The sequence below is a fragment of the Cupriavidus sp. KB_39 genome, assembly GCF_052114485.1.
Lineage (GTDB): Bacteria > Pseudomonadota > Gammaproteobacteria > Burkholderiales > Burkholderiaceae > Cupriavidus.
Genome location: NZ_JBFREV010000007.1, coordinates 115,344 through 172,827 on the forward strand (window position 1 = coordinate 115,344; position 57,484 = coordinate 172,827).

General features: G+C 68.8%; 54 protein-coding genes (2 of these 54 only partly in view). 29 read left to right on the forward strand and 25 right to left on the reverse strand.

Annotated features, from left to right (window positions below):
• The 3 genes in view from otnK to AB4Z27_RS07935 are tightly spaced (at most 23 nt apart) and all read right to left on the reverse strand, a layout consistent with a single transcriptional unit that may run on beyond the window.
• Positions 1-883: the 5' portion of a 3-oxo-tetronate kinase gene (gene otnK / locus AB4Z27_RS07925; protein ID WP_441644219.1), read on the reverse strand. It extends 422 nt beyond the left edge of the window; 883 of the gene's 1,305 nt are visible here — the first part of the coding sequence; it begins with the start codon at positions 881-883; its stop codon lies off the left edge, out of view.
• 12 nt (positions 884-895) lie between these two features.
• Positions 896-1,792: an L-threonate dehydrogenase gene (gene ltnD / locus AB4Z27_RS07930; protein ID WP_092293190.1), complete on the reverse strand. Its 897-nt coding sequence runs from the start codon at positions 1,790-1,792 to the stop codon at positions 896-898.
• A 23-nt stretch (positions 1,793-1,815) separates the two neighbouring features.
• Entirely contained in the window at positions 1,816-2,559 is a 744-nt protein-coding gene (locus tag AB4Z27_RS07935; RefSeq protein WP_092293192.1) for a FadR/GntR family transcriptional regulator, read from the reverse strand.
• A 161-nt stretch (positions 2,560-2,720) separates the two neighbouring features.
• Here AB4Z27_RS07935 and AB4Z27_RS07940 point away from each other — a divergent pair, with 161 nt between their 5' ends.
• Positions 2,721-3,143 carry a GNAT family N-acetyltransferase gene (locus AB4Z27_RS07940; protein WP_441644190.1) on the forward strand — a complete coding sequence of 141 codons (423 nt, stop codon included), beginning with the start codon at positions 2,721-2,723 and terminating at the stop codon, positions 3,141-3,143.
• 6 nt (positions 3,144-3,149) lie between these two features.
• Here the strand turns inward: AB4Z27_RS07940 and AB4Z27_RS07945 are convergent, their stop codons facing one another.
• The 3 genes from AB4Z27_RS07945 to ygfZ are packed head-to-tail and all read right to left on the reverse strand — an operon-like array spanning position 3,150 to position 5,385.
• Positions 3,150-4,010 carry an NRDE family protein gene (locus AB4Z27_RS07945; RefSeq protein WP_092293195.1) on the reverse strand — a complete coding sequence of 287 codons (861 nt, stop codon included), beginning with the start codon at positions 4,008-4,010 and terminating at the stop codon, positions 3,150-3,152.
• A gap of 57 nt (positions 4,011-4,067) precedes the next feature.
• Positions 4,068-4,358: a DUF4936 family protein gene (locus AB4Z27_RS07950; RefSeq protein ID WP_441591034.1), complete on the reverse strand. Its 291-nt coding sequence runs from the start codon at positions 4,356-4,358 to the stop codon at positions 4,068-4,070.
• 19 nt (positions 4,359-4,377) lie between these two features.
• Positions 4,378-5,385, reverse strand: a complete 1,008-nt coding sequence (gene ygfZ / locus AB4Z27_RS07955; protein ID WP_441644191.1) for a CAF17-like 4Fe-4S cluster assembly/insertion protein YgfZ — start codon at positions 5,383-5,385, stop codon at positions 4,378-4,380.
• 254 nt (positions 5,386-5,639) lie between these two features.
• On the opposite strand from ygfZ, the gene mltG reads away from it, so the two are divergent.
• From mltG to AB4Z27_RS07990, 7 genes are all read left to right on the forward strand, one after another.
• Positions 5,640-6,635, forward strand: coding sequence for an endolytic transglycosylase MltG (gene mltG / locus AB4Z27_RS07960; protein WP_441644192.1), 996 nt, complete (start codon positions 5,640-5,642; stop codon positions 6,633-6,635).
• A 7-nt stretch (positions 6,636-6,642) separates the two neighbouring features.
• Positions 6,643-7,254 carry a dTMP kinase gene (gene tmk, locus AB4Z27_RS07965; RefSeq protein ID WP_441644193.1) on the forward strand — a complete coding sequence of 204 codons (612 nt, stop codon included), beginning with the start codon at positions 6,643-6,645 and terminating at the stop codon, positions 7,252-7,254.
• 86 nt (positions 7,255-7,340) lie between these two features.
• Positions 7,341-8,369 carry a DNA polymerase III subunit delta' gene (locus AB4Z27_RS07970; protein ID WP_441644194.1) on the forward strand — a complete coding sequence of 343 codons (1,029 nt, stop codon included), beginning with the start codon at positions 7,341-7,343 and terminating at the stop codon, positions 8,367-8,369.
• Positions 8,370-8,483: 114 nt separating this feature from the next.
• A complete protein-coding gene (locus AB4Z27_RS07975) occupies positions 8,484-8,921 on the forward strand; it encodes a PilZ domain-containing protein (protein WP_441644195.1) in 438 nt (145 codons plus the stop codon).
• 47 nt (positions 8,922-8,968) lie between these two features.
• Positions 8,969-9,478: a GNAT family N-acetyltransferase gene (locus AB4Z27_RS07980; RefSeq protein WP_441591030.1), complete on the forward strand. Its 510-nt coding sequence runs from the start codon at positions 8,969-8,971 to the stop codon at positions 9,476-9,478.
• 20 nt (positions 9,479-9,498) lie between these two features.
• The gene (locus tag AB4Z27_RS07985; RefSeq protein ID WP_441644196.1) at positions 9,499-10,293 is read left to right on the forward strand and encodes a TatD family hydrolase; all 795 of its coding nucleotides are present in this window, start codon (positions 9,499-9,501) and stop codon (positions 10,291-10,293) included.
• Positions 10,286-11,032 (forward strand): ankyrin repeat domain-containing protein, encoded by a 747-nt coding sequence (locus AB4Z27_RS07990; protein ID WP_441644197.1) that lies wholly within the window; start codon positions 10,286-10,288, stop codon positions 11,030-11,032. The genes AB4Z27_RS07985 and AB4Z27_RS07990 overlap by 8 nt, the downstream gene beginning before the upstream one ends.
• 38 nt (positions 11,033-11,070) lie before the next feature.
• Here AB4Z27_RS07990 and AB4Z27_RS07995 read toward each other — a convergent pair whose 3' ends face one another.
• Together AB4Z27_RS07995 and pdxR are read right to left on the reverse strand one after the other, a co-directional pair.
• Complete coding sequence (locus AB4Z27_RS07995) at positions 11,071-12,165, reverse strand: J domain-containing protein (RefSeq protein WP_092293215.1); 1,095 nt, start codon at positions 12,163-12,165, stop codon at positions 11,071-11,073.
• A 60-nt stretch (positions 12,166-12,225) separates the two neighbouring features.
• Positions 12,226-13,734, reverse strand: a complete 1,509-nt coding sequence (pdxR, locus tag AB4Z27_RS08000) for a MocR-like pyridoxine biosynthesis transcription factor PdxR (RefSeq protein WP_441644198.1) — start codon at positions 13,732-13,734, stop codon at positions 12,226-12,228.
• A gap of 323 nt (positions 13,735-14,057) precedes the next feature.
• Between pdxR and AB4Z27_RS08005 the strand changes: the two genes are divergently transcribed.
• The 8 genes from AB4Z27_RS08005 to AB4Z27_RS08040 all read left to right on the forward strand — a co-directional run bounded on the left by AB4Z27_RS08005 (position 14,058) and on the right by AB4Z27_RS08040 (position 22,174).
• Positions 14,058-15,674, forward strand: coding sequence for a cbb3-type cytochrome c oxidase subunit I (locus AB4Z27_RS08005; protein ID WP_092293345.1), 1,617 nt, complete (start codon positions 14,058-14,060; stop codon positions 15,672-15,674).
• 3 nt (positions 15,675-15,677) lie between these two features.
• On the forward strand, positions 15,678-16,280 hold the full coding sequence (locus AB4Z27_RS08010; protein ID WP_092293219.1) for a cbb3-type cytochrome c oxidase subunit II: 603 nt from the start codon (positions 15,678-15,680) through the stop codon (positions 16,278-16,280).
• Positions 16,281-16,325: 45 nt separating this feature from the next.
• The gene (locus AB4Z27_RS08015; RefSeq protein ID WP_441644199.1) at positions 16,326-16,937 is read left to right on the forward strand and encodes a c-type cytochrome; all 612 of its coding nucleotides are present in this window, start codon (positions 16,326-16,328) and stop codon (positions 16,935-16,937) included.
• A 46-nt stretch (positions 16,938-16,983) separates the two neighbouring features.
• The gene (locus AB4Z27_RS08020) at positions 16,984-17,625 is read left to right on the forward strand and encodes an SCO family protein (RefSeq protein WP_441644200.1); all 642 of its coding nucleotides are present in this window, start codon (positions 16,984-16,986) and stop codon (positions 17,623-17,625) included.
• On the forward strand, positions 17,622-18,335 hold the full coding sequence (locus AB4Z27_RS08025; RefSeq protein WP_441591028.1) for a hypothetical protein: 714 nt from the start codon (positions 17,622-17,624) through the stop codon (positions 18,333-18,335). Before AB4Z27_RS08020 ends, AB4Z27_RS08025 begins: the two co-directional genes overlap by 4 nt.
• A 43-nt stretch (positions 18,336-18,378) precedes the next feature.
• Positions 18,379-19,566 (forward strand): HD-GYP domain-containing protein, encoded by a 1,188-nt coding sequence (locus AB4Z27_RS08030; RefSeq protein WP_092293225.1) that lies wholly within the window; start codon positions 18,379-18,381, stop codon positions 19,564-19,566.
• A gap of 92 nt (positions 19,567-19,658) precedes the next feature.
• On the forward strand, positions 19,659-20,957 hold the full coding sequence (locus tag AB4Z27_RS08035; protein WP_092293227.1) for a mechanosensitive ion channel family protein: 1,299 nt from the start codon (positions 19,659-19,661) through the stop codon (positions 20,955-20,957).
• Positions 20,958-21,100: 143 nt separating this feature from the next.
• Entirely contained in the window at positions 21,101-22,174 is a 1,074-nt protein-coding gene (locus tag AB4Z27_RS08040; RefSeq protein ID WP_092293229.1) for an NAD(P)-dependent alcohol dehydrogenase, read from the forward strand.
• Between the two features lie 24 nt (positions 22,175-22,198).
• Here the strand turns inward: AB4Z27_RS08040 and purT are convergent, their stop codons facing one another.
• The 4 genes from purT to AB4Z27_RS08060 form a co-directional block, all read right to left on the reverse strand.
• Positions 22,199-23,401 carry a formate-dependent phosphoribosylglycinamide formyltransferase gene (purT, locus tag AB4Z27_RS08045; protein ID WP_092293231.1) on the reverse strand — a complete coding sequence of 401 codons (1,203 nt, stop codon included), beginning with the start codon at positions 23,399-23,401 and terminating at the stop codon, positions 22,199-22,201.
• 150 nt (positions 23,402-23,551) lie between these two features.
• Positions 23,552-25,753, reverse strand: coding sequence for a TonB-dependent siderophore receptor (locus AB4Z27_RS08050; RefSeq protein ID WP_441644201.1), 2,202 nt, complete (start codon positions 25,751-25,753; stop codon positions 23,552-23,554).
• Between the two features lie 153 nt (positions 25,754-25,906).
• On the reverse strand, positions 25,907-26,707 hold the full coding sequence (locus AB4Z27_RS08055) for an IclR family transcriptional regulator (protein WP_441644202.1): 801 nt from the start codon (positions 26,705-26,707) through the stop codon (positions 25,907-25,909).
• Entirely contained in the window at positions 26,707-27,492 is a 786-nt protein-coding gene (locus AB4Z27_RS08060) for an IclR family transcriptional regulator (RefSeq protein ID WP_441591025.1), read from the reverse strand. The genes AB4Z27_RS08055 and AB4Z27_RS08060 overlap by 1 nt, the downstream gene beginning before the upstream one ends.
• A gap of 154 nt (positions 27,493-27,646) precedes the next feature.
• On the opposite strand from AB4Z27_RS08060, the gene AB4Z27_RS08065 reads away from it, so the two are divergent.
• From AB4Z27_RS08065 to AB4Z27_RS08075, 3 genes are all read left to right on the forward strand, one after another.
• Positions 27,647-28,807, forward strand: a complete 1,161-nt coding sequence (locus tag AB4Z27_RS08065; protein WP_092293239.1) for an acyl-CoA dehydrogenase family protein — start codon at positions 27,647-27,649, stop codon at positions 28,805-28,807.
• Positions 28,808-28,893: 86 nt separating this feature from the next.
• On the forward strand, positions 28,894-29,829 hold the full coding sequence (locus AB4Z27_RS08070) for a Bug family tripartite tricarboxylate transporter substrate binding protein (RefSeq protein ID WP_255370766.1): 936 nt from the start codon (positions 28,894-28,896) through the stop codon (positions 29,827-29,829).
• Between the two features lie 41 nt (positions 29,830-29,870).
• Positions 29,871-30,866, forward strand: coding sequence for an oxidoreductase (locus AB4Z27_RS08075; RefSeq protein ID WP_092293243.1), 996 nt, complete (start codon positions 29,871-29,873; stop codon positions 30,864-30,866).
• Between the two features lie 155 nt (positions 30,867-31,021).
• Here AB4Z27_RS08075 and AB4Z27_RS08080 read toward each other — a convergent pair whose 3' ends face one another.
• The 6 genes from AB4Z27_RS08080 to AB4Z27_RS08105 are packed head-to-tail and all read right to left on the reverse strand — an operon-like array spanning position 31,022 to position 36,615.
• Positions 31,022-32,992 carry a hybrid sensor histidine kinase/response regulator gene (locus tag AB4Z27_RS08080; RefSeq protein WP_092293245.1) on the reverse strand — a complete coding sequence of 657 codons (1,971 nt, stop codon included), beginning with the start codon at positions 32,990-32,992 and terminating at the stop codon, positions 31,022-31,024.
• Complete coding sequence (locus tag AB4Z27_RS08085) at positions 32,985-33,902, reverse strand: sensor histidine kinase (protein WP_092293247.1); 918 nt, start codon at positions 33,900-33,902, stop codon at positions 32,985-32,987. Before AB4Z27_RS08085 ends, AB4Z27_RS08080 begins: the two co-directional genes overlap by 8 nt.
• A gap of 40 nt (positions 33,903-33,942) precedes the next feature.
• Positions 33,943-34,989, reverse strand: coding sequence for an ATP-binding protein (locus AB4Z27_RS08090; protein WP_441644203.1), 1,047 nt, complete (start codon positions 34,987-34,989; stop codon positions 33,943-33,945).
• The gene (locus AB4Z27_RS08095; protein WP_441591024.1) at positions 34,964-35,389 is read right to left on the reverse strand and encodes an anti-sigma regulatory factor; all 426 of its coding nucleotides are present in this window, start codon (positions 35,387-35,389) and stop codon (positions 34,964-34,966) included. The genes AB4Z27_RS08090 and AB4Z27_RS08095 overlap by 26 nt, the downstream gene beginning before the upstream one ends.
• A gap of 1 nt (position 35,390) precedes the next feature.
• Positions 35,391-35,753, reverse strand: a complete 363-nt coding sequence (locus tag AB4Z27_RS08100; protein ID WP_092293251.1) for an STAS domain-containing protein — start codon at positions 35,751-35,753, stop codon at positions 35,391-35,393.
• Between the two features lie 13 nt (positions 35,754-35,766).
• Positions 35,767-36,615, reverse strand: a complete 849-nt coding sequence (locus AB4Z27_RS08105; protein ID WP_092293253.1) for an STAS domain-containing protein — start codon at positions 36,613-36,615, stop codon at positions 35,767-35,769.
• A gap of 276 nt (positions 36,616-36,891) precedes the next feature.
• On the opposite strand from AB4Z27_RS08105, the gene AB4Z27_RS08110 reads away from it, so the two are divergent.
• Genes AB4Z27_RS08110 through pdeM form a run of 5 tightly spaced genes read left to right on the forward strand, consistent with a single transcriptional unit; the run spans position 36,892 to position 43,342 of the window.
• Entirely contained in the window at positions 36,892-37,149 is a 258-nt protein-coding gene (locus AB4Z27_RS08110) for a hypothetical protein (RefSeq protein ID WP_092293255.1), read from the forward strand.
• A 34-nt stretch (positions 37,150-37,183) separates the two neighbouring features.
• Positions 37,184-38,260 (forward strand): ligase-associated DNA damage response exonuclease, encoded by a 1,077-nt coding sequence (locus AB4Z27_RS08115; RefSeq protein ID WP_092293257.1) that lies wholly within the window; start codon positions 37,184-37,186, stop codon positions 38,258-38,260.
• Positions 38,257-39,957: an ATP-dependent DNA ligase gene (locus AB4Z27_RS08120; protein WP_441591021.1), complete on the forward strand. Its 1,701-nt coding sequence runs from the start codon at positions 38,257-38,259 to the stop codon at positions 39,955-39,957. The genes AB4Z27_RS08115 and AB4Z27_RS08120 overlap by 4 nt, the downstream gene beginning before the upstream one ends.
• Positions 39,954-42,641, forward strand: a complete 2,688-nt coding sequence (locus AB4Z27_RS08125) for a ligase-associated DNA damage response DEXH box helicase (protein WP_441644204.1) — start codon at positions 39,954-39,956, stop codon at positions 42,639-42,641. Before AB4Z27_RS08120 ends, AB4Z27_RS08125 begins: the two co-directional genes overlap by 4 nt.
• A complete protein-coding gene (pdeM, locus tag AB4Z27_RS08130; RefSeq protein ID WP_441591019.1) occupies positions 42,638-43,342 on the forward strand; it encodes a ligase-associated DNA damage response endonuclease PdeM in 705 nt (234 codons plus the stop codon). Before AB4Z27_RS08125 ends, pdeM begins: the two co-directional genes overlap by 4 nt.
• On the opposite strand, the gene AB4Z27_RS08135 is transcribed toward pdeM, so the two are convergent.
• The gene (locus AB4Z27_RS08135; RefSeq protein WP_092293265.1) at positions 43,288-43,827 is read right to left on the reverse strand and encodes a CinA family protein; all 540 of its coding nucleotides are present in this window, start codon (positions 43,825-43,827) and stop codon (positions 43,288-43,290) included. The genes pdeM and AB4Z27_RS08135 overlap by 55 nt on opposite strands.
• Before the next feature lie 453 nt (positions 43,828-44,280).
• Here AB4Z27_RS08135 and AB4Z27_RS08140 point away from each other — a divergent pair, with 453 nt between their 5' ends.
• Positions 44,281-45,366 carry a flavodoxin family protein gene (locus tag AB4Z27_RS08140; RefSeq protein ID WP_441644205.1) on the forward strand — a complete coding sequence of 362 codons (1,086 nt, stop codon included), beginning with the start codon at positions 44,281-44,283 and terminating at the stop codon, positions 45,364-45,366.
• Between the two features lie 19 nt (positions 45,367-45,385).
• Here AB4Z27_RS08140 and AB4Z27_RS08145 read toward each other — a convergent pair whose 3' ends face one another.
• Positions 45,386-47,332, reverse strand: a complete 1,947-nt coding sequence (locus AB4Z27_RS08145; protein WP_441644206.1) for a hybrid sensor histidine kinase/response regulator — start codon at positions 47,330-47,332, stop codon at positions 45,386-45,388.
• Between the two features lie 315 nt (positions 47,333-47,647).
• On the opposite strand from AB4Z27_RS08145, the gene AB4Z27_RS08150 reads away from it, so the two are divergent.
• The gene (locus AB4Z27_RS08150) at positions 47,648-48,715 is read left to right on the forward strand and encodes a Rieske 2Fe-2S domain-containing protein (RefSeq protein ID WP_441644220.1); all 1,068 of its coding nucleotides are present in this window, start codon (positions 47,648-47,650) and stop codon (positions 48,713-48,715) included.
• A gap of 25 nt (positions 48,716-48,740) precedes the next feature.
• Here the strand turns inward: AB4Z27_RS08150 and AB4Z27_RS08155 are convergent, their stop codons facing one another.
• Positions 48,741-49,820, reverse strand: a complete 1,080-nt coding sequence (locus AB4Z27_RS08155) for an alkene reductase (RefSeq protein ID WP_441644207.1) — start codon at positions 49,818-49,820, stop codon at positions 48,741-48,743.
• Between the two features lie 130 nt (positions 49,821-49,950).
• Here AB4Z27_RS08155 and AB4Z27_RS08160 point away from each other — a divergent pair, with 130 nt between their 5' ends.
• The 3 genes from AB4Z27_RS08160 (at position 49,951) to AB4Z27_RS08170 (ending at position 53,184) form a co-directional block, all read left to right on the forward strand.
• Positions 49,951-51,549, forward strand: coding sequence for a phospholipase D family protein (locus tag AB4Z27_RS08160; protein ID WP_441644208.1), 1,599 nt, complete (start codon positions 49,951-49,953; stop codon positions 51,547-51,549).
• Between the two features lie 62 nt (positions 51,550-51,611).
• Positions 51,612-51,947, forward strand: a complete 336-nt coding sequence (locus AB4Z27_RS08165) for a helix-turn-helix transcriptional regulator (RefSeq protein ID WP_177220013.1) — start codon at positions 51,612-51,614, stop codon at positions 51,945-51,947.
• Complete coding sequence (locus tag AB4Z27_RS08170) at positions 51,937-53,184, forward strand: type II toxin-antitoxin system HipA family toxin (RefSeq protein WP_441591013.1); 1,248 nt, start codon at positions 51,937-51,939, stop codon at positions 53,182-53,184. The genes AB4Z27_RS08165 and AB4Z27_RS08170 overlap by 11 nt, the downstream gene beginning before the upstream one ends.
• A 36-nt stretch (positions 53,185-53,220) precedes the next feature.
• Here AB4Z27_RS08170 and AB4Z27_RS08175 read toward each other — a convergent pair whose 3' ends face one another.
• The 4 genes in view from AB4Z27_RS08175 to AB4Z27_RS08190 are tightly spaced (each overlapping or abutting the next) and all read right to left on the reverse strand, a layout consistent with a single transcriptional unit that may run on beyond the window.
• Positions 53,221-54,288 carry a 2-aminoethylphosphonate aminotransferase gene (locus AB4Z27_RS08175; RefSeq protein ID WP_441644209.1) on the reverse strand — a complete coding sequence of 356 codons (1,068 nt, stop codon included), beginning with the start codon at positions 54,286-54,288 and terminating at the stop codon, positions 53,221-53,223.
• Entirely contained in the window at positions 54,275-55,480 is a 1,206-nt protein-coding gene (gene aepY / locus AB4Z27_RS08180; RefSeq protein ID WP_092301081.1) for a phosphonopyruvate decarboxylase, read from the reverse strand. The genes AB4Z27_RS08175 and aepY overlap by 14 nt, the downstream gene beginning before the upstream one ends.
• Positions 55,477-57,174: a phosphoenolpyruvate mutase gene (aepX, locus tag AB4Z27_RS08185; protein ID WP_092301084.1), complete on the reverse strand. Its 1,698-nt coding sequence runs from the start codon at positions 57,172-57,174 to the stop codon at positions 55,477-55,479. Before aepX ends, aepY begins: the two co-directional genes overlap by 4 nt.
• Positions 57,171-57,484: the 3' end of an NTP transferase domain-containing protein gene (locus tag AB4Z27_RS08190; protein WP_441591011.1), read on the reverse strand. The gene runs 472 nt beyond the window's last position; only the last 314 of its 786 coding nucleotides appear in the window; its start codon lies beyond the right edge, outside the window; the stop codon is at positions 57,171-57,173. The genes aepX and AB4Z27_RS08190 overlap by 4 nt, the downstream gene beginning before the upstream one ends.

Here is a 57,484-nt window from a genome sequence, read left to right on the forward strand (position 1 = left end):
TGCGCAGGGCGGGGCGCTTCTGGGCGATCCAGTGCGCTACCTGCCCATTGGTGGCGCGCGACGCGCTGCCAGCCAGCACCACACCGTGGCCATCGACGGACGGCACCTCGGCGGCATCCACGCGTTGCGGCAGCAGGCCGGCACGGCGGAAGTTCTCGGGCAAGCCCAGGGCGATACCGGAGCCGCCGGTGATCAGCGGCAGGTCGGCGCAGGCCTGGCCGAGCGTGAACAGGTCGGCGTCGGAGATCGCATCGGCAATCGCCAGCCGCGCGCCTTCGGCACGCAGGGCGCCGATGCGCGTGCGGGTCTCGTCGGCACCGCGCGCCACGCTGTCGTAGCGCAGCAGGCCGACCTTGCTCTGGCTCTGGCGTTGCAGCACGCGCACCAGGTTGGCGTCGGTCATCGGCGTGAGCGGATGGTGTTCCATGCCGGACTCGCTCAGCAGCGTATCGGCCACGAACAGGTGACCGCGGAAGATGGTGCGGCCGTTCTCGGGGAAGGCCGGGCAGGCGATGGTGAAGTCGCTGCCCAGCGCCTCGAGCAGCGCCTCGGCCACGGGGCCGATGTTGCCGGCGTCCGTCGAATCGAAGGTCGAGCAGTACTTGAACACGAACTGGCGGCAGCCCTGGGCGCGCAGCCAGGCCAGCGCGGCCAGCGATTGCGCGACGGCGTCGGCGGCCGGGATGGTGCGGGACTTCAGCGCCACGACGATGGCGTCCGCTTGCACGGCGTCATCGGCCGTACCGGCTGCTGGCACGCCAATCGTCTGCACGGTGCGCATGCCATTGCGAACCAGCGTGTTGGCGAGGTCGGTGGCGCCGGTGAAGTCGTCAGCAATGCAGCCGAGCAGGGGCGTGTGGGTCGATGGGGTCGATGCAGTCATCATCGCGCTCCCTTACTTGGCCTTGGCCGCCGGCAGTTCGATGCCGGGGAAGATCTTGATCACGGCCGAGTCGTCCTCGCCGCCGTGGCCGGCGGTGGAGGCCATCATGAACATCTGGTGTGCGGCGGCGGACAGCGGCAGCGGGAATTTGCTGGTGCGCGCGGTGTCGAGCACCATCCCCAGATCCTTGACGAAGATGTCAACGGCGGACAGCGGGGTGTAGTCGCCGGAGAGGATGTGCGGCACGCGGTTCTCGAACATCCACGAGTTGCCGGCGCTGTGCGTGATGACGTCGTAGAGCGCGTCCGGGTCCACGCCCTCGCGCAGGCCCAGCGCCATGGCCTCGGCGGCGGCRGCGATATGCACGCCGGCCAGCAGCTGGTTGATGATCTTGACCTTGGAGCCGGCACCGTGCGCGTCGCCCAGGCGGTAGACCTTGCCCGCCATCGCGGCCAGCACGTCCTCGGCCAGCGCGTAGGCCTCGGCGGGGCCGGAGGTCATCATGGTCATTTCGCCGCTGGCGGCGCGGGCTGCGCCACCGGAGACCGGTGCGTCCAGCAGCAGCAGGCCGCGCTCGGCCAGCCGCTTGCCCAGCGTCTCGGCGAAGACGGGCGGCACGGTGGCGCTGGCGATGACCAGCTTGCCGGCGGACATGGCCGGCACGGCCCCGTTGTCACCGAACAGCACCGCTTCCGTTTGCGCGGCGTTCACCACCAGCGTGATGACCACGTCGCAACGTTCGCCGAGTTCGGCCGGATTGGCGCACGGCACACCGCCGGCATCGGCAAAGCGTTGCAGCACCTCGGGGCGCAGGTCGCAGGCGTGGACCTTGAAACCGGCACGCAGCAGCGACTGCGCGACACCATTGCCCATTGCGCCCAAACCGATGACGCCGACATTGCGGGACATATTGAATCTCCTACGGAAGTGTTTCAGTGCGAGCGGAGGCCGTCGCGTTCGGCCGGCGTGTCCTCGCCCAGTTGGGCGAGGCGGCGCGCGGCGTTGTACATGTGGGTCTGCGCGGCGTTGCGCGCGGCATCGGCATCGCCGGCGCGGATGGCCGCGACGATGGTCTGGTGTTCCTCGCGCACCTGGCGCGAGAAGTCCTCGCGGCGGGCTTCGTTGGTGCGGGTCACCCGCGTGGCGGTTTCGAGGTACTGGCTCAGGAAGGCCAGCGTCTTGAGGAAATAGGGGTTGCCGGTGGCTTCGGCAATGGCACGGTGGAAGGCCACGTCCGCCTGCACGCCATCGCCGCCTTCGGCCACGGTGGCATCGAGGTGCGCCAGCGCGGCGTCGATATTGGTCATGGCCGTATCGGTGCGGCGGCGCGCGGCCTGCGCGGCTACCTCGGCTTCGATCGAACGGCGCAGTTCCACGATCTGGAGCACCGATTCGAGCGTGCCGGTATCGGTGTAGTCGATGCGCAGCGGCCGGATGCCCGCCTGATCGGTGACGAATACGCCGCTTCCCTGGCGCGATTCCACCAGCCCCTCGTACTTCAGCCGGGCAATCGCCTCGCGGACCACGGTGCGGCTGACGCCGAATTCCTCGGACAGCACGGCCTCTGTCGGCAACTTGGCGCCGCGCGGGAAGGCGCCACCTTCGATCTTCTCGAGCAGTTGTTCGGCAACGCTGTCGGTCAGGGCGCGGGCGGGAATTTTCTGGAAGACGGGCACGGCGAGGGAGGGCAGTGATCAGGTAGTCAGGTCATCATACAAATTTTCGGCGCGCCTGCCGACCGGGGAAACCCTAGGATGTTTGGTGCATTGCGTTACGATTCGCCCGTTGCGCAGCGTATCATTGCGCCTTTCTACAGACTTCCAAGCTGGATCGAATCATGTCCGAGACCGTCATCGTTTGCGCCTGGGYCGAAGCCCTCGAGCGCGCCCGCGCCATCCGCTACAGCGTTTTTGTCGAGGAGCAGGGTGTGCCGGTGGAACTGGAATGGGACGACATGGACGAGCCGAGCTGGCACGCGCTGGCATTCGCCGCCGATGGCACGCCCGTGGCCACGGGCCGGCTGCTGCCGGACGGCCACATCGGCCGCATGGCCGTGCTGAAGGTGGCGCGCGGCACCGGCATGGGTGCGAAGGTGCTGGACGCGCTGATGGCCAAGGCCGCTGAACTCGGTTATCCCGAACTGATCCTCAACGCGCAGACCCACGCGGCGCCGTTCTACGCGCGCGTGGGGTTCGAGCAGGTGGGTGAGGAATTCGAGGAAGCCGGCATCCCGCACGTGGAGATGCGGAAACGGATTTAACAGTGATTACCGGGGCGCCGGCACGGTGCCCGGGTCGCGCGCCACGTTGAGCCGGCCGCGATACATCACCTCGCCGGTCGGACCATTCGCATCGAAGCTGCGCTCGCTGAAGTCGAAACGGCCATCGTGCCGCACGCGGAGCAGCGTGCTGGCGCGCGTGCCGTAGCTCGGCGAGCGGATGAACGACGACGACAGCAGCTTTTCCCATTCCGGCGCCACGCCCGTGCGCGGCARTTCCCAGTCGGGCGCCTGACGGTCGTCAGCCAGCAGTTGCAGGTACGGTTCCGCGCTGGCGGTAGGCTGGCCGCTATCCGCTGCCAACACTTCGCACATCGCGCCCACGCGGCTGCGCACCTTGGGCCACGGCGTATCGAGCAGCGCGTTGGACAAGCCGTAGAGCCCCGGCTTGAGCCGTTGCGGCTGGCGCGACGGCGAACGGTTGCTGTACCACCAGAGGTCGTGCAGATCGCTCGCGAGCAGGTTGAAGCCGTTGTAGGCGCCGTGGTCGCCGGCCAGCGCATGCAGGTATTCGTCGGCGCTCTGGTTGCCGCGCAAAAACTGCGACACCAGTTCGCCGCGCGAGCGCGCATCGGTGCGCTTCTCGGACGGCGCGCGGTAATTGGTCAGCGCGGCAAAGCGCGCGCCCGGGTGGGCGTGGCCGGCATGCTGGGCGTCAGCGCCCGCAATGCCCATCCACGTACCGGGTTCGCCAATCACTTCCGCGAGGTCGCGACCGCCCAGCACGTGGGGGGCATCCTGCCACCAGTGCGCGGCCGCCGCCGGGCGGGCATAGAACTCGTCGCGGTTGCCGGCAACCACCAGGGCATAGTCCGGGTGCGATTGCCAGGCCACCAGAATCAGGCACATAGCACTTCCTTTACAACTTGATCAGTCGATGTCTTCATGCAGCACACTGCAAGACAACTACAAGACATCGAGATCCACGAACCGTTCCGCCATCCGCTCGCCGCTGACCCATTGCGACAACCCGCTCTGGTGCCACAGGCCCGTGAGCGTGGCGTCGAAGGCGGGCGGCACATCGGCATAGCATTCCATCCAGGTTTGCAGGCCGGCGCGGGTCTCGGGCCTGCGCATGAGCGTACCACCAATCCCGGTGGCTTCGGCCACCGTTTCCATCCAGCGGTGCCAGTGGGGCAGGGCCTCGACGGCCCGCTCGTCCGGTACCTTGAAATAGACGTACAGATGATCGCTCATGTCGGCGCTCCGGGGAGATTCAGCCGGCCGCTTCGGCCGCATTCGGCAGCGGCACTTCGTACGGCAGCGCACGCGTGGCCACGGCCGGGCCGTCAGCAGCGCCGAGCCGCAGCGCGCCCGTGGCCGCCTCGATCTTCAGTTCCGCCAGCGCATCCCAGCCGCCCTCAGGCGACGGCGCCGCGTTGACGATCATCCCGCACGGCTGTTCCGGGTCTTCCGGGCGGAAGATCTCGGCGGCRGCGGCCGGTACCTCGCCATCGCCATGCAGGCGCCACATGCGCCGCTTGAGCGTGCCACGATACTGGCTGCGCGCCACGACTTCCTGGCCCGGATAGCAGCCCTTGCGGAAGTTCACGCCGCCAATCAGCTCGAAATTGATCATCTGCGGCACGAACTGCTCCTGCGTCGGCGTGCTGATGCGCGGCACGCCGGAGAGCACGTCGAGCCAGTCCCAGAAGGCCGGCGCGGCGGCGTCGAGGTTGCCGGACAGCGTCTGCTGCAGGGCGGCGATGCGCTCCGCCGGGGCCACGATCTGCCAGCGGGGGGCGCCATCGGCATCGGTCAGACGAATCACGGTGACGCCTTCGGCACTCGCTGCCTGGAGCGGACCCTGCGGCGCGGGCAGGCCCGCCACGGCGAGCGCGCCGGCGGCAGCCGGGCCGGCCACGCCGAGCACGCCATGCGTGGCGGAAAGATCGGACAGCTTGGCCTTGGCACGCAGCACGAACATGCTCAGGCGCTTCTGGATGGCCGGCTGGATGTCGGCCGAGATCTGCAGGACGATGCCGTCGGCATCGCGCCACATSAGGAAGCTGGCTTGCAGGCGACCCTTGGGCGAGCAGTAGCCGGCCAGCCGCGCCGTGTCCGGGGACAGATCCTCGACGGCGTTGGTCAGTTGGGTGTGCAGGAACGCGGCGGCATCGTCGCCGGCCACGCGGATCAGCCCGACGCCAGCAGGCGTGGCGATTACGCCGGTGCGGCGCAGCGATTCAAGGCTCGAAGCCAGGGTGGGAGTTGCGTTGGACATGCAATCAGGCCGGTTGGCGAACAGGTGACGGGAGGCGGCGGCACGCCGAATGGGGTGCCGCCGCCTCCTCTATATAGGGACGCTTGCCGCCAGGGCAAATCGGCAACGTGACGATGCGGGCTCGTGGCGGCGCGGGGCTCCCGGTATTATATGGGGCTGTCGCCATTCCGGCCCGCCGCCCTGCCGATCCCGACCCGCCGTTGGGGGCATGGCGTTGGCATCACCCTGGCGTCGCCAAAATTCACCAATCCTCCATGAAACGTATTGTTCTGCGTCTGATCGGGGTCCTGCTGGTCTTTGCCCTGGCAGCCGCCGGCGGCTTCGCCTGGTGGGCGCACCAGCCGGTCGGCCTGTCCGCCTCGCCCGTCGAGGTCATCATCAAGCCCAGTTCGGGCGTYRCCRSCGTCGGCCGCCAGATCCAGCGCGGCGGCGTGTCGATGGACCCGCGCCTGTTYCAGTTGCTGGCCCGCATCACCGGCCACGGCGCCGACCTCAAGGCCGGCGGCTACCAGTTCGAGACCGGTATCACGCCGCTCGACATCATCGAGAAGATGGTGAAGGGCGAGGTCACGCACTATGTAGTTACCGTGATCGAAGGCTGGGAATTTCGCAAGATGCGGGCGGCGGTCGATGCCAACCCGGCACTCAAGCACGACACGGCGGGCATGTCCGATGCAGACCTGATGAAGGCCATCGGTGCGACGGAACCGTYACCCGAGGGGCTGTTTTTCCCCGATACCTACCTGTTCGCGCGCGGCAGCAGCGATGTCGAGCTGTATCGCCACGCTTACCGCGCCATGCAGAAGCGCCTGAACGAAGCCTGGAACGCCCGCGCGCCGGACCTCCCGTACAAGACGCCGTACGAGGCGCTGGTCATGGCCTCCATCGTGGAGAAGGAGACCGGGCAGGCCGTGGAGCGGCCGATGATTGCCGCCGTGTTCATCAACCGGCTGCGGAAGAACATGATGCTGCAGACCGATCCGACCGTGATCTATGGCGTGGGCGAGTCGTTCGACGGCAACCTGCGCAAGAAGGACCTGCAGACGGACACCCCGTACAATACGTACACCCGCACCGGCCTGCCGCCCACGCCGATCGCGCTGCCGGGCATCGCCTCGCTGGCCGCGGCCACSACGCCGGCGCCGTCCGATGCGCTGTACTTCGTGGCGCGCGGCGACGGCAGCAGCCATTTCTCCAATTCGCTTCCCGAACACAATCGCGCGGTAGATAAATACCAGCGCGGCAAATAAGCCTTTCATGCGCGGAAAATTCATTACCTTCGAAGGCATCGACGGCGCCGGCAAGAGCACCCATATCGACTGGGTGGCCGAACGCCTGCGCGCACGTGCCGATACGGGCAGCGTGGTGACCACGCGCGAGCCGGGCGGCACGCCGCTGGGCGAGGACCTGCGCCAGCTGCTGCTGCACCGGCCGATGCACCTGGAAACCGAGGCGCTGCTGATGTTCGCGGCGCGCCGCGAGCACATCGCCGAAGTCATCGAGCCAGCCCTGTCTCGAGGCGACTGGGTGATCTCGGACCGATTCACCGACGCCACGTTCGCCTATCAGGGCGGCGGGCGGGGCCTGCCCACCGGGCGGCTGGAAGTGCTCGAAACCTGGGTGCAGGGCGGCCTGCAACCCGACCTGACCCTGTTGTTCGACGTCCCGCTGGAGACCGCCAGTGCGCGGCTGGCCGGCGCGCGTTCGCCGGACAAGTTCGAGGCCGAATCGCGCGCCTTCTTCCAGCGCACGCGTGACGAGTACCTGCGCCGTGCGGCGGCAGCCCCGGCGCGCTTCCGGGTCATTGACGCCACGCGCTCGRTCGACGAGATTCGCGTAACGCTCGAGGAAATCATCGCAAGCCTTTGATCYGGATGGCCTATATGGCGGCGATGATGTCCGCTGGCCACCCTCCGACAATACATGAGCGATCCCTGCTAACTGACTGAATCGGCATGCTTTATCCCTGGCAACGAGAAGACTGGCAACGACTGGCTGCGCTGSGCCCCCGGCTGCCGCACGCGATGCTGCTGCATGGCCAGCAAGGCATTGGCAAGCGGGACCTGGCGCTGCATTTCGCCCAGGGCCTGCTGTGCGAGTCGGCTCTTGCCGATGGCCAGCCGTGCAATACCTGCGGGGCCTGCCACTGGTTCAGCCAGGGCAACCATCCCGATTTCACGGTGGTCCGCCCCGAGGCGCTCGATGCGAGCGGCGAGGCGGATGGCGAGGCCGAGGGCGGCGCCAAGAAGAAGGCGCCAAGCAAGATCATCCGCATGGAGCAGGTGCGCGCGCTGATCGAGGCCGTGGGCGTGGGCACGCACCGCGCCGGGCTGCGCGTGGTGGTGGTCTATCCGCTCGATGCCCTGCAGACCGAAGGCGCGAACGCGCTGCTGAAGACGCTTGAAGAGCCGCCGCCGTCCACGGTTTTCCTGCTGGTGACCGACCGGCTGGACCGCGTGCTGCCGACCATCCTGTCCCGCTGCCGCCAGTTTTCCGTGGAGCGCCCCACGGCCGCCGCTGCGCTGGACTGGCTGCGCAGCCAGGGCGTGGCCGATGCCGAGGCGCAACTGGCGCTGGCTGGCGGATCGCCGCTGACGGCGCTCCATGCCGCCGAAGCCGAGGAGCAGCCGATGCAGCGCTGGCTGGTCTCGCAACTGGGCGCGGGCGCCGCGTTCGACGCGCTGGCCGCCGCCGAGCAGCTYCAGAAGCTGCCGGTGCCGGCCGTGCTCGGCACGCTCCAGCGCTGGACCTAYGACCTGCTGGCGCTCTGCGTCGGCACCGGCGCGGTCCGCTATTTCCCGAAGGAGCAGGCGGCGCTGGCGCGTTGTGCCGGCGCCACCGATGCCCACCGACTCCAGGCGTTCAGCGCCCGGCTGGTCGGCCATCGGCGCAACGAGAACCATCCRTTGGCGGCGCGCCTCGTCATGGAGTCCGTTTTCCTCGATTACCGGCATTTGTTCCAGGGAAGTGCCGCCGGGCGATAGGAATCGGGCGCCGCCCGTGGTAAAAGCTAACGCAGTCAAGCTGTCGATTTGTCAAACGCGCCAAATAGCGCCGCACCAASCGGACAGGGCGCAACGCCAAACAGGGGTCAAACAATGAATGCACCAGTCACCGGCGCGCCCGTGCGTCCGGCCGCACCCGCAGCACCCGGAGCACCCACCACCGTGCCGGGCCAACCTGCCACGGCAGGCGCCGCGCAGCGGCCGAACGTGCTGTCGCTGTCGATCAAGGACCAGGCGGGGCTGTACGCGGCCTACATGCCGTTCCTGACGCGCGGCGGTATCTTCGTGCCGTCCAACCGGCCGTTCCGGATTGGCGAACAGGTGTTCCTGGTGCTGTCCCTGCTGGACCGCCCGCAGAAATACCAGGTGCAGGGCACGGTGGCGTGGATCACGCCGGCCGGTACGCCGATGAAGACCCCCGGCGTGGGCGTGCATCTGCCCGAGGACGACAATGGCCGCAACCTGCGCCGTGCCGTCGAGGAAATCCTGGGCAAGGCCATCGATTCCGGACGGCCGACCCAGACCTTGTAGCAATCTGATCATCCACGCGAAGTTAGCTTCRCAAGTATTTGTTATTCATGCGTATTTCCGATTTCACCCTGCGCCTGGCCACGCCAGCCGACCTGCCCGGCATCGTCGAGATCTATAACAGTACGGTGCCATCGCGCATGGTCACGGCGGATACGGAGCCGGTGAGCGTGGCGTCCCGCCAGGCGTGGTTCGACGCCCATCAGCCGGAGCGCCGCCCGCTGTGGGTGTGCGAGGATGCCGAGGGCCGTATGGCCGGCTGGCTCAGCTACTCGGATTTCTATGGCCGTCCGGCCTATGGCGCGACCGCCGAGCTGTCGATCTACCTACACGCGGACCGCCGTGGGCAAGGGCTGGGGCGCTACCTGCTCGAGCAGGCCATCGCCCATGCCCCGCAGGTGGGCGTGACCACGCTGCTCGGTTTCATCTTCGGCCACAACACGCCGAGCCTGGCCCTGTTCGAGCGGCACGGTTTCGCCCGCTGGGGCGACCTGCCGCGCGTGGCGGTGCTCGATGGCATCGAGCGCGATCTCGTGATCGTCGGCCGCCGGCTCGACTGACCCGCATCCAGAGACTGACGATGTTCGTTGATTCCCACTGCCATATCGATTTCCCGGAACTGTCCGAGCGGCTGCCGCAGCTGCTCGAGAACATGAAGGCCAATCAGGTCACCCACGCGCTGTGCATCTCGGTGACGCTGGAGGACTTCCCGCGCGTGCTGGCGCTGGCCGAGCAGCATCCGCACCTGTATGCGTCGGTGGGTGTGCACCCGGACTACGAGGAGGGCGAGGACCCGACGCTCGAACGCCTGCTGGCGCTGTCCGCTCACCCGCGCGTGGTGGGCACCGGCGAGACCGGGCTCGATTACTACCGGCTCAATGGCCGCAGCGTCGACGACATGGAATGGCAGCGCGAGCGCTTCCGCACCCATATCCGCGCCGCCAAACAGACCGGCAAGCCGCTGATCATCCATACCCGGTCGTCGGCGGACGACACGCTGCGCGTGATGCGCGAGGAAAATGCGCGCGAGGCCGGCGGCGTGATGCACTGCTTTACCGAAACCTGGGATGTGGCGAAACAGGCGCTCGAYGAGGGCTTCCATATCTCGTTCTCGGGCATCGTCACCTTCAAGAGCGCGGCGGACCTCCAGGAAACCGCCAAGAAGGTGCCGCTGGACCGCATGCTGATCGAGACCGATTCGCCCTATCTGGCGCCGGTGCCGTATCGCGGCAAGACCAATGAGCCGGCCTGGGTGCGCCATGTGGGCGAGTTCATTGCCCAGCTGCGCGGGGTGCCGGTGGAAACCATCGCCGAACAGACGACGGATAATTTCTTCAGTCTCTTCAAGCACATAGACAGGAATGCTCATGTTTGACATGAAGACGATGCGTGGCGCGGCGGCCGCCCTGATGCTGGGCGCCGCCACGGCAGGCTGGGCCGCGCCGGCGGACGACATGCGCAAGGCCGTGGAATTCGACGATGCCAACACGGTGCAGAAACTGCTGGCGCGCGGCGTGGACCCGAACCTGACCGACGCCCGGGGCAACCCGATGCTGGTGTTGGCGCTGCGCGAGAAATCGATCAAGGCCGCCACGGTGCTGATCAAGGCGAAGAACATCGACTTCGACAAGACCAACCCGGCCGGCGAGAACGCGCTGATGATGGCCAGCCTGCAGGGCGAGCTGGACATGGTGAAGCTGATGGTCGACGGCGAAGAGGCCGAGATCAACAAGAAGGGCTGGGCGCCGCTGCACTACGCGGCCTCCAACGGCCACAACGAGGTGGTGAAGTACCTCGTCGATCACGCCGCCTATATCGATGCGGAAAGCCCCAACGGCACCACGCCGCTGATGATGGCCGCGCGCGGCGGGCATATCGACACCGTGAAGGTGCTGCTGGACGAGGGCGCGGACCTGCGCCTGAAGAACCAGCAGCGCATGACCGCGATCGACTTTGCCGAGCAGTACAACCAGAAGGAGATTGCCGACGGGCTGAAGTCCCGCTGGCAGAAACTCTATGGCGCGGTACCGGCCCCCGCGCCGAAGCCGGTGCCCTATAACCCCTCGGGCACCCAGRGCGCGCCGAACAAGCAGCCGCAGCCCAAGCCGTACTGAACGGCGACTGAGCTGTTACTGGGCCGGCGCCAGCCGGTTCAGGGAAATTCCGATTCCGTGATGGTCACGCTCTTCGACTTGCCCATCACGCTGTAGAGCGTGAGCGTGTTGTTGGCGAAGCTCGTGCCGTTGGCCTCCTGGATCTCCTTGAGGTCGAAGCGCTCGGAACGGAAGATCTCCCCGGAGTCGAGGCTCCGGTAGCGCACGTCGTAACGGCCGGGCGCAATATTCTCCATCGTGAACATCGACCCGCTGCGTACGAAGCTTGTGCGCACCGGAATCGCCGCGTCACCCTCGATCGATACCAGTTTCAGGAACACATCGGACACATTGCGGGTGTTGTCCACGGTCACCGTGGACAACCCGTTGCTGTTCAGCACCGGATAGCCGGTCAGGTAGCCCGAGCGGCTCGGCCACGGCATGCCGCGCGGCGTGTTGGCCGGCCGGCTGTAGCGGAGCGGTTGCGGCGGGAAGGCTTCCTCGGCCCGGGCCGGCTTGACCAGCGCGACCGGGGTGTCGGCGGCCGAACTGGCGCTGGGCGTCCAGTCGCCAAGCAGGACCACGATGCTGGCCCCCACCGCGATATAGAGCAGGAAGGCCAGATGGGCCGGCAGCGGCTGGCCGCGCGGCGGCGGGCCATCGGGCCGGGGTTCGGGTTTGGGGCGGAAACGGGTCTTCTCGCCGCGCGAGGGGCGGGCTTCTTCGGCTTTCTGCGAGGACTTGTTGTTGGCGCCGCGCGCGGAGGCACCCTGGGCGGACGCACCGCCGGCCTTGGCCCCTCCCGCCGCCCCGGCAGCGCCGCTGGCAGCGCGTGGCTGCCGGGGCTGGGCCTGCGGACGCGCCGTCTGGGGCCGCGCCGTGCCCGGTGCAGGGCGCGGCGGCACCTCGCGGCGGCGGGCGCGGATCGCCTCCATCCGCTCCTGCTCCACGATCCACTGGTCATGCTCCGCGCGCCGCCCGGGGTCGCTCAGGACGTCATAGGCCACGTTCAGCAGCCGCATGATGCGATTGGATTCCTCGCCGTCCGCATGGCGATCGGGATGATATTTCTGGCTAAGCGACTTGTACGCGGCCCGGATTACTTCCTGGGGCGCGTCGCGGGATACCTTGAGGTTGTCGTAATGGGTATGCATCAAGCAGGAAAGACGCAATAGCGGAGGCCGACAACAATTAACGGCAGATTGCCGAATTTTTCAAGGTATAGCGGCCCGGCCCGGCCGCGTATGCTGGCTGGGCAACAGATGCACAGCCCCCGGCAACACCGCCCGGCCGTGGAGTGTGTCCAGCAGCCGCTGCATGGCCGCGTCGATCTCCTCGATGCTGAGGCCGCCGTAGCCCATCAGCACGCCGGGGCGCGGTGGCCGCCCCGCGAACATGCCGCTGACGCCGTAGAGCCCGATCGACGCCGCCCCGGCCCGGGCGATAAAGGCGGCTTCGTCAGCCTGTTTCAGGCCGACCGGACGGATTTCGGCCACGAGGTGGATGCCGGCCGACGCCGGCAGCGGGGCCAGCCAGGGCGACAGGTCGAGATCGAGCCAGCGCAGCAGCGCCGCGCGCCGCGCCGCGTACTCCTTGTGCATGCGCCGCAGGTGCTTGGCGAAATAGCCGTCGAGCATGAACTTGGCCAGCGCGGTCTGGGTGAGGGTGCAGCTATGCCAGTCGCTGGTCTGCTTGGCCCGGCACAGCGCCTGCGCCAGCGGGGCGGGCGGAATCACGTAGCCGATGCGCAGTTCCGGAAAAATAGTCTTCGAGAATGTGCCGACATAGGCGACCACGTCGTCATGGTCGAGGCTCTTGAGCGAGTCCATCGGCCGGCCCTCGAAGCGGAATTCSCCGTCGTAGTCGTCCTCCACCACCAGCGCGCCGCGCCGCTGCGCCCAGTCGAGCAGCGCCAGCCGGCGCTCCAGGCTCATCGGCATGCCGAGCGGGAACTGGTGCGAGGGGGTGACATAGATGATGCGGGCGTCCGCGGGCAGGGCGCTGACCACGATGCCATCYGCATCCACCGGTACCGGCACCACCCGGGCGCCCGCCGCCGTAAAGCTCATGCGGGCGGGCGGATAGCCGGGGTCTTCCATGGCCACCACGTCGCCGGGCCGCAGCACCACCCGCGCCAGCAGGGTCAGCGCCTGCTGGGCGCCCTGGGTCATGATCACGTCGTGCCAGTTGCTGACCACGGCGCGGCTGAAGGCCAGGTAGCGCGACACCGCCAGCCGCAGCTCCGGCTCGCCGGCCGGATCCCGGTAGCCTGCCGGCACGCGCGCCTGCACGCGTATCGCATGGCTCACGCAGCGGCGCCACTGGTCGAACGGAAACWGSCGCTTTTCGGTCACGCCGCCCATGAAGTCGTACTGCGGGGAGACGCCCTCCTGGCGGATCGGCAGCGCGTCCGGCATCGATTCCCAGAGCGCGTCGGCCGGCTGCAAGGCCGTGGCGTGCGTGGGCAGGTTGCCGCGCCGCGTCATGGCCGCCGCCACGAAGGTGCCCTCGCCGGTRCGCGAGCGCAGATAGCCYTCGGCSGTSAGCCGTTCRAAGACATCGAGTGTTGTYTTKCGGGAAACACCRAGTTGCGTGGCAAGTTCGCGCGTCGACGGGAGCCGCTCTCCAGCGGCCAGCCGGCCGTCGAGAATACCGGCGCGCAACTGGCGATAAATCTGACTGGCCAGGCCGTGGCGGCCTTCAATGCTCAAGTGGACGTTCATGATGGGGGCGGGGGCGAGTCATCGGTCGGAAAACCGCGCGCAGGCAGGCGCTGCCGCCATTCTAGTTAAGTTGCATCYYTGATGCAATTTAAGGTAATTCGACAAAAAACCACGCTGCGGGGGCGGGGWCCGGCGCGGCGCTCTCCAGGGGGCGGGCTCCCATCGGTGCCTCGATTCAGTACCCGCTGCGCGCCCCCTGCGCGTATCGCGCCTGCAACCTGAGGCGGCGGTGGTCACCCAAAAAACGCAGGAAGTGGCTATGGGCGCCTATCCGCCCCGTGCGTAATCTGCGCAGGACTCATCTCATGCCTGCCGGCAATGCCATGAATACCATCGCCATTCTGCTCTCCGCGTTCCTGCTTTCCGTGATCGCGCTGGCGGCCTTTATCTGGAGCATGCAGAAGGGCCTGTTCGATACTTCGCCAGCCGCCGCGCGGGTGATCTTTGCCGACGGCGAGACCGGGCACCCCGAGGATCCTGCCTCGGCGCACCTGACGCCCGGGCTGGACGATCCCTCCCGCGATGCCGCCGATGCATCTTCCGCGCCAGTCGTGTTCCTGTTCATCTGCTGCGCCATGGTGTGGCTGGTGGTGGCGTCGATGGCCGGGCTCACCGCCTCGATCAAGCTGCACGAACCGGACCTGCTCGCCAGCGTGCCCTGGCTGTCCTTTGGCCGCATCCGCACCATCCACCTGAACGCCGTGGCCTACGGCTGGGCGCCGATGGCCGGGCTGGCCATCGCCCTGTTCCTGCTGCCCCGGCTGCTCAAGACGGCGCTGGTCGGCGCCCGTTGGGCGGTGCTGGGGGCGGCGGTGTGGAATGCCGGGCTGATTGCCGGCATCGGCAGCATCGGCGCGGGGATTTCCGATGGGCTGGAGTGGCTCGAGATTCCCTGGCAGGTGGACATCCTGTTCGTGATCGGCGGCGCCTTCGTGGGGTTGCCGCTGGTGCTGACGCTGGTCAACCGGAAGGTGGATCACCTCTACGTGTCGGTCTGGTACATGGGCTGCGCGCTGTTCTGGTTCCCGGTGCTGTTCCTGGTGGCGAACGTGCCGGGCGTGCACTTCGGCGTAGAGCAGGCCACCATGAACTGGTGGTTCGGCCACAACGTGCTGGGGCTGTTCTACACGCCGCTGGCGCTGGCTTCCATCTACTATTTCCTGCCCAAGATCATCGGCCAGCCGGTCCGGTCGTACGGGCTCTCGCTGCTGGGTTTCTGGGCGCTGGCGTTCTTCTACGGGCAGGTGGGCGGCCACCACCTCGTGGGCGGGCCGGTGCCGGGGTGGCTGATTACGCTATCCATCGTGCAGAGCATGATGATGCTGATTCCGGTGGTCGCGTTCTCCATCAACCAGCACCAGACGCTGCGCGGCAACTTCCGCCGGCTGATCGACTCGCCGACGCTGCGTTTCATCACCTTCGGCGGGATGATGTACACGCTGAGTTCCATCCAGGGCTCGTTCGAGGCGCTGCGCACGGTGAGCCGCGTGGCCCACTTCACGCACTACACCGTGGCCCACGCCCACCTGGGGCTGTACGCGTTCGTCAGCTTCGCCTTCTTCGGCGCGCTGTACTTCATCGTGCCGCGCGTGACCGGCCGCGAATGGCCGTACCGCTGGATGATCTACATGCACTTCTGGCTCGCGGCGGGCGGCATCGGCATCTATTTCGTCTTCCTGAGCATTGGCGGCTGGCTGCAGGGGCTGGCCATGCTGGACGCGGCGCGCCCGTTCATGGACTCGGTCGCCGTGACCCTGCCGTACCTGCGCGCCCGCTCGCTGGGCGGGGCAATGATGCTGACGGGCCATCTGTTCTTCGTGACGAACTTCGTCTGCGCGGTCTTTGGCTTCGGGCCGAATCGTGACCGCCCGGCGCTGTTCCACCAGGGCCGCCTGCGCAAAACGGGCCAGTCGGGCCAAAAACCTGCCGAGGGAGTCTGAACCGTGAACAATGAAAGCGCCCTGCTGGCGGGGGGCATGACCATGCTGGCGCTGGCCACCAGCGCGCTGGTCGTCCTGCCGTATCTGCAACTCCAGGACGTCAAGCCCACCGAAGGCACCAAGCCCTATACCGCCGCGCAGCTGCGCGGGCGGGAGGTCTATATCGCCAACGGCTGCATCTACTGCCATTCCCAGCAGCCGCGCGACAGTTCTTACGCGCCGGACGCCAAGCGCGGCTGGGGTCGCGTGGCCGTGGCCGGCGACTACTACTACGACAAGCCGCACCTGCTGGGCACCATGCGCACCGGGCCGGACCTGATGAACATTGGCGTGCGCCAGCCCGGCGCCGACTGGCACCTCGGGCACCTGTACCAGCCGCGCGCCTACGTGAGCGGCAGCATCATGCCCAGCTACCCGTACTTGTTCGATGTGAAGGACGCGCCGGAGCCGGGCGACAAGCCGGTGACGCTGCCCCCGGGCTACGCACCGCCGGGCAAGGTGGTGGTGCCGACCGCCGCCGCGTCTGACCTGGTGGCCTATCTCCAGTCGCTGAACCGCACCGGGGCGGTGTTGCCGCCCGAAGGTAGCGAGTCGAACCCGCGATAAGCACCCGCGATAAGCACCCGATAAGCGCATCCGCAGAGGAAACAGATGGCAGATCCATCGGAAGAACGTCAGGCCGCCGCGGCGCGTGCCCGCGAGAATGCCGATCCGCACGAGAACCGCGCGCCGATTCCCCGCTACGTGCTGGCCATGGTGGCCGCGCTGGTGGCGTGGGGGGCGTTCTATATCGTGACGTCCGAAAGCGACCAGCCCTCGTCGCTGGGCGACAGCCGCACCCTGGCGGACCTGAAAGGCAAGCCGAAGGGCGCCGGCGGCGGCACCGTGGATGGCGCGGCGGTGTTCCAGGCCCGTTGCGTGGCCTGCCATCAGGCCACCGGGCAGGGTTTGCCGGGCGTGTTCCCGCCGCTGGCGGGCTCGGAGTGGGTGGTGGGGCAGGAGGCGCGGCTGGCGTCTATCGTGCTGCGCGGCGTGACCGGCAAGCTGACCGTCAAGGGCACGGCCTACAACGGGGCGATGCCGGCCTTCGCGGACCAGTTGTCCGATGCCGAAATTGCCGCCGTGCTGACCCATGTGCGCAGCCAGTGGGGCAATACCGCTGGCCCGGTAACGGCGGAAGCCGTCGCCGCCGCACGCACCCAGACGGCCGCCATGGCGGCGCCGTTCGATGGTGACGCGGCGCTCGGCAGCCCGGGTGGCTAGCCTCGCACACGGTGTTCGGCCCGCGCGCCCGCGCGGGTCTCTGGCTGTGCGCGCGGTTTTCGGTCTGGTGCTGGTACTGGGCGGCATCGCTCTCTGGGCCATCACGCATGGCCTGACCGCCTGGACGCTCGACCAGCGCCGCGAGGCGCGCATCGCCGCGCACGAGATGCGCCTGCCGCCCATCGCGGTGCATGACCAGCTTGGCCAGCCGCAGAGGTTTTTCGGCGAACTACCAGCCGCAGGACCAGCCGCAGGCGCCCCCGCCGTCTATCTCGTCGATGTCATCTACACCCGCTGCCAGACCGTGTGCCGCGCGCTCGGGGCCGCCTTCGCCCAGCTATCGCGCCAGGTGGAGGCGGACGGCATGGCGGGCCGGATCGGCCTGATCTCGCTGTCTTTCGACCCGCGCGATGACGGCGCCGACCTCGCCAGCTACGCCCGCGAGCATGGTGCACGGCCGCCGCAATGGCGGGTGGCTGCGCCGGACGCGCCCGTCGCCATGCAAGCGCTGCTGCGCGAGGCCGACATCATCGCCATTCCGGACGGCTTCGGTGGCTTCGTCCACAACGGCGGCCTGCAGGTGGTGGATGCGCACGGGGTGGTGCTGGGCAGTTTCGAGTTGGAAGACTTCCAGGCGGCCTATGCGCTGGCCCTGCGCCATGCGGCGGCGGGCGGAGTGGGGCGATGAGAGTCGTCCGATTCCTGGCGTTGATCGCCGTCCTGATCGTCCTGGCCGTCCCGCCGCTGCGGGAGCCCCTGGAAGCCTCGATGGCCCTGCAGATGCTGGGCCTGCTGCCGGCCGTGTTCGCCGCTGGCTGGCTGTCCGCGCGGGTGGCCCCGGTGCGCTGGCAGGCCCGGACGATGGCGGCGCTGCGGCCGCACGCCCTGAGTCTGCTGGTGGTGGCGGCGCTCGGCTACGGGCTGTGGATGCTGCCGATTGCACTGGACCTCGCGCGGCTGTCGCCGATGGTCAATGCCGCCAAATTCGCTACGGTGTTCGTGGCCGGCTTGTCAACCGGCATCGCGCTCCGCGTGGCGGCGTGGCCGCTGGTGTTGTTCTTCGGCGGCAACATGGTCTGGATGGGCCTGACCTTCGGTATGCTCTTCGTCGACGCACCCGCGCGCCTGTGCGCGAGCTATCTGATCGACGACCAGCGCATGGCCGGCGTCGGGCTGGTGGCGGGGTCGGCCGGGGTTGGGGTCTGGCTGCTGGCCTGGGTGGTGCGTCGCGCGGGATGGTCGAATTCGGAAGAATCCGAAGAAACCACTAAAGATCGGCCGGCGTTTGCCGTTAACGCGGGCCAAAAGGGTCTTACACAACTGGGTCGCAAACAACAACTGCGTGCCGCGGCAACGACCGCGACACCGGACAAGGGGCCTGACAGAGCCCCGGATTGACGGGTTCGCGGAGACATCCGCACCCATTTCAAGGGGCAAGTGCATGCTGAGAAGAATTCGCGCGGAACAGCTCCAGGTGGGCATGTTCGTGGCCAGGCTGGGCGGACCCTGGATCAACCACCCGTTCTGGCGCTCGCGTTTCCTCGTCACCAGCGACGACCAGGTCACGCAGATCCAGTCGGCCAACGTGCAGGATGTGTGGATCGACATCCTCAAGGGCCGCAACCTCCCCACGCCGGCCGCGCCGGAGATGATGGAGGCCGATCTCGCCGACGACGAGCCCGAGGCCAGTTTCGAGGAAGAACTGGAACGCGCGCGCGAGCTGATCAAGAGTGGTCGCTCTCTGGTCGGCAACATGTTCAGCGATGTGCGCATGGGCCGCGCGCTGGAGACCGCCGGGGCACTGCTGCTGGTGGATTCGGCGTCGCTGTCGCTGTCGCGCCATTCGCAGGCGCTGCTGGCCATGGCGCGGCTCAAGGCCAAGGACGACTACACCTACCTGCACTCGTTCTCCGTGTGTGCGCTGATGATTGCCGTGGGCCGCACGCTCAAGCTGCCCGATGGCGAGGTGCGCGAACTCGGGCTGGCCGGGCTGGTGCACGACATCGGCAAGCTGACGCTGCCCGATTCGCTGCTGCACAAGGCCACCGACCTGACGCCGGCCGAGGAAGAGCAGATGCGCCGCCATCCGTCGGCGGGCTACCGCATCCTCAACGAGGCGCGCCTGTATACCAATATCCCGCTCGACGTCTGCGTGCACCACCACGAGCGCGTGGACGGGCGCGGCTACCCGTTCGGGCTGGTCGAGCACGAGATCAGCGTGCACGCCAAGATCGCGGCGATCTGCGATACCTATGACTCGCTGACCTCGCCCCGGCCCAATCACCAGGCCTGGGCGCCGGCGCGCGCGGTGGAGTACATCGCCGTGCGCGTGGACACGCTGTTCGACCGCCGGGTCTTCAAGGCGTTTACGCGGACGGTGGGCATCTACCCGCTCGGCACGGTGTTGCGGCTGCGCTCCAGCCGGCTGGGCGTGGTGTGCGGCCAGAACGAGGACGAGCCGCTGCGGCCCCGCGTGATGACGTTCTACAACGTGGCGGCGTCCCAGGCGGTGCCGCCGCAGGTCATCGACCTGTCCCAGAGCGAGGACACCGTGGTGGCGTTCGAGGACGCGCGCCAGTGGGGCTACACCGACGAGCAGCTGATGGCGATGTACGCGCCGCACGGGTGAGCAGGTTTTCCCCTCTCCCGCAAGCGGGAGAGGGGAGACACACGCGGGGCTAGTACACTTGGCGCTTGTTTGATGACCGACCTGCCTGCCGCATGAATTTCGATGCCCTGCTGGACCTGTTCCAGCAACGCCTTCCCGCCCATCCCTCGGCCCAGATCGCGCTCTATGTGCTGGCGCTCGGCGTGATCGCCGCGCTGGCCCAGTGGCTGATCGCGCGCGTGGCGGGCCGCCTGGTCTACCGCGTGCTSAGCCTGTCCGGCCACCGCAACTGGGCCGCGGCGCTGCTGCGCCACCGCATCTACCGCCGGCTCGGCTACGCCATCTTCCTGGCGGTGATCGCGCTTGGCATCGGCGAGGTGCCCAACCTCGGCCGTTTCTCGCGACTGATCGAGCGGCTGGCCCATGCCGGCACGTGGGTCAGCGTGTTCCTGATGCTGTCCGGGGTGTTCTCGGCCTGGCAGACCGTGTTCGCGGGCAGCCAGCGCGCGCAGACGCGCTCGATCAAGGGCTATGTGCAGATCGCCCAGCTGGCGCTGTGGCTGATCTGCGGCGTGCTGGTGCTGTCGATCCTGATCGACCGCTCGCCGCTCTGGATGCTCTCCGGCCTGGGCGCGCTCTCGGCGGTGCTGCTGCTGGTCTTCAAGGACACGCTGCTGTCGCTGGTGGCCAGCACGCAGCTGACCACCAACGACATGCTGCGCATCGGCGACTGGATCGAGATGCCACAGTCCAATGCCGACGGCTTCGTCATGGACATCGCGCTGCACACGGTCAAGGTCAAGAACTGGGACAACACCGTGACCACGGTGCCCACCTACAAGCTGTTCTCGGAGAGCTACCGCAACTACCGGCACATGTTCGAGTCCGGCGCGCGGCGGATCAAGCGGACGCTGCGCATCGACGCCACCAGCGTGCGCTTTCTGGAGGACGAGGAACTGCACGCGCTGATGCGCTTCCGGCTGCTGCACGACTACCTGGAGATCAAGCAGGCGCAGGTGGCGCAGACCAACCTCACCCTGAGCGGCCCGGACGACGACCCGGTGAACCGGCGCCGCCTGACCAACGTGGGCACATTCCGCGCCTACGGCATGGCCTACCTGCGTGCCCATCCCGAAATCCACCACGACCTGCTGCTGAACCTGCGCATGATGGAGCCCGATTCGCAGGGCATTCCCATCGAGGTCTACTGCTTCACCACGCTGACCGGCTGGACGGACTACGAGCGCATTCAGGGCGATATCTTYGACCACCTGCTGGCGATCCTGCCGGAGTTGGGGCTGCGGCTGTACCAGGCGCCGTCCGGTGCGGACCTGAGCGGGCTGCGGGCCAATCCGGTGCTCGGCGCGCAGCATGCGGCACTTGCCGTGGCGGCGGCGGACGCGCGGGCGTAACGGCGTTTCCTTGATCTGAAGCTTCAGACTTTGCAGCAAGCTTGCACGCGATCAACCCGCGCGCAGATGACCCGGCTCCGGATTGGCATGTCCTTGTCCCATCGCCTAGCCTGTTTATCTGCGACAACCGTCGGGAGTGCGTCATGGCAAGCATGCAAGCGTTGGTCTTCAAGGGACCCGGACAGATCGAACTCCGGGAAAAGCCGATTCCGGAAGTGGGGCCGACCGATGCGTTGATCCGCATCACGACGACCACGATCTGCGGCACCGATGTCCACATCCTCAAGGGTGAATATCCGGTCAAGCCGGGCCTGACCATCGGCCATGAGCCGGTCGGCGTGATCGAGAAGCTTGGCAGCGTGGTGACGGGCTACCGGGTGGGCCAGCGCGTGATTGCCGGGGCGATCTGTCCGAGCTTCCATTCCTATGCGTGCCAGGACGGGCGGCCTTCGCAGGACGGCCAGGCGCACGGCCATGGCTACAAGCCGATGGGCGGCTGGCGCTTCGGCAACACCATCGACGGCACGCAGGCCGAATTCGTGCTGGTGCCCGATGCCCAGGCGAACCTCTCGCCGATTCCGGATGGCCTGACCGATGAGCAGGTGCTGATGTGCCCGGACATCATGTCCACGGGCTTTGCCGGGGCGGAGCAGGCCAACATCAAGATCGGCGATGCGGTGGCGGTCTTCGCCCAGGGGCCGATCGGGCTCTGCGCCACGGCTGGCGCGCGGCTGTGCGGCGCGGGGATGATTATCGTGGTGGATGGGCTCGACGAGCGTCTGGCCATCGCGCAGAAGATGGGCGCGGATGCCGTGGTGAACTTCCGCAAGGTGGACGTCGTGGCGGAGATCCTGCGCCTGACCGGGGGGCGGGGCGTGGACGCCTCCATCGAGGCGCTCGGCACGCAGGCCACCTTCGAGGCGGCGCTGCGCGTGCTGAAGCCGGGTGGCACCTTGTCGAGCCTGGGCGTCTATTCGAGCGACCTGCGTATTCCGCTCGATGCCTTCGCCGCCGGGCTGGGCGACCATCGCATCGTGACGTCGCTGTGCCCGGGCGGCAAGGAGCGGATGCGGCGGCTGATGCAGGTGATCGAGACCAATCGCCTCGATCTCGGACCGATGGTGACCCACCGGTTCCCGCTGTCTCGCATCGTCGAGGCGTACGACCTGTTCTCGAATCAGCGTGACGGCGTGCTGAAGGTCGCCATCACGCCTTGACCGGCGTCAAACCGGCTCGGCCGGTCAGCCCTTGCGTGGCTTGACGCGGCTGGCCGCGTCCTTGGCACGCTCGCGGGCCACRTCCACATTTTCGGCGTAGGCCAGCGCCACACCCATGCGGCGCTTTTCGAAGCTTTCCGGCTTGCCGAACAGGCGCAGCTCGGTCTGCGGCACGCGCAGGGCGTCGTCCACGCCGTCGAAGACGATGCCCTGGGCTTCCACGCCACCGTAGATCACGGCGCTGGCACCGGGGCTCTTGAGCGCCGTGCTGACCGGCAGGCCGAGGATGGCGCGGGCGTGGAGTTCGAACTCGTTCTGCCACTGGGTGATCATCGTCACCATGCCGGTGTCGTGCGGACGCGGGCTGACCTCGCTGAACCAGACCTGCTCGCCCTTGACGAACAGTTCCACGCCGAACAGCCCCTGGCCGCCGAGGTCGGCCGTCACCGCGCGGGCGATGTGCTGCGCCGTGGCGAGGGCCTTCGGGTGCATCGGGTGGGGCTGCCAGCTTTCCACGTAGTCGCCGCTGACCTGCACATGGCCGATCGGCTCGCAGAATTGCGTTTCCACCTGGCCATCGGCGCCCACGGCGCGCACGGTCAACAGGGTGATTTCGTAGTCGAAGTCGATGAAACCTTCCACGATCACGCGGCCGTGGCTCACGCGGCCGCCGGCCATGGCGTAGTCCCAGGCAGCCTTGACGCCCTCGGGGCCGTCGATCTTGCTCTGGCCCTTGCCGGAGCTGCTCATCACCGGCTTGACCACGCACGGGTAGCCGATGCCGCCGTCGATGGCGGCCTGGAGTTCCTCGAGCGAGTCGCAGAACTTGTACGGGCTGGTCGGCAGGGCCAGCGTTTCGGCGGCCAGGCGGCGGATGCCCTCGCGGTCCATGGTCAGCCGTGCGGCGCGGGCGGTCGGAATCACGCGGACCACGCCGGCGGCTTCCAGCGCCTCCAGCATCGGGGTGGCGATGGCCTCGATCTCGGGCACCACCAGGTCCGGGCGCTCGGCCTCGATCAGCGCCTTCAGTTGCTCGCCATCGCTCATGGTGATGGTGCGGGCGTGGTGCGCCACCTGCTGGCCCGGCGCGTTCTCGTAGCGGTCCACGGCGATGGTTTCCACGCCCAGCCGTTGCAGCGCGATCAGCACTTCCTTGCCGAGCTCGCCGGAGCCGAGCAGCATCACTTTGGTGGCGGAGGGGGAGAGGGGCGTTCCGAGGGTGGTCATGGCGGGGCGGAGGTCTGGGGTGAACGGATAAAGACCGCGATTGTATACGGGCAGGATCGGCGCTCCAACCTGCCGCAAAGCAAAACGCCCTGCCAGGGCAGGGCGTTTCACATGTGGCGTAATCGCCGCAGTACGCGACGGGTGCGCGCCTTAGTACGCGATCTTCGCCGTCAGGCTGATGGCGCGCGGGTCCGCCGGCTGGACGTAGCCAGCGTACTGGAAGCCCCAGTAGCGCTTGTTGGCGAGGTTGGTCAACGCTGCGCGCAGCGTCAGTTCCTTGCCCGCCACGCGGGTGTTGTACGAGGCGCCCAGGTTGAACACCGTGTAGCCGCCCGCCGTCAGGTCGCCCTCGGGGCGGACCTTGGTCGTCCCCGTGTACTTGCTGTCGAGGCCCACCTTCAGGCCCGGCACGAACGGAATGCGGTAGCTGATCCGGCCCGTGAGGATCCAGTTCGGCGCACCGGCCACGCGGTTGCCGATGTTCAGCTGGCCCTGGTCGTAGGAGCTGTCCAGGTACATCGCGCTGCCGCCCACTTCCCACTGCGAGCCGATCCGCGTGCTGCCGGCCAGCTCCACACCCTGGTAGATCGACTTGCCGTCCTGGACGAAGACCGGCAGGGAGCCGCCRTCGTTGCGGCCGAATTCCGTGCGCTGCTCGATGCGGAACAGTGCCGCCGTACCGGTCCAGAGACCCTGGTCCGTCTTGGCGCCCACTTCGTACTGGCGGCTCTTGGCCGGCGTCAGCGCGGCACCGGCGTTCGAGTAGAACGACGAGACGATGCCGCCGCCGTCGAACGACTCCACGTAGCTGGCGTACAGCGTGGTGCTCGGCATCGGCTTGAACATGATCGCCGCGGTGGGCGTGATCAGGCCGTTCTTGGTGAAGTTGGTGTTGCCGCCCGTGGTGCCGGGGAAGCCGTAGCCGTTCTGCTCGTAGTTGGTGACGCGCAGGCCGCCCAGCACCGACCATTGCTCGGTCAGGAACATGGTGTCGCTGACGAACGCCGACTTCTGCTCGGTGTCGCCGGCGCGGTACTTGTTGAAGCCGGTCTGGCTGTAGTACACGCCGGTGTACGGGGCGTAGATATTGCCGTCGGCCAGTTGCGTGTAGACCGAGTTGGTGCTGTAGCGGTCGATCTGCTTCTGCCAGCTCAGGCCGGCCACCAGTTCATGGCGGAACGGGCCGGTGCGGAACTTGCCTTCGACCATCGACGTCCAGTTGGTGAACTGCTGGCTTTCGGCGCCGTCGTAGCGGAAGTCGGTGTAGTCGCCCAGGCCGTTCTGCAGGTTGAGCGTGGTTTCGTTACGGCTGCGCGACTGCTTGCTGAAGCTGTARGTCGTGCTGACGGTCCAGTCGTCATTGAGCCGGTAGCGCAGGCCGGTCTGGTACACCTGCAGGTTCGAGTAGAAGTGCGCGTCCGGGCCGGCGTACAGGCCGCCGCGACCGCTGACCACGCCCGGGAGCTGGCCGCCGGCGGGGATCTGGCCGGTGTAGAACGTCGGCGTGGCGCCCCAGGTGTTGCGGTCCTGGTAGATGCCGTCGAAGGTCCAGGTCAGGTCGCGCGTGATGCGTGCGTCCAGGCCCAGCGAGACCGAATTACGGTTGATGCCCACGGCATTGCTGGGCTTGCCTTCCTCGTGCGTCAGGTTCAGGCGGTAGCCGAACATGTTGTCCGGGCCGGCGCGGCCGCCCACGTCGACGTGCTCGGTCCACACGTGCGACGAGCGGTAGCCCAGTTCCACGCTGGCCGTGAACTGGTCGGTCGGGCGCTTCGTCACGTAGTTGATCGTGCCGCCCGGGTTGCCGAAGCCGTACATGAAGCCGGAGGCGCCCTTGAGCAGTTCCACCTGTTCGAGCTGTTCGTAGGGCAGCGTCAGGCCGTAGCTGATGAACGGCATGCCGTTGATCTTGTACGCGTTGCGCCAGTCGAGCTGCAGGCCGCGCACGGTGGTGTACGCCGCCCACGCGTTATTCGCGTTGCTGTTGTCGGAGACCGAGGCGTCGTTGAAGAACACGTCGCCGATCTTGGTCACCTGGCGGTCGGCCAGGTCTTCGCCGGTCACGATGGTCGTGGAGAACGGCGTGTCGAGCTGCGGGCGGCTGCCCAGGGCGCCGCCGGAGGCCTTCTTCTTCAACTGCGGCCCAATCTCGATTTCCTGCGCCGCGCTCACGGTCACGGCCGGCAGCGCCTGCTCGGACGGGGCGGCTGCCGCCGKCTCCGTGGTCTGGGCGAAGGCGACGCCACACAGCGGGAATCCGGTCAGGACAGCCATCCGGGCGAAAGCGGCCAGAGGGCGCACGCGCGACGGCGCGTGCTGCCGGCGCGCGGCATTGGGCAAGCAGGAAGTCATTGTTATGTTGGCTCGTAGGTGCGAATACTAACGGGAATGCGAACGATTCGCGTTAATGTGAAAASACGAATGATCCTAGCCGAGCGTTGCGCCGTCAAGGAAAAGCCCGTGCGATGACGGTCTTTTGTGGTGTTTTTGCGATGATTTGCCGCGTCAGCGCAGCCCCAGCCGCGTCTCGAGCTGATGGGCCAGCGCCACGAGGCGCGGGCCAACCACCTTCTCGGCGGCATGGAAGGCCCCCGTTCGGGCCAAAACCCCGCAATTCAGCACGAACCAGCGTGAATCCACGCGCGCGCAGAGTGGCACCGCGAAGCCGAAGRCATCCCGCCGCCATTCGTCCCGGCTGGTGCAGTAGCCGTGCCGTGCCAGATCCTTGCGCGCCTGGGCCAGCGCCGGCGCGGCGCGGTGGAACGCCTCCGGGTCTTCCAGCCGCAGGCGGTTTAGCACGGGCGCGCTGGCCCCGGACGGCGCCCGGCACAGCCACGCCTTGCCGATGGCGGTGGCCAGCATCGGCATGGCGGCGCCCACATCGGGGGTGACCGCGAGGTCATGGGTGGCGAGCGCCGTCTCCACGTAGATCATCTGGGTCCGGTCCCGCACGCCCAGTGAGACCGCGCCGCCCACTTCGTCGGCCATCGCCTGCATCAGCGGGCGGGCGAGCTGGCGGATCGGCATGCCGCACAGCAGCGGGTAGGCCGGCGCCAGCACCGCCGCGCCCAGGCGGTACTTGCCCAGCGCCACGTCATGGCGGAGGTAGCCGAGCACGGCCAGCGTGTGGGTCAGCCGGGCGACGGTGGACTTCGACAAGCCCGTGCGCAGCACGAAGTCCCGGTTGCCAAGCAAGGACTCGCCGGGGCGGTAGGCCAGCAGGATGTCGATGCCGCGCGCCAGCGTGGTGGCGAACTGGCGGTCGCGCTCGGGCGAGGCGGGGGCTTGGGGAAGAGGAAGCGCCATCAGCCGGCTCCCGCCAGCAGCAGCTCCACCTCGTGCACCATCTCCATCAGGCCCGGGCCCATCCGTTCCTCCAGCATGCCGGGCGGCAGGCGGCTGGCCAGCACGCCGCAGTTGAAGATCAGGATCTCGCCGTCGATCAGCGTGCGCATCGGCACGGCCACGGCGTGCACGTCGCGCTGCCAGGCGCCCGGCGTGCGCGTGAAGCCGAGCCGCGCCAGATGTTCGATGGCTTCCGGCAGGGCCTCGGCATGCTCGCGCCAGTCGTCCGGTACGTGCTCGCGCAGGCCGGCGATGACCGGCGCGCGCACCGGTTCCGGGGCCTGGGCGAGCCAGGCGCGCCCCATCGCCGTGGTCAGCATCGGCAGTGAGGCCCCGATCTCCGGGCGGAACGCGATGGCGTCGTGGCCCCGGATGGTCTCCACGTAGACCATATGCAGGCGGTCGCGCATGCCGAGCGAGACCGTGCCGCCCATGCGGTCGCTGAGGCGTTTCATCAGCGGGCGGGCCAGTTGGCGCACGCCCAGCGAGGCCAGCAGCGGATAGCCGAGCGAGAGCGCCGTGGAGCCCAGCCGGTAGCGGCGCAAGTGGCTGTCGTAGAGCAGCAGGCCCCGGGCGGCCAGCGTGTACGTCAGCCGGCTGATGGTGGCCTTCGACAAGCCGGTCCGGTCCGCCAGTTCCTTGTTGCTCAGCACCGTCTCGCCCGCGCGAAAGCACTGGAGCAACCCCAGGCCATGGGCCAGCGTGGTGGCGAACGCGGGATCGGGGTGATGGGGGCGAGAGGGCATGGGGTTAACCCTTGGTTTGCGGTCTTGGCCGCGCGGTTCCATAAGGGTAGACGATGTTCAAGATAGCGAAACATCGATAGTGCGAACGATGCGCCCCCCGTAGGCTCGATTCGATGCATCGCCTTTGCTGGTGCCGATTAGAGCGAGACACTGAATGATCAGAGACCCGGAAGTCTTCGATCCCTTCCTGCAAGCGTTGCAACGCTTCGTGCGTGAACGTCTGGTGCCGCGCGAGGCCGAGGTGGCGGAGCGCGACGAAGTGCCCGGCGACATCGTGGACGCGATGGCCGCGCAAGGCATGTTCGGCTATTCGATTCCAGAGGAATACGGCGGCGCGGGCATGACCACCGAGGAACTGGTGCTGGCGGCGATGGTGCTGTCGCAGTGCTCGGTGGCGTTCCGGGCCCGCGTGGGCACCAACACGGGCATCGGCTCGGAGGCGCTGGTGGCCGACGGCACGCCCGCCCAGAAGCGCCGCTACTTGCCGCTACTGGCCAGCGGCGAGGTGACKGGCGCCTTCGCGCTGACCGAGCCTGAAGCCGGCTCGGACGCCACCGCGCTGCAAACCTCGGCCCGGCGCGACGGCGACCACTACGTGCTGAACGGCACCAAGTGCTTCATCACCAATGCGCCCCTCGCCGGCCTGTTCACGGTGATGGCCCGCACGGACCCGGACACCGCCGGCGCGGCCGGCATCTCGGCCTTCATCATCCCGCGCGACACCCCGGGGCTCACCACCGGCGCGCCGTACCGCAAGATGGGGCAGGCCGGCTCGCCGGTCTCCGAGGTGTATTTCCACGATTGCCGCGTGCCGGCAGAGAGCGTGATCGGCGGCGAGCCGGGGCAGGGCTTCCGCACGGCGATGAAGGTGCTGAACAAGCAGCGCATCCACCTGGCGGCGCTGTGCACCGGGCCGGCCATCCGCATGTTGGACGACGCCGTGCGCTTCGTCACCCACCGCAAACAGTTCGGCCAGCCGCTGGCGGACTTCCAGCTCGTGCAGGGCCTGATTGCCGATTGCCAGACCGACATCCATGCGGCCCGCGCGCTGATCCTGGAGACCGCGCGCCAGCGTGACGCGGGCGCGGACGTGACCATGGAGGCGTCGATCTGCAAGTACTTCGCCTCCGAGATGTGCGGCCGCGTGGCGGACCGCTGCGTGCAGATGTTCGGCGGCTACGGCTATATCGCCGACTACGGCATCGAGCGTTTCTACCGGGACGTGCGCCTGTTCCGGCTGTACGAGGGTACCAGCCAGATCCATCAGTTGAATATCGCCCGGCGCACCATCGCGCAGGCGACGGCGCAGCGCTGAACGTGTAATGTCACATCCGGATAAAACCACCGGAGATGACAAAAATGTTCAAAGCATCTGTAGTCGTCGCAAGTCTTGCATGGGCGATGTTGGGCGTGGTGGGGGTGGCGCAGGCGCAGGGCGCGTACCCCAATAGGGTGATACGGCTCGTGGTGCCGTTCGCGCCSGGCGGCACGGCAGACATCGTCGCGCGCCTGCTGGCCGATCCGCTGCGCGAGGAGCTGGGCCAGACCGTGGTGGTCGAGAACAAGCCCGGGGCGGGCGGCAATATCGGCGGCGAGATCGTCGCCCGTGCCGCGCCGGACGGCTACACGCTGCTGCTGGCCAGCGCGGGGCCGACGGTGATCAACCCGAGCCTGTATCCGAAGATGACCTTCGACCCCGCGCGCGACCTCGCGCCGGTGACGATGATCTCGCGCGACTTCAAYCTGATGGTGGTGAATGCCGGGCTGCCGGTGACCACGGTCAGCGAGTTCATCGCCTACGCCCGCACGCACAACGGGCAGGTCACCTTCGGCTCGCCCGGCAACGGCACGCCGGCCCAGCTGGCGGGCGAGCTGCTGAACCAGATGGCCGGCCTGCGCATGCAGCACGTGCCATATAAGGGCACCGGCCCGGCCGTGGCGGACCTCGTGGCGGGGCACATCACGGTGTTGATCGACAACATGCCCCCGCTGTGGCCGCACGTGCAGTCCGGCAAGCTGCGCGCGCTGGCGGTGGCCAGCGACAAGCGTGTGCCGATTGCCCCGGACGTGCCGACGGCGGAGGAGGCCGGGCTGAAGGGATTCACGGTCACGGCCTGGAAGGGCCTGATGGCGCCGGCCGGCACGCCGCGCGCGGTCATCGACCGGCTCAACCAGGCCACGCTGAAGATCCTGGCGCGGCCGGAGATGCGCAAGCGGTTGATCGACCAGGGCGCCGAGCCGGTCGGCAACACGCCTGAGCAGTTCGCCCAGCAGATCCGCGCGGACACCGCGTGGTGGGCGGCGCTGGTGAAGTCCACCGGCACGTCGCTGGATTGATTGGCAATGGTTTGATTGGCAATGGATAGATAGGAAAGGCTATGTCCCGATTTCTGGCTTACCGGCTTCACGCGCCCACGGCAGGGTCCAGCACCCCCACCGCCGGCTTTGTCGAACTGAACGTCGACGACCTGTCGCCCGGCGAGGTGCTGGTGCGCGTGGCGTGGTCGAGCCTGAACTACAAGGACGCGCTGGCCGCCGCCGGCATCAACGCCATCGTGCGGCAGTACCCGCGCATCGGCGGCATCGACCTGACCGGCACCGTGGCGGCCTCGTCCGACGCGCGCTTCCGTGAAGGCGACCTGGTGGTCGTGCATGGCTTCGGCATCGGCGTGGACCATGACGGCGGCCACGCGCAGTACGCGCGCGTGAAGGCGGACTGGGCGATGCCGCTGCCGGCCGGGCTCTCGCTGCGCGAGGCCGCCACGCTCGGCGCGGCCGGCTACACGGCCGGGCTGTGCCTGCACTGGATGGAGCACAACGGGCTGGCGCCGGCGCGCGGCAAGGTGGTGGTGAGCGGGGCGACGGGCGGCGTGGGCAGCATCGCCATCGACATGCTGGCGGGGCGCGGCTACGCCGTGACGGCGCTGACCGGCAAGGCTGCCGAACTCGATTACCTGCGCACGCTGGGCGCGGCGGAGATCCTGCCGGCCGAGGTGGCCAAGGGGACGGGCAAGCCGCTGGACCCGGCGCAGTGGGCCGGCGCCGTCGACGCCGTGGGCGGGGAGGTGCTGGCGTGGATGCTGCGCACGCTCCAGCCAGACGGCGTGGCCACGGCCTTCGGCAACGCGGCGGGCGCCCAGTTCGACGCCACCGTTCTGCCATTCATCCTGCGCGGCGTAAAGCTGATCGGCATCAACGCCAACAGCCCGATGGCGCTGCGCCGCGAAGTCTGGGCGAAGATCGCCGATACCTACCGCCCGCGCCACCTCGATCTGGTCGCCAACGAGATCGCCTTCCAGGACATCCCCGACGCCATGGCCCGCATGCTGGCGCGGCAGTCACGCGGGCGCTATCTGGTGCGGATGGGCGACTGACTTCGTAGCGGCACTGCCCCTCTCCCCCGGCCCCTCTCCCGCAAGCGGGAGAGGGGAGCACCCAACTGGCATATCAACGCGACGGTGTTCTCCCCTCTCCCTCTGGGAGAGGGGCCGGGGGAGAGGGCACGCGCCTGCCGCAGCCGCAGCGGCCCCTACTGCATCAGCCCCAGCACAGTTTCAATCGCGCTCATCAGTTCCTGCAGCCGCAGCGGCTTGCCGCACACCGCGTCGAAGCCAGATTCGATGGCCGCGCGGCGGTCCTGCTGGCGGGTGAAGGCGGTCAGGGCGATGGCTGGCGTGCGCGCCCGCGAGGCCACCGCCTCGCGGATGCGCACTTCGCGGATCAGGTCGTTGCCATCGCGGCCGGGCAGGCCGATGTCGCTGATGATGAGGTCCGGCGTGGCGGCCTCGATTTCATCCAGCGCGGTCTCGCAGTCGCGCGCGGTGCGCACCCGCGCGCCGTCGTTCGACAGGATGGCCGACAGCGCCGCCGCCGCATCGTCATCGTCCTCCACCAGCAGCACGTCCAGCGCGTTCAGCGGCACGCCCGGCTGGATCGCCGCCACCTCGGCGCGCTCGGCGCCCGGTTCGGGCGAGCCCGGCTCCACCAGCGGAATCGAGACCTCGAACATCGCGCCTTTGCCCTCGCCATGGCTGGCGGCATGCACCGTGCCGCCGTGCATCTCGGCCAGATGCTTGACGATGGCCAGCCCGAGCCCCAGGCCGCCGTGCTGGCGCCGGTTGGCGTCGTCGCTCTGCGTGAAGCGGTCGAACAGCAGCGGCAGGAAGTCCGGGGAGATGCCACGTCCCTGATCGATCACGCGCACGCGCAGCGTCTCGGCGTCTGAGCTGGCCTCCACGCGCACCGCGCCGCCCTCGGGCGAGAACTTGATGGCGTTGGAGAGCAGGTTCCACAGGATCTGCTGGAAGCGCGCCGGGTCCAGCCAGGCGCGGGGGACCAGCGTGGCCGGCAGGATCACGTCCAGCGCCACGCGCCGCTCGGCGGCCTGCGCCTGCATGCTGTCCAGCGCGCCGCCGATCACATCGGCGGGGTTGGTCAACTCGCGCTCCAGCTTCATCTTGCCGACGTTGAGCATCGACACATCGACCAGATCCGCCACCAGCCGGCGCTGGATCGCGATATTGCGCTCCACCGCCGCCAGACCGCGCCGGCCTTCCTCGGACGCCACATGGCGGCTCAGTACATGGGTCCAGACCGAGATCACGTTCAGCGGGTTGCGCAGTTCGTGCGAGAGGATGGCGATGAAATCGTCCTTCATCCGGTTCAGCCGCTCCACGGCGGCGCGCGCGGCCTGCTCGCGCTCGATCAGCTGCTCGCGCTGGCGCTCCAGCAGCACGCGGTCGGTGATGTTGGACACCACGGCCACCTTCACGCCGTTCTCCAGCACGGCCGAGATGCTCCATTCCAGGTGCATGGTCTCGCCCTGCGCGTCGCGCAGCGGAAACGCGCCCTGCCAGCCGTCCTGCAGGTGCTGGCCGGTGGCCTCGGCCACGCGCGCCACCCAGTCAGGCGGGGCGAAGGCGGCCACGTGCTGGCCGATCAGCGCCTCCGCCGGGCGCTGCAACAGGCCCAGCATGGCCGGGTTCAGGTCGACGAAGCGCCCGTCCAGATCCAGCGTGCAGATACCGCCGATGGCCTGGTGGTAGATCGCCCGGAAGCGCGCCTCGCTCTCGCGCAGCGAGCGCTCGGCGGCGCTGGCGCGCAGCAGCGAGGAGATCGTGGCCACCAGCACGGCCGGCTCGGCCGGGTGGACCAGGTAGGCGCTGGCGCCAGCGTCCAGGCCGCGCACCTTGTCGTAGTCGGCCACGTAGGTGGCGGAGAGGTGTACCACCGGCACGGTGGCGGTCTCGGCGCGCTCGCGCAGGCGGCGGCAGACCTGAAAGCCGTCGATGTCCGGCAGGTTGACGTCGAGCACCACGGCGGAGACGCTGGTGTCGGCGCGTTGCAGCGCCTCCTGGCCGCTCTCGGCCTCGATGGTGCGGAAGCCGGCCGCGCTCAGCACGCGCACCGTGGCGTAGCGCGTGACCGGGTTGTCATCGACCACCAGCACCAGCGGCGGGGTGTCGCCCCTGCCGATGGCCGCTACGATGTGATCAGCCATGATGGTCTCCGGCAGGCGCGTCCGTTGGCACGGGCAGCGCCACCGGCACGGTCACGTAGAAGCGCGAGCCCACGCCGACTTCGCTCTCGAAGCCCACATGCCCGCCGAGCAGCTCCGCCAGTCGCTTGCTCAGCGCCAGCCCGAGGCCGGAGCCCCGGTAGCGCCGCTGCAGCGGGGAGTCGATCTGCACGAAGTCCTGGAACACCTCGCCGTGAGACTCCGCCGGGATGCCGATGCCGGTATCGCGCACGGAGAACGTGATGGTGTCGTCGCCGTCGCACACGGCCGAGACGCGGATCTCGCCGCTCGGCGTGAATTTCAGCGCGTTGGAGACGTAGTTGCGCAGGATCTGCGAGAGCTTGCGGTCGTCGCTGAACAGCTTGGGCACGTCGTGCGGGGCCTCGAAGATCAGCGACACCTCCGGGTTGGTCAGCACGGGCTTGAACATGCCGCGCAGGGCATCGAACAGCGCCACCATGTCGAACCAGGCCGGCGACACATCCACGCGGCCCGCCTCCAGCCGCGCCAGGTCGAGCAGGTCGTTGACCATCTCGGCGAACTCGGCGGCAGTGTCGCGCACGAACACCACCTGCTTTTCCTGCTCGGGGGTGAGCGGGCCGTCCACGCGGTCGATCAGCAGCCGGGTAATGCTCTGGATGGCGACGATCGGCGTGCGGAACTCGTGGCTCATATAGGCCAGGAAGCGGCTCTTCAGCTCGGTGGCCTGGCGCAACTGGTCGGCCTGGATGTCCAGTTCCGAGTACAGCGCCAGCACGCCGCGATTGGTTTCCTCAAGCTCGGCGCGCAGCGCCTCCACTTCCTGGGTGCGCGCCGCCAGCGCGGCCTGGAGTGCGGCGGGGTCGGTGTCGGGGGAGGCGGTCGGGTGGGTCGGGTGGGTGGGGTGGGTCATAGCGGCCAGTCTCACGGTGTCTTGCGGGGGCCCGGGGGCATCACCGCTGCGCGCGGCGAACCACCACGACGGTGGCATCGTCGCGGCCCCGGCAGAATTTCCAGAACACGAACGCGGCCACCAGCGACGGATCGCGCTGCAGCACGGCCGGGTCGTCCAGCCGCCAGCGCGACTGGATGCCATCCGAATGCACGATCAGCACGGCGTGCGGCGGCCACTCCACCTCCTGCTCCTGCACGGCCCGCATTTGCAGGCCGGCGGTGCCATTCTGGACCAGCAGCGTGCGGTCGTCGATGCCGGATAKCACGCGCGCCATGACGTTGCCGGCGCCGGCATAGCGGATGCATTGGGCGCCGGCGTCCACGCGTGCGGCCGTCACGGCGGCGCCGCGCGTGGTGCGCAGCGCGCCGTGCGCCAGTTCCAGGTAGCGGCCGGGATGGCTGCCCCGGGCCCGGGCGAACACGGACAGCGCCACGGCGGCGGCTTCGGCGGCGTCGGGGCCGTGCCCCAGGCCGTCCGCCACCACCACGTCGGCGCGGTGGTCGTGCACGGCCACGCTCCAGCCGTCGCCGCTGACCGTCTCGCCCGGCGCGGCCACGCAGACCGCGCCCACGTCGAAGCCGTTGCTGGTGCGGCGCGCCGTGCCGCCAGCATCGCGCTCGCGGTAGAAGCGCGCCAGGATCAGCGTGCCCTGGCCGGGGCGGGTGTAGATGTCGAAGTCGTCGGCCAGCCGGCTGACCGCGCCGAGGCCCTGGCCTGCGCTGCCGCCGGTGGAATAGCCGTCCCGCAGGCAGGCCTGGAGGTCGGTCATGCCGGGGCCGTCATCGATYGAAATCAGCTCGATGGCGATGCYGTCGCCCAGTTGGCACGCYGCCACCAGCAGCCGGCCGCCCCGGGCGTGGTTGACGAGGTTGTTGCCCAGCTCGTTGACGGCYACGGCCAGCCGRCCGGACTGGATGGCATCGAAGCCGTGCCGCCCGGCCAGTTCGGCGGCGGCGCGKCGGGCCTCGCCCACGCGGCTGCGGTCGCCCATCGGCACGGCGATGTGCGGGCCCAGGTTGTTACTTCCACCGAGTGATGCTGACACAGGTTCCCTCGCCAACTTTGGTTCTGATGGCGAACTCGTTCACCAGCCGTTTGCTGCCCGACAGGCCCATGCCCAGCCCGCTGCCCGTGGTCCAGCCGTCGACCAGCGCCTGTTCCACGTCCGGAATGCCGGGGCCCTTGTCCTCGAAATGCAGCCGCAGGCCCTTGCGGATGCCCTCGGCCAGCATCTCCCAGCGCATTTCGCCGCCGCCGCCGTACACCACGGTGTTGCGGGCGAGTTCGCTGGCCGCCGTAATCATCTTAGTCTGCTCCACCAGCGAGAACTTCAGTTGGATTGTCAGCGTGCGCACCATCGCGCGCGCATGGACGATATCGCGCTCGTCCTTGAGCGGGGAGCTGCCCGTATCGGCCAGCTCGGTGGCCACGGCAGGGGTGGCCATCTCAGGCCACCCGCGCGGCGGCGTCGAGCATCTGCATGCCGCGCTCCACGCTCAGGGCCGTCTTCACGCCGCCCAGCGAGAGCCCCAGCTCCACCAGCGTGATGGCCACGGCCGGGCGGATGCCCACCACCACCGTGGTCGCGCCGAGGATGCGGCTGATGTCCGAGATGCTCACCAGCATGCGGCCGATGAACGAGTCCACCATCTCCAGCGCCGAGACGTCGATCAGCACGCCATGCGCGCCGGTCTGGTCGATGGTGGAGGCAATGTCTTCCTGCAACATCAATGCGGTCTGGTCCTGCATGTCGATCTGGATCGTGACCAGCAGGTTCTTGCCCATCCGCAGGATTGGAATCCGTTCCATGGCGCCTCCGGGTTCAGGCGGCGCGGGTGACGGTGTGGCCGGTCATGCGCATGGCCGTGGCCAGCGCGTCCGCCAGCGTGGACTTGGTGATGATGCCCTGCAGGTCGATGCCAAGATGGACGATGGTCTGCGCAATCTGCGGCCGGATGCCGCTGATGATGCTTTCCGCGCCCATCAGGCGGATGGCCGTGACGGTCTTCATCAGGTGCTGCGCCACGAGGGTGTCCACGGTGGGCACGCCGGTGATGTCGATGATGGCCAGCTCGGAGCCGGTGTTCACCAGGCGCTCCAGCAGCGTTTCCATGACGATCTGCGCGCGGCTGCTGTCCAGCGTGCCGATCACGGGCACCGCCAGCACGCCGTCCCACAGCTTGATCACGGGCGTGGACAGCTCCAGCAGTTCGTGCTGCTGGCGCATGATGATGTCCTCGCGCGTCTTCTGGTAGGTGGAGACGGTCCACTGCGCCATGCGGTCCACGATGGACGAGGCGGCCCAGACCACCTCGATCTGGCCCTCCACCTCGCCGCGATGGCGCTGCAGGCCATCGAACAGCGGGCGCTTGAGCGCCAGCACGAAGCCGCTGGTCACGTCGGCCGTCTCGCCCTGCGCCGCGCGGGCGGCGGACAGGTGCGACAGCGTGTCCCGCAGGGTGGTCCAGGCACGGCTGTCGAAGTTGCTCGCGTCGGCATCCGCCGACAGGCCGGTGTCAAGCGCCTTGAGAATGGCGCGCTGCTCGGTCTCGAGGTTCTGGCTCAGGCCGCGGCCGCCCGTGTAGGTGTGATATTCGGCGGTCCAGCCGCGCAGGATGGTGTCCGGGTCCTCGCGCAGGAGGTCCGCTAGTCGCTGGTTTTCTGGGCGCATGAAGGTGTGAAAGATGGGAGGGATCGGGCAAGGAGGCGTCCGCGGCTGACCACGCCGCACGGCAGGACGTTGAGTCGATTCTAGGAGAGATTCATAGTCGACACTATCGGCGCCCGGCTGATTGACGCCGTATGGGAAATCGGCATTCCGCTCTCTAAGTGATGCATTGGTAACTTTGTGAGAATGCGCCGACAGCCGAACGGGACACCCCACGCTGGCCGGCGCCGCCCCGGGCCGACTACGCTGGATAGGGATCGTCAGGTCGGGAGGATTTCCGTGGATTGGCTCGATGCGCTGCAATGGCCCGCGATGGCGGTGACGGTGGCCGCCACCTGGCTGGTCGGCAGCCGCGCGGCGGGCCGTCGCAAGGTGGGCTTCTGGGTCTTCCTGGCCAGCAACGCGATGTGGGTGGGCTGGGGTTTCCATACCGGGGCCTGGGCGCTGGTGGTGCTCCAGTTCGCGCTGGCCGCGCTCAACGTGCGGGGCATGGCGGAGGCCCGCAAGGCGCGGCGCGCGGGGCCGTCCGCTACCTGACGCCCCGCCTATATATAGAGGGGGATGGATCCCGATGGCCGACCTGATCGTCGCGCGGCCGGAAGGGCTGTATTGCCCGCCCGGCGACTTCTATATCGACCCGTGGCGCCCCGTGGCGCGCGCCGTCATCACCCACGCCCATTCGGACCACGCGCGCTTCGGCCACGGCAGCTACCTCTGTGCCGCCCCCGGGCGCGGCGTGCTGCTGGCGCGGCTGCCGGGCATCGCGCTGGAGACGCTGCCCTACGGCGAAGCCATCACGCATCACGGGGTGCGGCTGAGCCTCCATCCGGCCGGACACGTGCTGGGCTCCGCCCAGGTGCGGCTGGAACATGGCGGGCAGGTCTGGGTGGCCTCCGGCGACTACAAGGTCGAGGCCGACGGCACCTGCGACCCGTTCGAGCCGGTGCGCTGCGACACCTTCATCACCGAAAGCACCTTCGGCCTGCCGATCTACCGCTGGCCGACGCAGGCCGCGCTGATGGCCGAGATCTTCGGCTGGTGGCAGGCCAACGCGGCGGCGGGGCGGGCGAGCGTGCTGTACTGCTACGCCTTCGGCAAGGCGCAGCGCATCCTGCACGGGCTGATGCGTCATGCGGGCGCGGACGTGGCGCTGCCGGGGCCCATCGTCGTGCATGGGGCGATGACCACGCTGAACCAGGCCTATGCGGATGCCGGCGTGGCCCTGCCACCCACCCTGACCACGGCGGACCTGCCGGCGCGCAGCCCGGCCCTGCGCCGCGCGCTGGTGGTGGCGCCGCCGTCCGCGCAGCGCTCCACATGGCTGCGCCGCTTTGGCGAGGCCGCCGATGCCTTCGCCAGCGGCTGGATGCAGTTGCGCGGCACGCGGCGCCGGCGCGGCGTCGATCGCGGCTTCGCGCTGTCCGACCATGCGGACTGGCCCGGGCTCCTTTCGGCGATCACCGCCACGGGCGCGCCGCGCGTCATCGTCACGCATGGCAACGTGCCGGTGATGGTGCGCTACCTGTGCGAGCAGGGCTGGCAGGCGCAGGCGTTCCAGACCGAGTATGGGGACGACGCCGGGGACGATGACGAGCCGTCGCAGGAGACCGTGGAAACCCCGGTCGAAACCCCGGAGGCAGCCCCATGAAAGCCTTCGCCGACCTCTACGCGGCGCTGGACGGCACCACGTCCAGCAACGCCAAGCTGGCGGCGCTGGTCGATTACCTGCGCGCCGCGCCGCCCGAGGACGCCGCCTGGGCGGTCTACTTCCTGTCCGGCGGCAAGCCGCGCCAGCTCGTGCCGGTGGCGATGCTGCGCGAACTGGCCCGGCAGGCCGCCGCGCTGCCCGAGTGGCTGTTCGAGGAAAGCTATCAGGCCGTGGGCGACCTGGCCGAGACCATCGCGCTGTTGCTGCCGGCCACGCCCCACATCGACACGGCCGGGCTGGCCGAATGGGTCGAGCAGCGCCTGCTGCCGCTGCGCGGCCAGCCGCCGGAGGTGCTGCGCGAGCGGCTCGATGCGCTCTGGCGCCCGCTCGACGCGCGCGGGCGGCTGGTCCTGTTCAAGCTGATCACGGGCGCGTTCCGCGTGGGCGTGTCGCGGCTGCTGGTCACCCGCGCGCTGGGCGAGGTGGCCGGGCTGGACGCCAAGCGCGTGGCCGAGCGCATGGTCGGCTACACCGACATCTCGCGCCGCCCCGATGCCGCGCACTACCTCGCGCTGATCGCSCCGGACGATGCCGGGACGGCGGCGGGCGAGGGCGCCCTCGCCACCTTGCAGCGCGGCGGCCAGCCCTATCCGTTCTTCCTCGCCCATCCCTTGCAGGCCCCGGTGGAGGACTTCGACACCGTGCTCGGCGCCCCGGCCCGSTGGCAGGTGGAATGGAAGTGGGATGGCATCCGCGCCCAGCTTGTGCGCCGGGCCGGCGCCACATGGCTGTGGTCGCGCGGCGAGGAACTGATCACCGAGCGCTTTCCCGAGCTGGCCGAAGCCGCCGCCACGCTGCCGGATGGCACCGTGCTCGACGGCGAGATCGTGATCTGGCAGGACCGCCGCGTGCAGCCGTTCGCCTTGCTCCAGCAGCGCATCGGTCGCAAGACGCTCGGCGCCAAGCTGCTGCGCGAGGCGCCGGCCATCCTGATGGCCTATGACCTGCTCGAATGGCAGGGCGAGGACTGGCGCGCCCGCCCGCAGGCCGAACGCCGCGCGCGGCTGGAGCAGGTGATTGCCGATCACGTCCACCCGGCGCTGGAGCTGAGYCCGCTGGTCGATGCCGACAACTGGGCGCGCTACGCCACGCTGCGGGAGACCTCGCGCGAACTGGGCGTGGARGGCTTCATGCTCAAGGCCGCCGACGCCGCCTACGGCGCGGGGCGGACCAAGGACGTGGGCGTCTGGTGGAAGTGGAAGATCGATCCCTACACCGTGGATGCCGTGCTGATCTATGCCCAGCGCGGCCACGGCCGGCGCGCCAGCCTCTATACCGACTTCACCTTCGCGGTCTGGAACGCCCCGCCGGGCACGCCGGAGCGCGCGCTGGTGCCGTTCGCCAAGGCGTACTCRGGGCTGACCGATGCCGAGATGCGCGCGGTGGACGCCATCGTGCGCAAGACCACCGTGGAGTCCTTCGGCCCGGTGCGCAGCGTCACGCCGACACTGGTCTTCGAACTCGGCTTCGAGGGGATTTCCCGCAGCGGGCGGCACAAGAGCGGCATCGCCGTACGGTTTCCGCGCATGCTGCGCTGGCGCACGGACAAGCCGATCGAGGAGGCCGACACGCTGGCCACGCTGGAGGCGATGCTGCCGGGCGCCGCGCGCGCGGTGCCGGCCGAGGATGCCGCATGAGCGAGGCCGCACCGTTCGTCCGCGCCCCGCCAGTGGCTGAGACGCTGCCGGCGCTGTTCGCGGCCCGCCACTGGCAGCCGTTCGATTTCCAGCGCGACGTGTGGGACGCCATCGCCCACGGCCAAAGCGGGCTGCTCCACGCCACCACCGGCACCGGCAAGACCTACGCCGCGTGGCTCGGCGCGCTGCTGGCCTTCGCCGAACCGCCGGCCCGGGCCGGCGCCACGCCGCCGCCGCTCACCGTGCTGTGGCTGACGCCGATGCGCGCGCTGGCCGCCGACACCACGCGCGCCTTGCAAGCCCCGCTGGCCGAACTCGGCCTCGACTGGACCGCGGGGCTGCGCACCGGCGACACCGGCAGCAGCGAACGCGCCGCGCAGGCGCGCCGCCTGCCCACGGCGCTGGTAACCACGCCAGAGAGCCTCTCCCTGCTGCTGACCCGCGCCGACGCACGCGAGGCGCTGGGCCGCGTGCGTCTGGTCGTGGTCGATGAATGGCATGAGTTGATCGGCTCCAAGCGCGGCGTGCAGGTGCAACTGGCGCTGGCGCGGCTGCGGCAATGGCAGCCCGGGCTGATGGTCTGGGGACTGTCGGCCACGCTCGGCAACCTCGACCATGCCAGCGACGTGCTGCTGGCCGGCCTGCCGGACGATCGCCGGGTGCTGGTGCACGGCCACACGCCGAAGACGCTGGTCATCGACACGCTGCTGCCGGACGCCGCCGGGCGCTTTCCGTGGGCGGGGCATCTCGGCCTGTCGATGCTGCCGCACGTGGTGCGCGAACTGGAATCCACCAGCACCGCGCTGGTSTTCCTCAACACGCGCTCGCAGGCCGAASTCTGGTATCAGGCCCTGCTCGATGCRCGSCCCGAGTGGGCCGGCCAGATCGCGCTGCACCACGGCTCGCTGGACCGCGCCGTGCGGGACTGGGTGGAGGTGCATCTCAAGAACGGCGCGCTGCGCGCCGTGGTGTGCACGTCGAGCCTGGATCTGGGCGTGGACTTCCTGCCCGTGGAGCGCGTGCTCCAGATCGGCTCGCCCAAAGGCGTGGCGCGGCTGTTGCAGCGCGCCGGACGGTCTGGCCATGCGCCGGGGCGGGCGTCGCGCGTGACCGTGGTGCCCACGCACAGCCTGGAACTGGTGGAAGCCGTGGCAGCGCGCAACGCGGTGCGCGCTGGCCGTATCGAGGCGCGCGAGTCCCCGGACAAGCCGCTCGACGTGCTGGTCCAGCATCTGGTGACGGTGGCGCTCGGTGGCGGCTTCCGCGCCGATGACCTGCTGGCCGAGGTGCGCACCACCTGGGCCTATCGCGCGCTGAGCGACGAAGAATGGCAGTGGTGCCTCGACTTCGTGCGGCAGGGCGGGAGCACGCTGTCCGCCTATCCSGACTATCGCCGGGCGATGCCCGACGAGGCCGGCGTCTGGCGCGTGCCCGATGCCCGGCTGGCGCGCCGGCACCGCATGAGCGTGGGCACCATCGTCAGCGATGCCACGATGCAGGTGCGATTCTGGACGCGTGCGGGCAGCGGCGGGGCCTCGCTGGGCACGGTGGAGGAGGGCTTTATCGCGCGGCTGGCGCCCGGTGACTGCTTCCTGTTCGGCGGCCGGCTGCTGGAACTGGTGCGCGTGCAGGAGATGACCGCCTACGTGCGCCGCGCGGCCGGCAAGCGGCCCTCGGTGCCGCGCTGGAACGGCGGCAAGATGCCGCTTTCCACCGAACTGGCCGAGGCCGTGGTCGATACGCTCGAAGCCGCCCAGCTTGGCCACCTCGACCCGGCCAGCACGCCCGAACTGCCGCTGATCCAGCCGCTGGTAGACCTGCAGGCGCGCTGGTCGGCGCTGCCCACGCGCGGCACGCTGCTGGCCGAGACCCTCCATTCGCGCGAAGGCTGGCATCTGTTCCTCTATCCGTTYGCGGGCCGCTCGGTGCATYTGGGGCTGGGCAGCCTGCTGGCGTGGCGGCTYGGGCAGCAGGTGCCGGCGACCTTCTCGGTGGCCGTGAACGACTACGGGCTGGAACTGCTGGCCTCGGCGCCGCTCGACTGGGCGCACTGGCTGCCGCTGGTGCTGGCCGAGGAACGCCAGCGCGACCTGGCCGCCGACGTGCTCGGCAGCCTGAACGCGGGGGAGCTGTCGCTGCGGCGCTTCCGCGAGATCGCCCGCGTGGCCGGGCTGATCTTCCAGGGCTACCCCGGCGCCCACAAGAGCGCGCGCCAGTTGCAGGCGTCATCGAGCCTGTTCTACGAGGTCTTCCGCAAGCACGACCCGGCCAACCTGCTGCTCGGGCAGGCCGAGCGGGAGGTGCTGATGCAGGAGTTGGACGCCCACCGGCTGGCTGACACGCTGGCCCGGCTGGCCGCGCTGCGGCTGGACCTGCACGCGCTGAAGCGCCCCTCGCCGCTGGCCTTTCCGCTGGTGGTGGAATTCCTGCGCGAGAAGCTCAGTACCGAGAAGCTGGCCGACCGCATCGCCCGCATGCTGGCCGAACTGGAGGCGGCGGCGGGGCCGGTGGGGGATACCGTCGATGCTGATGCCGATGCCGCGCAGGTGGCCGAGGTGGCGCGCTTCGGCATGGCCGATCACGTCAAGTCAGGTGGCCGCAGTGGTGGAAGAAGCGGGGCCAGCGGTCGCGCACGTCGCTCGGGGCGCCCGCGCAAGCCATCGAAACCGCTCCCGCTGCTATGAGCCAGCCAGACGCCGCCACGTTGCATGCCTTCGGCGCCCAGGCCGTGGAAGTGGCCGGGGAGACGCTGTGGCTGCTGCCCGAGCACGCCATCTGGTGGCCCGGCGCGGCGATGCTGCTGGTGGCGGACGTCCACATCGGCAAGGCCGCCGCGTTCCGGGCGCTGGGGCAGCCGGTGCCGCCCGGCACCACGGCCGAGAACCTCGCCCGGCTGCACGCGCTGGCCGTGCGCTATCCGGCGCGGGAGCTGGTGTTTCTGGGCGATTTCCTGCACGCCCGCGCCGCGCGCACGGCGGCGGTCATCGTCGCGCTGCACGACTGGCGCCGGGCGCTGCCGGCCCGCGTGCGCTGCACGCTGGTGCGCGGCAACCACGACACCCACGCCGGCGACCCGCCGCCGGAACTCGGCATGACCGTGGTCACGGAACCGCTGCGGGCCGGCCCGTTCGCGCTGTGCCATATGCCGGGCGCTTCCCCGGACGGCTATGTGCTCGCGGGCCACCTCCATCCGGCCGTGGTGCTGCGCGGCAGCGGTGCCGACGCGCTGCGGCTGCCGTGCTTCGTACTGGGGGAGCATGGCGCGATCCTGCCGGCYTTCGGCGCCTTCACGGGCCATGCCACGATCCGGCGCGCGCCGGGGGACCGCATCTATGGGGTGGGCGACGGGCGGGTCTGGCCGGTGCCGCCGCGCGCCAGTTCGTAGTAGTGCGGGATGCGCAGCAGCGCGTAGTCGGCGGCAGCGAAGCGCACGGTGTTGCGGTCGCCGTCGAAGCGCCGCGTCTCCGTGAACACGGCCAGCGGGGCAGTGCGGCCCGGCATCCGCAGCACCCACGCGAAGCACTGCGTGCCAGCCGGGGTGTCGTCGGGCGCGTTGCCGTCGGCCACGCCCGTGTTGGCAATCGCCAGATTGGCATCGGCCAGACGCAGCACGCCGTGCGCCATGGCCAGCGAGACGGCCTCGCTGGTCAGCCCGTGGCGACGGATGACTTCCTCGGGCACGCCCAGCACCGAGGTCTTGATGTCGGGCGCATAGGCCACCACGGCGCAGCGCAGCACGTCGCCGCAGCCGGGCACCTCGGCAATGCGCGACGCGATCAGCCCGGCCGTGCACGACTCCGCCGTGGCCAGCCTGAGACCATGCCGCGCAAGGAAATGCGCCGTGTCCCGGATTTCAGGACTTTCTTTCATGTCGATGCCTTGTCGAGTGATGGCGTGGAGGGGCAGGTTTTGTGCCAGCGCGGCTGGAACCGCCGGCCCTCTCCCCCGGCCCCTCTCCCGCAAGCGGGCGAGGGGAGCACACCGRCAGGCTTTGATGGGCCCCTGGTTTTYTCCCCTCTCCCGCAAGCGGGCGAGGGGAGCACACCGRCAGGCTTTGATGGGCCCCTGGTTTTTTCCCCTCTCCCGCAAGCGGGCGAGGGGAGCACACCGACAGGCTTTGATGGGCCCCTGGTTTTCTCCCCTCTCCCTCCGGGAGAGGGGCGGGGGAGAGGGACGGCGTATCCACGGGCGACGCCGCGCGCAAAACCTGCATCGTTCTCCACGCATCCCCTTGTAAGACTTGCCAAGCCGCCCCACTGGCGGGCGCTGCGGGGTGGCGCCTATCTTGCAGAGACCTATGCGTCACCACAGAGGGGGAACGCCATGGACAAAGACGCCGCCCACGACGTGCGCAAGGGGCAGGTCACCGAAAAAATGCCGCGCGAGGCGTTTCGCGAGCGCTTCCGGGCGCGCTTCTACGACCCGGCGTTCCGCGCCGAAGAGGCCGCGATCGACCGGCTCGAAGCCATCGCCTGGGCCGCCTACGCCGACAGCCGCAAGGCGCCGCTGACCGCCAAGGCCGGCCCGGGCGCGGCGGACCCCGGCTACGACGTCTCCGTGGAATGGCTCGCCGCCCGGGACGCCATCGCGGCAGCGCAGCAACGGCAGTCAGACCCCGCCACGCCGCCCCGCGTGCTGCTGGTGGTGGCTGCCGCGCGCAACGACTTCACCTGCCCGGGCGAGATGTCGAAGTCATGGCGGCTCGCCGAACTGGCCCGGGCGCGGCTCGAACACGATGGCATGACCGTCGATGTGCTCGACCTCAGCGTGCTGACCTCGGACCCGGACCGCCAGATCCACCCCTGCAAGGGCTGCGTCTCCACCGCCATGCCGCTATGCCACTGGCCGTGCAGCTGCTATCCGAACCACGCGCTCGGGCAGGTCAACGACTGGATGAACGACCTCTACCCGCGCTGGGCCGCCGCGCACGGCGTGATGATCATCACGCCGGTGTACTGGTATCAGGTGACCAGCCCGCTCAAGCTGATGATGGACCGGCTGGTCTGCGCCGATGGCGGTAACCCGGACCCGAGTAGCACACACGGCAAGACCGTGCCCGAGGCCAAGGCACTGGAACTGAAGGGCTGGGACTACCCGAAGCACCTCGCGGGCCGGGTCTACGGCCTCGCGGTGCATGGCGACGTGGCCGGCATCGAAGGCGTGCGGCGCGCGCTGTCTGACTGGSTCGACTGGATGGGGCTGGTCGATGCGGGGCAGAAGGCCCGGCTCGACCGTTTCATCGGCTATTACAAGCCCTACGCGACGTCGCACCGCGAACTCGATGTCGATGGGGACGTGCAGCGCGAGGTGGAAACCGTGGCCGGGGCCGTGGCCAGCGCGGTGCGGCTGCGCCGGTCCGGCGGCCTCCCGCAGGCGGACGAGGGTCTGCCGGCGCCGCGCGTGAAGTAGGGGGATGAGGCCGGCGATGCTAGCCGGCGTCGATGGCCTGGAGCAGCGCTTCCAGCTCCACCGGCTTGACCAGATGCCGGTGGAAGCCGGCCTCCTGGGTCTGCTGGCGGTCCGAGGCCTGCCCGAAGCCGGTCATCGCGATATAGCGCGTGTTGGCCAGCGCGGGCATCTGGCGCAGCGCGTGGACCACCGCGAAGCCGTCCATGCCCGGCATGGCCAGGTCGACCAGCGCCACGTCCGGCCGCATGCGCGCCGCCACGTGCACGGCTTCCATGCCATCGTAGGCAATCGTCACGGCGTGGCCGGACATCTCGAGCAGGATYGCCATGCTGTCGGCGGCGTCGCGGTTGTCRTCCACCAGCAGCACGCGCAGCGGCCGGGGCGTGCCGGCGGCGGCATCGGCGTTCTCGCCGGCCGGATTGAACGCCGCGGCCAGCGGAAGCTGCACCGTGAAGGTGGCGCCCAGCCCGGGCCCCTCGCTCGTGGCCGAGACCGAGCCGCCGTGCATCTCCACCAGCGAGCGGCACAGGGACAGGCCGATGCCCAGCCCGCCCTGCGCGGTGCTGCCGGGGCGGTCTTCCTGCACGAACAGGTTGAAGATCGTGTCGAGCGACTCGCGCGCGATGCCCCGGCCATGGTCGATGATCTGGATCACCAGCGTGCGGTGGCGCACCATCGACGTAATCGAGATCGACGCGCCCGGTGGCGAGAACTTGGAGGCATTGAGCAGCAGGTTCTGGATCACCTGCACCAGCCGCGTGCGGTCCGCGAACAGCGGGATGTCCTCGGTGGCGGCGGTTACGCCCACCGGCTGGGACTTGGCGGCCAGCGTCGGCTCGGCGGCCTCGATGCCGAGCGCGATGATCTCGCGCGCCTGCATCGGCTCCCGCCGCAGCTCGATCTTGCCGGCGGCGATGCGGCCCACGTCGAGCAGATCGTCCACCAGCCGGGTGAGGTGGGTCATCTGCCGGTCGATCAGGCTCAGGCTCTTTTCGGTGACGGCGGGCTCCTGCGGGCGCAGCCGCATCACGGTCAGTGCGTTGCGGATCGGCGCGAGCGGGTTGCGCAACTCGTGCGAGAGCGTGGCCAGGAACTCGTTCATGCGGCGCTCCGATTGTTCAAGTTCGACCAGCCGCTTGCGCTCGCTCATGTCGCGCGTGACCTTGGCGAAGCCGCGCAGGTTCTGGCGCTCGTCATAGACCGCCGTGATGGTCACGTTGGCCCAGAACAGCGAGCCATCCTTGCGCACGCGCCAGCCCTCGTCCTCCACGCGGCCCGTGGCGCGGGCGATGGCCAGCTCGCGGCCGGGCTTGTCCGCCGCCAGGTCCTCGGCGGGATAGAAGACCGAGAAGTGCTTGCCGACGATCTCGTCGCGGCGGTAGCCCTTGATATAGGAGGCGCCGGCGTTCCAGCTCATCACYCGGCCGTGCGGGTCGAGCATGAAGATGGCGTAGTCCTTGACGCTCTCCACCAGCATCCGGAAGGTTTCCTCGCTCTGGCGCAGGGCCTCGGCGGCGAGGCGCTGCTCGGTCATGTCGCGCGTGACCTTGCCGAAGCCGAGCAGGTGGCCCTTGGGGTCGCGCAGCGCCGTGATGACCACGTTGGCCCAGAAGCGGGTGCCGTCCTTGCGCACGCGCCAGCCTTCGTCCTCGAAGCGGCCGATGCGCGCGGCGGTCTCCAGCTCCATGCCCGGCCAGTTACGCGCGCGCGCCTCGTCGGTATAGAAGCGGGAGAAATGCTGGCCGACGATCTCGTCGCGCGCATAGCCCTTGATCCGTTGCGCGCCGGTGTTCCAGCTGGTGACGTGGCCCTCGGCGTCCAGCGTGAAGATGGCGTAGTCCGTGACGGCCTCCACCAGCGTGCGCAGGCGTTCGCTATCCACATCGTTGGGCGAGGCGGCTGGCGAGGGCCCCGAAGGCTGCGAAGGCGGCGGGGGCGGGGAGGGTGGGGATGCGGGGCGCGGCATCGTGTTGGCTGGCTTCAGATCCTCCAAGGATACATAGATTTCGACCATTTCTGGCCCGGTGGCTACCCGCAGGCAGGAGATTCCCACCCATCGGGCAGGCCGGGGCTGTCGCCGCTCCGCAACACGTGGCGCGGGGCGTGCCGGGGTGGGGTAACGTCGGAGAAATGCCGACATACCGGGGGGGCGCAATGGGGTAGACTCGATCGCTTCCCTGCCAGTCCTGGCTCCACGGAGACGCCACGCATGTATGCCGAGTCCGCGCTTGACCGCCGWACCATCGATYCAGCCGTGCAGGCGGAGCCGCCGCCAGCCGCCATGGCGGCGCCGCAGCCACTGGCCGGTGACGTCGGCGTGCGGGACCTGCGGCGCGTGCCGATCCACCCCGACTACTGGTATCCGCTAGCCTGGTCCAAGGAAGTGAAGCGCGGCAAGGCGCACGGCGTGCGCTTCGCGGGCGACCCGATCGTGCTGGTGCGCACCGAGAGCGGCAACGTGTTCGCGCTCGAAGACCGCTGCGCCCATCGACAGGTGCCGCTGCACGCGGGCGTGGTCGATGGCGAATCGATCCGCTGCTGCTACCACGGCTGGACCTACGAYTGCACTGGCCGCTGCATCGACGTGCCCTACCTCGGCAAGGAACGCCTGCCCAACGGCGTGCGCGCCTACCCCTGCAAGGAAGTGGCTGGCCTGATCTTCGTCTTCCCCGGGGACCCCGCGCTGGCGGACAGCAAGCCGCTGCCGGCCTTCGCCTCCGTGGCGGACAAGCAGTACAAGACCCGCCGCCTGGGCCGCGCGGTGAAGTGCCACTACTCGTTCATGCATGAAAACCTGATGGACATGAACCATCAGTTCCTGCATCGGCGCCAGATGGGCATGATGCGCGCGCGCTCGGYCGGGCGCAGGCGCGGYGAGGGCTTCGTCGAGGTCGATTACACCTTCACCCGCGAGGGCGGCAAGCAGCCCGTGGGCGAGGCGCTGGTGTTCAGCAAGGACGGCGGGGAGAACAGCAAGGATGTGATGACGGTACGTACCGTCTATCCCTATCAGACACTGCAGATTCGCTCGGGCAGCGGGACGCTGGTGATGGACCTGTGGATTGCCTACGTGCCGCTGGACGCGGCGCAGCGCACCAACCGGACCTTCGGCATGCTGTCGATTCGTCGCCCGGGGCTGCCGTTCGCGCTGGACCTGGCGTGGCCGCTGCTGGTCTGGTTCACCGAACGGATCTTCAAGGAAGACCGCGAGATCGTGGAGATGGAACAGGCCGCCCACGACAAGCAGGGCGCGGACTGGAACCACGAGGTGTTCCCGGTCATCCGCGACCTGCGCGACCTGCTGCGCGAGTGCGGCGGCCGGACGGTGATTCCGATCCAGAAGATCTGAACCCCGTCCCAGCCGACCTACGCCATTACGACGCCGACGCGGTTTCCAGCGTCGGGTAGTCCGTATACCCGCGCGTCTCGACGCCGCCCGTGCCGTACATCGTGGCCGGGTCGACCGCGTTCAGGTCGGCGCCCAGCCGCAGCCGTTCCACCAGATCCGGATTGGCGATGTACGCGCGGCCGAACGCCACGGCGTCGGCATCGCCCGTCGCCAGCACAGCCGTCGCGGCGGCCTGGTCGAAGCCATCGTTGGCGATGATCGCGCCACCGAATTCGCGCTTCAGCAGCGGCAGCAGGGCGCCTTCGCCCGGCGTCTCGCGCACGAACAGGAAGCCCAGGCCGCGCTGGCCCAGCGCCCGCGCCACATGGCCGAAGGTCTCGGCCGGCTGGCTTTCGGCCATCGAATGACTGGGCGAACGCGGCGCCAGATGCACCCCCACGCGCTTGGCGTCCCACACGGCCGTCACGGCATCCGCCACTTCCAGCAGGATGCGCGCGCGGTTCTCGATCGATCCGCCGTATTCATCCGTCCGCACATTGCTGCCGTCCTGCAGGAACTGGTCGAGCAGGTAGCCGTTGGCGGCGTGGATGGTCACGCCATCGAAACCGGCCGCCTTGGCGTTGGCGGCGGCGCGGCCGAAGTCGGCCACCACGGTGCGGATCTCGTCACGCGTGAGTTCACGCGGCACTACGAAGGGACGCTGCGGACGCAGCAGGCTCACATTGCCCCCGGCCGCGATCGGRCTCGGCGCCACAGGCTGGCGGCCATTGAGCAGGCTCGGGTCGGAAATCCGGCCCACGTGCCACAGCTGGGCCACGATGCGGCCRCCGGCGGCGTGTACGGCATCCGTCACTTGTTTCCAGCCTGCTACCTGCTCGCCGGACCACAGGCCCGGCACGTTCTGGTAGCCCACGCCGTCTTCGGAGATGGGCACGCCCTCGGAAATCAGCAGGCCGGCGGAGGCGCGCTGGGCGTAGTACTCGGCCATGACCGCGTTGGGGACATGCACGGGCTCGGCGGCGCGCAGCCGGGTCAGCGGCGCCATGACGATGCGGTTCGGCAGCGCCAGGTCACCAATTTGCAGGGGATCGAACAGGGTGGGCATAAGCATATCCGTCACGGTTATAAAGCTTGCAAACTGCAAGTAACGCAAGCTTAGCAGCGCGCGGTAAGATCGCAAACGTCGATTTCGACCCACTCAATTGTTGCGGGTGGAACAATCCAGGAGCGGTCCGATGCGCGTTGCAAACTGGCTGATGGCGGCAGGAGTGATCGTGATGTCGATGCTGGGGGCGGGCTGCGCCAACCTGCCGCCGCATCCGGCCCAGCCACCGACACAGGCCCTGGCCTTGGCCGATTCCGCCGATACCGCCGATACCGCACTCGGCCGGGCACTGGCGCCGCGCCTGGCGCAGCATCACGGGGAATCGGTGTTCTATCCGCTCACCGCCGGCGCCGATGCCTTCGCCGTGCGCCTCGCGCTGGCCCGCACCGCCCAGCGCAGCCTGGACCTCCAGTACTACATCTTCGATGCCGACGACACCGGCCTGACCCTGCTCGCCGAGGTTATGGCTGCCGCCGACCGTGGCGTGCGCGTGCGGCTGCTGCTGGATGACCTCCACACGGATGGCCAGGACCAGGCGCTGGCCGCGCTGGACGCCCATCCCAACGTCGAAGTGCGCCTGTTTAATCCGTTTGCCAACCGGGGCGTGCGGATGTTCGAGTTCGCTACTGATTTCCGCCGCGTGGACCGGCGCATGCACAACAAGTCGATGACGGCGGACAACCAGCTCACCGTGGTGGGCGGCCGCAATATCGGCGATGCCTACTTCGCGGCCAAGWSCGATGTCGATTTCAGCGATCTGGACCTGCTGGCGGCCGGCCCGGTGGTGCCGCAGGTCTCGGCCGTGTTCGACGATTACTGGAATGCCGAGGCCACCTATCCGCTCGCCACCCTGGCGAMGCCCCAGTCGGACGCCGAGACCGTGGCCTTCCAGCAGCGCGTGCGCCAGTACCTGGACGACCGCAAGGTCAAGCTGCGCGCCACGCCGTACGGCAAGACCGTGCTGGAGTCCGGCGTGATCCGCGCCATCCAGCAGGAGGCRCTGCCGGCCTACTGGGGCCGCGCCACGGTCATCGCCGACCGCGCCGCCAAGGTCACGCTGCCGCCCGAGGACGATTCGACCCACGCGATTCCKGCGCTCACCAAGGTGCTGGGCAGCGCGCAGCACGACCTCACGCTGGTCTCCCCGTACTTCGTGCCCGGCGATGCCGGCATGGCGTGGCTGACCGGGCTGCAACAGCGCGGCGTGCAGGTCCACATCCTCACGAATTCGTTCGGCGCCACCGATGTCTCGGCGGTGCACGCCGGCTACGCCCCGCGCCGCGAGGCGCTGCTCCGGGCTGGYGTGTTGCTCTATGAACTCAAGCCCAGCGCCTACGCGGAAATGGCGAAGGAGAAAAAGGGGCACGGCATGGGCGGCAGCAGCCGGGCCAGCCTGCACGCCAAGACCTATATGGTCGACCGGCGCCTGCTGTTCATCGGCTCCCTCAACCTGGACCCGCGCTCGGCGCGGCTCAACACCGAGATGGGCATCGTCGTGGACAGCGCGCCGCTGTGCGACATGCTTGGCAAGCGGCTCGACGATGCCTTGCTCGACGCCGCCTACCAGGTCGTGCTGCTGCCCGACCCCCAGACCGGCAACCTCCAACTGGCCTGGATCACCCGGGAGGACGGCGTGCTGCGCACCTACACCAGCGAGCCGGACATGAGCACCTGGAAYCGTATCGGCCAAGGCTTCATGCGCCTGCTGCCGGTGGAGTCGGAGTTGTGATGACAGAGGCACATGYGTGTCTGTGCTTGCTATAACAAGCAGTAACGCCAATAATGCTTGTTATGACACGCCCGATCGCCTCGCCACTGCCCCCTGAAGTCGGATTGCGCCTCGCCGCGCTCGGCTCCCGTATCCGGGACGCCCGGCAGCATCGCAAGCTGCGCCAGGTCGATCTGGCGCAGCGCGCCGGCCTGTCCCGCTCGACCATCGAGGCCATCGAGCGCGGCAGCCCCGACACCGCCATCGGCGCCTTCGCCCGCGCCCTCTGGGTCATGGGCCTCGACCGCGAACTGGACGTCGTGGCCGACGCCGCGTTCGACCAGGAAGGCGCCGCACTCGAATACCAGCCCGGCGAGCGCCGCGTGCGCATTCGAAGGGCACTCGACAATGACTTCTGAAATCTGGGTCTGGGCCTGGCTGCCGGGTGACACCGAGCCCACGCTGGCCGGCCGCTTCCGCCACACGAAACTGCCCGGCGGCGGCACGCCGCGGTATCGTGGCGAGTTCGTCTACGGCCGCTCCTATCTGACCAACCCGGACGCGCTCGCACTGGACCCGGTGCAACTGCGGCTGGTGGACCGCGTCTACGAAACCACGGCGCTGGAAGGTGTCTTCGGCCCGATGCGCGATGCGATGCCTGACGACTGGGGCCGCTATGTCATCGACCGGCTCTTCGGCCCGCCGGCCGACCTGACGGGCTATCTGCTGCGCGGCGAGGGCGACTCGATCGGCAATCTGGGTTTCAGCACCTCGCGGGAGATCCCGCCTAAGACCTATTCGCTGCCCGGCTACGACATCCTGCCGCTGACGCGCGGGGTGCTCCGGGGCTTGCAGGAGCGCCGGCATGTCGATCCGGCGCTGGTTGGGCTGGTGCGCCCGAACACCAATCTGGGCGGCGCACGCCCGAAGATGACAATCGGGCATGAGGGCAAGCAGTGGATCGCGAAGTACCCGACGCAGGAAGACCATGGCGCGCCGATTGCCCGCGTGGAGCGGGCCATGCTGGGGCTGGCGCAAGCCTGTGGCATCCGTTCCGTCAACACCCGCGTGGTGGAGGACGATCTCCTGCTGGTGGAGCGTTTTGATCGGGCGCGCAGTGCCGATGGCACCGGCTGGCGGCGCGACGCGTTCCTGAGCGCCCAGACCGTGTTCCACGCCAATGTCGATGGGCAGGCCTACGCGTTCACAGGCAGCTACGCACGGCTGTCGCGCGAAATGGCCCGCTTCAGTGAGACGCTCGCCGCGGACCGCGTGGAGCTATTCCGGCGGATGGCCTTCAACTGCTGTATCTCCAACACGGACGACCACGAGCGCAACCACGGCTTTCTTGCCGGCGATGCGCCGGGGCTGTACACGCTCTCGCCGGCCTACGACCTGGTGCCGCGCCAGCACGCTACCCGGCGCAGGGAGCACGCGCTGGCCATTGGCGAGGAGGGTTTCGTCGCCACCCGGCAGAACATCCTGAGCGAATCCGCGGTCTTTGGCCTGACGCGCGCGCAGGCGGAGGACATCCTCGACGAGATCGCCGGGACGGTGCAGGGCCGCTGGAAACAGGGTTTGATGGACGAGGGAATCGGCGAGCAGGAAGCCGACGACTGGGCCGTCTGCTTTACCCCGCTGCCGGATTCCCTMTGATCGATTAGCCGACCGACTWGCCGACCGACTAGCCGACTARCGCTGCGTCAGCGCCTTGAAGCCGTCCACCAGCCGGTCGATGTCGGCCGGGGTGATCGCGCCCATGGTGGAGATGCGGAACAGTTGCGCGGACAGGCCGCCCTGGCCGGCGTAGATCACGAAGCCGCGCGCCTTCAGGCCGTCGTGAAGTTGCTCGTACGTCACGCCTTGCGGCAGTTTGTACGCGCGCAGCACCACGGACGACTGGGTGGCGGGCCACAGCGGTTCGATGCCGAGTGCCGCCAGCCCTGCGCGGGCCTGTTCGGCCAGTGCGGCGTAGCGCTGATGCCGTGCCTGCCAACCGCCTTCTTCCTCGTGCTCGCGCAGCGCTTCCACCAGCGCGTAGTACGCGTGCACGGACGGCGTGAACGGCGTGTTGCGCTGGTCCTGGAGCTTGGCCAGACGGCCGATGTCCAGGTAGTAGGTGCGGCTGGCCGCCTGCGCCAGCGCGCTGCGCCGGGCGATGACGAAGGCCGCGCCGGGCACGCCGTGCAGGCACTTGTTGGCCGTGGCGGACACGGCGTCGATGCTGCCGCCGAAATCGATGGCCTCCGCGCCGAAGCTGCTCACCGCATCCACCAGCAGGCGCACGCCGTGTTCCTGGCAGAGCCGGTCCACGGCGGCGATGTCGTTGAGCCGCCCGGTGGTGGTCTCGTGATGGATCACCGCCACGTGCGTGATCGCCTTGTCAGCCTTGAGGGCGGCGGCGATACGGTCGAGGTCGGGCGCGTCCATCCAGTCGTGCTTCACCAGCGTGTGCGCGATGCGGTACTGCGYGGCGATCTGCGCGATGCGCTCGCCATAGACGCCGTTCTGCACGATCAGCAGCTTGCCCTGCTCGGGGACGAGGCCGGCGATCATGCTTTCCAGCGCGGCGGTGCCCGAGCCCGTCATCAGCACGGTGGACCATGCGGCGGCGTCGAGCGCGTAGATCTTCAGCAGCCGCGCGCGGGCTTCGTCCTGAAGGTCGAAGAACTCGCTTTCGCGGTGGCACAGGTCGGTTTGCAGCAGGCTCTGGCGCACACGCTCGGAGAGCGTGACGGGGCCCGGGTTAAGCAGCAGCATGGTCGGTGCCTTGGCTTGTGCCTTGATCGGCGCCGATCTGGCGGCCGAGGCGGGTCTTGACTTCCACCGGCGTCACGGTCGGGCGCGGCAGGCCGTCCGGCGTGCCGGCGCGGGTTTGCAGGCAGACGAAGGTCGGGCCGGCCTTGGCCGTGGCGGCGCCTTGCAGGACCTGGTCGAGCAGGTCGAGGTGATCGCCCTCGGCTGCCGACGCGTAGCCGCATGCAGCCGCCACCGAGGCGAACGACACGTTGTGCGACACCGTCGACTGGCCGCCCGTGGAGTCGTGCGCGTTGTTGTCCAGCAGCACATGCGTGAGGTTGGCCGGGCCGTAGGCGCCCAGCGTGGCGAACACGCCCATGCGCATCAGCGCGGCGCCGTCGCCATCGATGGCCACCACGCGCAGGTCCGGGCGCGCCAGCGCGAGGCCGAGCGCGAACGGCGTGAGGCAGCCCATCGAGCCGACCATATAGAGCTGGTTCGGCCGATCATCGAGCGCATAAAGCTCACGACCGCAAAAGCCGGTGGAGGCCAGCACCACGGTGCCGTCGACCGGCGTATGGGCGATCACGCGGGCCAGTGCGTCGCGGCGGCTCGGCAGTTCGGCGGCCGGCACGTTGCGGCGCGACACCTGCGGCGTGGCCTTGGGCCGTGCCTGCGGCGGCGTCTGGGCCGTCAGCGGATAGGGCGCCACGCTGCCTTTCTGCATGACCAGCGCGTAGGGCCGGCCGGTGGCGTCCATATGGGCCACGGCGCGGTCCAGCGCGGGGCCGACATCGGCTGGCTCGGTCGGGAACAGCTCCCATGGAATTTCCATGGTTTCCAGCATGGCCGGCGTGACCGGGCCCATCAGCGCGTGCTGGGGCTCGTCATGCACGCCGGGCTGGCCGCGCCACGTCACGATCAGCAACTGCGGCAGGCGGAACGTCCACGTCAGCGAGGTCAGCGGGCTGACGGCATTGCCGAGGCCCGAGTTCTGCATCATCGTCACGCCGCGCACGCCGTTTTGCGCGCCTTGCGTCACGCCGGCGATAAAGGCCACGGCATCGCCCTCATTGGCCGCCGACACGTAATGCAGCGAGTTGTCCTGCACCACGTAGTTGATGAACGGCGTCAGGTACGAGCAGGGCACGCCTGCATACCATTGGAAGCCGCGCGCGCGCGCGGCTTCCACGAACTGGACCGCCTCGATCATCGGGCSGCCTCGCCGTCGGCGTTGCCGAGTGCGTASGGCGTCTGCGTATGGGCGAAGTCRCCGGCACGGCGGAAATCGTCCAGATCGTTCACACCGCGCCAGTGGCCGTGCACGTACTTGACCTCGACCTTCTCGCCGGCTTCGACCAGCGCGTTGAGCAGGTCGGGCAGGTCGAGCTGGTCGAAGTCAGGCCGCTCGCGCAGCTTGGCCAGCAGCGCCTGCAGCTTGGCGCGGCCTTCGCCACGCACGCTGAACAGGCCGATCCAGCGGCCATTGGGCTGGGCTTCGCCGGCGGCGGGCAGGGTGTCCGAGACCTTCTTCAGGGTGATGGTCTGGCCGAACAGGTCGCGGTCGTCGCCGCCCGAGCACCAGGCGAAGTCGCGCACGCTCTGGTTCGACGGTGCGGTCTGCGAGGAATCCACCACCACGCTGAACGGGGCGTCGGATTCGAGCAGGTCGCGCAGGATGTAGCTGCGGAACAGCAGGTCGCCGTAGGCGATCACGGTGTCGGTCTGCATGGCATCGGCCGCGCAGGCCAGCGAGGCCAGTTCGCCGGTCTGGGCGTGGCGCTCGTTGACCGCCAGCTTGATGCCGGCCGTGTCGATGGCCTGCGCCTGGTAGCCGCCCACCACGGTGATGTCGTTGATGCCTTGCTTCTTGAAGCCATCGACCAGCCAGCGCAGCAGCGGCTTGCCGGCCACCGGCAGCATGATCTTGGGCTTGTCTTCGGTCAGCGCCTCCAGGCCCTTGCCACGGCCAGCCGCCAGCACCACGGCGGCGCCCGGCACCTGCGCGCCGGACAGGTAGATCTTCTCGGCGGCCGAGTACTCGTCGGCGTCCTGCAGGCGGAAGATCTCGTTGACGGAGGCRATGCGGTCTTCCACGTTCACCAGCGTTTCGCTGTCGTGGATTTCGCGGGCCACGGCCTGCATTGACGAGGCCGCTACGCGCACCAGGTGGTTGGCCCAGATCACGAGGCTGATGCCCGCCTTGCGGAAGGCCTCGGTCGGCGTGCTGTAGTACTTCGTCGGCACGATGACCAGCGGACCCCGGCCYGCCCATTCGCGCGCGAAGGTCAGGATCTCGTCCGGCTTGGACAGCTTGCTGTGGATCAGGATGGCGTCGGCGCCGGCCTGACGGTAGGCCTCGGCGCGGCGCAGGGCTTCTTCCATGCCCCAGCCGGCGATCAGGGCTTCCACGCGGGCGACGATCGAGAAATTGTCGTCGGTCTGCGAGTCCTTGCCGGCCTTGATCTTGCCGCAGAATTCGTCGATTTCCGCCAGCGGCTGGCGCTCGCCGTCGATGAAGCTGTTGGTCTTCGGGAACTGCTTGTCCTCGATGCAGACGCCGGCAATGCCGCGCTGCTCGAGCTTGCGCACCAGACGGCGCACATTGTTGAAGTTGCCGTAGCCGGTGTCGCCGTCGAGCAGGATCGGCAGGTCGCTGGCATCGGCCATGAACTCGAGGTTGTCCACCACCTGAGTCCAGCTGGCCTCGTTGTTGTCACGCACGCCGAACTGGGCCGAAATGGCCAGCCCGGAGGCCCAGATGCCCTTGAAGCCGGCCTCGCGCACGATGCGCGCGGACAGCCCGTTGTGGGCTTCCATGATGAATTCGAGCTGGTTGGACACCAGCATCTGGCGCAGACGGGCGGCGCGGGAGGTGGCGAGCAGGTTCGGGTCGATGGCGTTCATTGTGCGAATCCCACGATGGGCAGAAGTTGGGGCAGGACTTCATTGGCGGCGCGTTCGACGTCGCCGGGGAAATCGATCTCGATCCACGGCGCGCCGGTTACGTCGGCCGTGTCGAACTGGTGGCTACGCTGGGCCAGCGACTCGAGCAGCAGGTCGCGGACGGCTTCCTCGTGCGGCATGTTGGCGCGGCCCGAATCGACGTAACCCTTGACGATCTCGGCCAGCCGGCGTGCCGTGTGTTCCTGGAATCGGAAAAATCCTACGGATTCGCCGATGGTGTCGTACTGGAGGTCGGCCATCAGCTGCTTGC

What these genes read in the sequence shown, in the direction of transcription:
- AB4Z27_RS08015 (WP_441644199.1), top strand. Translation starts at nt 16,326, where the DNA reads ATGGCAGATCCATCGGAAGAACGTCAGGCCGCCGCGGCGCGTGCCCGC.
- AB4Z27_RS08165 (WP_177220013.1), top strand. Translation starts at nt 51,612, where the DNA reads ATGACACGCCCGATCGCCTCGCCACTGCCCCCTGAAGTCGGATTGCGC.
- AB4Z27_RS08040 (WP_092293229.1), top strand. Translation starts at nt 21,101, where the DNA reads ATGGCAAGCATGCAAGCGTTGGTCTTCAAGGGACCCGGACAGATCGAA.
- AB4Z27_RS08105 (WP_092293253.1), bottom strand. Translation starts at nt 36,615, where the DNA reads ATGCGCCCAGAAAACCAGCGACTAGCGGACCTCCTGCGCGAGGACCCG.
- AB4Z27_RS07950 (WP_441591034.1), bottom strand. Translation starts at nt 4,358, where the DNA reads ATGAGCGATCATCTGTACGTCTATTTCAAGGTACCGGACGAGCGGGCC.
- AB4Z27_RS08075 (WP_092293243.1), top strand. Translation starts at nt 29,871, where the DNA reads ATGTCCCGATTTCTGGCTTACCGGCTTCACGCGCCCACGGCAGGGTCC.
- AB4Z27_RS08095 (WP_441591024.1), bottom strand. Translation starts at nt 35,389, where the DNA reads ATGGCCACCCCTGCCGTGGCCACCGAGCTGGCCGATACGGGCAGCTCC.
- aepY (WP_092301081.1), bottom strand. Translation starts at nt 55,480, where the DNA reads ATGATCGAGGCGGTCCAGTTCGTGGAAGCCGCGCGCGCGCGCGGCTTC.
- AB4Z27_RS07975 (WP_441644195.1), top strand. Translation starts at nt 8,484, where the DNA reads ATGAATGCACCAGTCACCGGCGCGCCCGTGCGTCCGGCCGCACCCGCA.
- AB4Z27_RS08030 (WP_092293225.1), top strand. Translation starts at nt 18,379, where the DNA reads ATGCTGAGAAGAATTCGCGCGGAACAGCTCCAGGTGGGCATGTTCGTG.
- AB4Z27_RS08005 (WP_092293345.1), top strand. Translation starts at nt 14,058, where the DNA reads ATGAATACCATCGCCATTCTGCTCTCCGCGTTCCTGCTTTCCGTGATC.
- AB4Z27_RS08100 (WP_092293251.1), bottom strand. Translation starts at nt 35,753, where the DNA reads ATGGAACGGATTCCAATCCTGCGGATGGGCAAGAACCTGCTGGTCACG.
- AB4Z27_RS07980 (WP_441591030.1), top strand. Translation starts at nt 8,969, where the DNA reads ATGCGTATTTCCGATTTCACCCTGCGCCTGGCCACGCCAGCCGACCTG.
- AB4Z27_RS08025 (WP_441591028.1), top strand. Translation starts at nt 17,622, where the DNA reads ATGAGAGTCGTCCGATTCCTGGCGTTGATCGCCGTCCTGATCGTCCTG.
- AB4Z27_RS08115 (WP_092293257.1), top strand. Translation starts at nt 37,184, where the DNA reads ATGGCCGACCTGATCGTCGCGCGGCCGGAAGGGCTGTATTGCCCGCCC.
- AB4Z27_RS08080 (WP_092293245.1), bottom strand. Translation starts at nt 32,992, where the DNA reads ATGGCTGATCACATCGTAGCGGCCATCGGCAGGGGCGACACCCCGCCG.
- AB4Z27_RS08060 (WP_441591025.1), bottom strand. Translation starts at nt 27,492, where the DNA reads ATGCCCTCTCGCCCCCATCACCCCGATCCCGCGTTCGCCACCACGCTG.
- AB4Z27_RS07995 (WP_092293215.1), bottom strand. Translation starts at nt 12,165, where the DNA reads ATGCATACCCATTACGACAACCTCAAGGTATCCCGCGACGCGCCCCAG.
- AB4Z27_RS08085 (WP_092293247.1), bottom strand. Translation starts at nt 33,902, where the DNA reads ATGACCCACCCCACCCACCCGACCCACCCGACCGCCTCCCCCGACACC.
- AB4Z27_RS08135 (WP_092293265.1), bottom strand. Translation starts at nt 43,827, where the DNA reads ATGAAAGAAAGTCCTGAAATCCGGGACACGGCGCATTTCCTTGCGCGG.